This is a genomic window from Bifidobacterium thermacidophilum subsp. thermacidophilum DSM 15837 (genome assembly GCF_000426425.1).
Taxonomy (GTDB): domain Bacteria; phylum Actinomycetota; class Actinomycetes; order Actinomycetales; family Bifidobacteriaceae; genus Bifidobacterium; species Bifidobacterium thermacidophilum.
On record NZ_AUFI01000006.1, the window covers coordinates 1 to 57,671 of the forward strand.

At 60.4% G+C, this 57,671-nt stretch carries 43 protein-coding genes, 1 tRNA gene and 1 pseudogene (1 of these 45 running past the window's edge); 29 read left to right on the forward strand and 16 right to left on the reverse strand.

Going from position 1 to position 57,671, the window contains the following annotated elements:
- Positions 1-434 precede the first annotated feature (434 nt).
- Positions 435-1,079: a 5' nucleotidase, NT5C type gene (locus tag K315_RS0100450; protein WP_029575709.1), complete on the forward strand. Its 645-nt coding sequence runs from the start codon at positions 435-437 to the stop codon at positions 1,077-1,079.
- Positions 1,080-1,776: 697 nt separating this feature from the next.
- Here the strand turns inward: K315_RS0100450 and K315_RS0100455 are convergent.
- The gene (locus K315_RS0100455; RefSeq protein ID WP_029575710.1) at positions 1,777-2,793 is read right to left on the reverse strand and encodes a LacI family DNA-binding transcriptional regulator; all 1,017 of its coding nucleotides are present in this window, start codon (positions 2,791-2,793) and stop codon (positions 1,777-1,779) included.
- 290 nt (positions 2,794-3,083) lie between these two features.
- Here K315_RS0100455 and K315_RS0100460 point away from each other — a divergent pair, with 290 nt between their 5' ends.
- The 6 genes from K315_RS0100460 (at position 3,084) to K315_RS0100485 (ending at position 11,494) form a co-directional block, all read left to right on the forward strand.
- Entirely contained in the window at positions 3,084-4,466 is a 1,383-nt protein-coding gene (locus tag K315_RS0100460) for an extracellular solute-binding protein (RefSeq protein WP_029575711.1), read from the forward strand.
- A gap of 158 nt (positions 4,467-4,624) precedes the next feature.
- On the forward strand, positions 4,625-5,512 hold the full coding sequence (locus K315_RS0100465) for a carbohydrate ABC transporter permease (RefSeq protein ID WP_029575712.1): 888 nt from the start codon (positions 4,625-4,627) through the stop codon (positions 5,510-5,512).
- Positions 5,509-6,330, forward strand: a complete 822-nt coding sequence (locus tag K315_RS0100470; protein WP_029575713.1) for a carbohydrate ABC transporter permease — start codon at positions 5,509-5,511, stop codon at positions 6,328-6,330. The genes K315_RS0100465 and K315_RS0100470 overlap by 4 nt, the downstream gene beginning before the upstream one ends.
- A gap of 82 nt (positions 6,331-6,412) precedes the next feature.
- On the forward strand, positions 6,413-8,926 hold the full coding sequence (locus K315_RS0100475) for a glycoside hydrolase family 31 protein (RefSeq protein ID WP_420796731.1): 2,514 nt from the start codon (positions 6,413-6,415) through the stop codon (positions 8,924-8,926).
- Between the two features lie 237 nt (positions 8,927-9,163).
- Complete coding sequence (locus tag K315_RS0100480; protein WP_029575715.1) at positions 9,164-10,486, forward strand: MATE family efflux transporter; 1,323 nt, start codon at positions 9,164-9,166, stop codon at positions 10,484-10,486.
- A 189-nt stretch (positions 10,487-10,675) separates the two neighbouring features.
- Positions 10,676-11,494 (forward strand): fumarylacetoacetate hydrolase family protein, encoded by an 819-nt coding sequence (locus K315_RS0100485; protein WP_029575716.1) that lies wholly within the window; start codon positions 10,676-10,678, stop codon positions 11,492-11,494.
- Positions 11,495-11,663: 169 nt separating this feature from the next.
- Here K315_RS0100485 and K315_RS0100490 read toward each other — a convergent pair whose 3' ends face one another.
- Together K315_RS0100490 and rlmH are read right to left on the reverse strand one after the other, a co-directional pair.
- Positions 11,664-12,062 carry a VOC family protein gene (locus K315_RS0100490; RefSeq protein WP_033520244.1) on the reverse strand — a complete coding sequence of 133 codons (399 nt, stop codon included), beginning with the start codon at positions 12,060-12,062 and terminating at the stop codon, positions 11,664-11,666.
- Positions 12,063-12,126: 64 nt separating this feature from the next.
- Positions 12,127-12,606, reverse strand: a complete 480-nt coding sequence (gene rlmH / locus K315_RS0100495) for a 23S rRNA (pseudouridine(1915)-N(3))-methyltransferase RlmH (protein WP_029575718.1) — start codon at positions 12,604-12,606, stop codon at positions 12,127-12,129.
- A 233-nt stretch (positions 12,607-12,839) separates the two neighbouring features.
- Here rlmH and clpB point away from each other — a divergent pair, with 233 nt between their 5' ends.
- Positions 12,840-15,527 carry an ATP-dependent chaperone ClpB gene (gene clpB / locus K315_RS0100500; RefSeq protein ID WP_029575719.1) on the forward strand — a complete coding sequence of 896 codons (2,688 nt, stop codon included), beginning with the start codon at positions 12,840-12,842 and terminating at the stop codon, positions 15,525-15,527.
- 108 nt (positions 15,528-15,635) lie between these two features.
- On the opposite strand, the gene K315_RS0100505 is transcribed toward clpB, so the two are convergent.
- A complete protein-coding gene (locus tag K315_RS0100505) occupies positions 15,636-18,248 on the reverse strand; it encodes an HAD-IC family P-type ATPase (protein WP_029575720.1) in 2,613 nt (870 codons plus the stop codon).
- Positions 18,249-18,475: 227 nt separating this feature from the next.
- On the opposite strand from K315_RS0100505, the gene K315_RS0100510 reads away from it, so the two are divergent.
- From K315_RS0100510 to K315_RS09820, 14 genes are all read left to right on the forward strand, one after another.
- The gene (locus K315_RS0100510) at positions 18,476-18,754 is read left to right on the forward strand and encodes a metal-sensitive transcriptional regulator (protein WP_029575721.1); all 279 of its coding nucleotides are present in this window, start codon (positions 18,476-18,478) and stop codon (positions 18,752-18,754) included.
- Positions 18,755-18,853: 99 nt separating this feature from the next.
- Complete coding sequence (locus K315_RS0100515; protein WP_029575722.1) at positions 18,854-20,200, forward strand: DNA recombination protein RmuC; 1,347 nt, start codon at positions 18,854-18,856, stop codon at positions 20,198-20,200.
- Positions 20,201-20,234: 34 nt separating this feature from the next.
- On the forward strand, positions 20,235-20,939 hold the full coding sequence (locus tag K315_RS0100520; RefSeq protein ID WP_029575723.1) for a type I phosphoribosyltransferase: 705 nt from the start codon (positions 20,235-20,237) through the stop codon (positions 20,937-20,939).
- Positions 20,940-21,033: 94 nt separating this feature from the next.
- A complete protein-coding gene (locus tag K315_RS0100525; RefSeq protein ID WP_029575724.1) occupies positions 21,034-21,915 on the forward strand; it encodes a TrmH family RNA methyltransferase in 882 nt (293 codons plus the stop codon).
- Positions 21,916-21,925: 10 nt separating this feature from the next.
- Complete coding sequence (locus K315_RS0100530; RefSeq protein ID WP_029575725.1) at positions 21,926-22,645, forward strand: SpaA isopeptide-forming pilin-related protein; 720 nt, start codon at positions 21,926-21,928, stop codon at positions 22,643-22,645.
- Between the two features lie 199 nt (positions 22,646-22,844).
- Entirely contained in the window at positions 22,845-23,138 is a 294-nt protein-coding gene (gene gatC, locus K315_RS0100535) for an Asp-tRNA(Asn)/Glu-tRNA(Gln) amidotransferase subunit GatC (protein ID WP_026503207.1), read from the forward strand.
- Positions 23,139-23,141: 3 nt separating this feature from the next.
- Positions 23,142-24,674, forward strand: a complete 1,533-nt coding sequence (gene gatA / locus K315_RS0100540) for an Asp-tRNA(Asn)/Glu-tRNA(Gln) amidotransferase subunit GatA (RefSeq protein ID WP_029575726.1) — start codon at positions 23,142-23,144, stop codon at positions 24,672-24,674.
- Positions 24,675-24,693: 19 nt separating this feature from the next.
- Entirely contained in the window at positions 24,694-26,190 is a 1,497-nt protein-coding gene (gatB, locus tag K315_RS0100545) for an Asp-tRNA(Asn)/Glu-tRNA(Gln) amidotransferase subunit GatB (protein ID WP_029575727.1), read from the forward strand.
- Between the two features lie 512 nt (positions 26,191-26,702).
- Positions 26,703-27,776, forward strand: a complete 1,074-nt coding sequence (locus tag K315_RS0100550) for a GNAT family N-acetyltransferase (RefSeq protein WP_420796732.1) — start codon at positions 26,703-26,705, stop codon at positions 27,774-27,776.
- Positions 27,773-28,087 (forward strand): DUF2469 domain-containing protein, encoded by a 315-nt coding sequence (locus tag K315_RS0100555; RefSeq protein WP_015451098.1) that lies wholly within the window; start codon positions 27,773-27,775, stop codon positions 28,085-28,087. Before K315_RS0100550 ends, K315_RS0100555 begins: the two co-directional genes overlap by 4 nt.
- Before the next feature lie 147 nt (positions 28,088-28,234).
- Complete coding sequence (locus K315_RS0100560; RefSeq protein ID WP_029575729.1) at positions 28,235-29,824, forward strand: NAD(P)/FAD-dependent oxidoreductase; 1,590 nt, start codon at positions 28,235-28,237, stop codon at positions 29,822-29,824.
- Positions 29,825-30,168: 344 nt separating this feature from the next.
- Positions 30,169-32,115: a transcription termination factor Rho gene (rho, locus tag K315_RS0100565; RefSeq protein ID WP_029575730.1), complete on the forward strand. Its 1,947-nt coding sequence runs from the start codon at positions 30,169-30,171 to the stop codon at positions 32,113-32,115.
- 222 nt (positions 32,116-32,337) lie between these two features.
- Positions 32,338-32,730, forward strand: coding sequence for a chorismate mutase (locus K315_RS0100570; RefSeq protein ID WP_029575731.1), 393 nt, complete (start codon positions 32,338-32,340; stop codon positions 32,728-32,730).
- A gap of 79 nt (positions 32,731-32,809) precedes the next feature.
- Positions 32,810-34,834, forward strand: coding sequence for a hypothetical protein (locus K315_RS09820; protein ID WP_029575732.1), 2,025 nt, complete (start codon positions 32,810-32,812; stop codon positions 34,832-34,834).
- 167 nt (positions 34,835-35,001) lie between these two features.
- On the opposite strand, the gene valS is transcribed toward K315_RS09820, so the two are convergent.
- The 5 genes from valS to K315_RS0100600 all read right to left on the reverse strand — a co-directional run bounded on the left by valS (position 35,002) and on the right by K315_RS0100600 (position 41,932).
- The gene (gene valS, locus K315_RS0100580; RefSeq protein ID WP_029575733.1) at positions 35,002-37,785 is read right to left on the reverse strand and encodes a valine--tRNA ligase; all 2,784 of its coding nucleotides are present in this window, start codon (positions 37,783-37,785) and stop codon (positions 35,002-35,004) included.
- A gap of 210 nt (positions 37,786-37,995) precedes the next feature.
- Entirely contained in the window at positions 37,996-39,552 is a 1,557-nt protein-coding gene (locus K315_RS0100585; RefSeq protein ID WP_029575734.1) for an ABC transporter substrate-binding protein, read from the reverse strand.
- A gap of 109 nt (positions 39,553-39,661) precedes the next feature.
- A complete protein-coding gene (locus K315_RS0100590; protein ID WP_152571376.1) occupies positions 39,662-40,147 on the reverse strand; it encodes a hypothetical protein in 486 nt (161 codons plus the stop codon).
- A 144-nt stretch (positions 40,148-40,291) separates the two neighbouring features.
- On the reverse strand, positions 40,292-40,960 hold the full coding sequence (gene nth, locus K315_RS0100595) for an endonuclease III (protein ID WP_029575736.1): 669 nt from the start codon (positions 40,958-40,960) through the stop codon (positions 40,292-40,294).
- A 231-nt stretch (positions 40,961-41,191) separates the two neighbouring features.
- Positions 41,192-41,932 carry a winged helix-turn-helix transcriptional regulator gene (locus K315_RS0100600; RefSeq protein ID WP_029575737.1) on the reverse strand — a complete coding sequence of 247 codons (741 nt, stop codon included), beginning with the start codon at positions 41,930-41,932 and terminating at the stop codon, positions 41,192-41,194.
- Positions 41,933-42,182: 250 nt separating this feature from the next.
- Here K315_RS0100600 and K315_RS0100605 point away from each other — a divergent pair, with 250 nt between their 5' ends.
- On the forward strand, positions 42,183-42,926 hold the full coding sequence (locus tag K315_RS0100605; protein WP_029575738.1) for a hypothetical protein: 744 nt from the start codon (positions 42,183-42,185) through the stop codon (positions 42,924-42,926).
- Between the two features lie 450 nt (positions 42,927-43,376).
- Here the strand turns inward: K315_RS0100605 and K315_RS0100610 are convergent, their stop codons facing one another.
- The 7 genes and pseudogenes from K315_RS0100610 to K315_RS0100645 form a co-directional block, all read right to left on the reverse strand.
- A complete protein-coding gene (locus K315_RS0100610; RefSeq protein WP_029575739.1) occupies positions 43,377-43,961 on the reverse strand; it encodes a manganese efflux pump MntP in 585 nt (194 codons plus the stop codon).
- Positions 43,962-44,383: 422 nt separating this feature from the next.
- Positions 44,384-44,881, reverse strand: coding sequence for an inorganic diphosphatase (locus tag K315_RS0100615; protein WP_015451087.1), 498 nt, complete (start codon positions 44,879-44,881; stop codon positions 44,384-44,386).
- 115 nt (positions 44,882-44,996) lie between these two features.
- Positions 44,997-47,213, reverse strand: a pseudogene (locus K315_RS09045) (maltotransferase domain-containing protein).
- Between the two features lie 228 nt (positions 47,214-47,441).
- Positions 47,442-48,449, reverse strand: a complete 1,008-nt coding sequence (locus tag K315_RS0100625) for an asparaginase (RefSeq protein WP_029575740.1) — start codon at positions 48,447-48,449, stop codon at positions 47,442-47,444.
- 87 nt (positions 48,450-48,536) lie between these two features.
- Positions 48,537-50,099 carry an amino acid permease gene (locus K315_RS0100630; RefSeq protein WP_029575741.1) on the reverse strand — a complete coding sequence of 521 codons (1,563 nt, stop codon included), beginning with the start codon at positions 50,097-50,099 and terminating at the stop codon, positions 48,537-48,539.
- 711 nt (positions 50,100-50,810) lie between these two features.
- Positions 50,811-51,113, reverse strand: a complete 303-nt coding sequence (locus tag K315_RS10095) for a hypothetical protein (RefSeq protein ID WP_029575742.1) — start codon at positions 51,111-51,113, stop codon at positions 50,811-50,813.
- A gap of 235 nt (positions 51,114-51,348) precedes the next feature.
- Positions 51,349-51,425 (reverse strand) — tRNA-Met (locus tag K315_RS0100645).
- An 845-nt stretch (positions 51,426-52,270) separates the two neighbouring features.
- On the opposite strand from K315_RS0100645, the gene K315_RS0100650 reads away from it, so the two are divergent.
- From K315_RS0100650 to atpA, 6 genes are all read left to right on the forward strand, one after another.
- On the forward strand, positions 52,271-53,383 hold the full coding sequence (locus K315_RS0100650; protein ID WP_029575743.1) for a homoserine O-succinyltransferase: 1,113 nt from the start codon (positions 52,271-52,273) through the stop codon (positions 53,381-53,383).
- A 291-nt stretch (positions 53,384-53,674) separates the two neighbouring features.
- Positions 53,675-54,487, forward strand: a complete 813-nt coding sequence (gene atpB / locus K315_RS0100655; protein ID WP_029575744.1) for a F0F1 ATP synthase subunit A — start codon at positions 53,675-53,677, stop codon at positions 54,485-54,487.
- A gap of 221 nt (positions 54,488-54,708) precedes the next feature.
- The gene (gene atpE / locus K315_RS0100660; RefSeq protein ID WP_015451080.1) at positions 54,709-54,939 is read left to right on the forward strand and encodes an ATP synthase F0 subunit C; all 231 of its coding nucleotides are present in this window, start codon (positions 54,709-54,711) and stop codon (positions 54,937-54,939) included.
- 64 nt (positions 54,940-55,003) lie between these two features.
- Positions 55,004-55,531, forward strand: a complete 528-nt coding sequence (locus K315_RS0100665) for a F0F1 ATP synthase subunit B (RefSeq protein WP_029575745.1) — start codon at positions 55,004-55,006, stop codon at positions 55,529-55,531.
- Between the two features lie 19 nt (positions 55,532-55,550).
- A complete protein-coding gene (locus K315_RS0100670; RefSeq protein ID WP_029575746.1) occupies positions 55,551-56,378 on the forward strand; it encodes a F0F1 ATP synthase subunit delta in 828 nt (275 codons plus the stop codon).
- A 78-nt stretch (positions 56,379-56,456) separates the two neighbouring features.
- On the forward strand, positions 56,457-57,671 hold the 5' portion of the coding sequence (atpA, locus tag K315_RS0100675; protein WP_029575747.1) for a F0F1 ATP synthase subunit alpha. It continues 414 nt past the right edge of the window; the window shows 1,215 of its 1,629 coding nt (coding positions 1-1,215); its start codon is at positions 56,457-56,459; its stop codon lies beyond the right edge, outside the window.

Consider the following 57,671-nt stretch of genomic DNA (forward strand, 5'->3'; position numbering starts at 1 on the left):
CACGACCGCAAGCCACCACCCACACCCGAACAAACACGACGGGGCATGCCGACACCCACCCACACACGAATAATCACGACGGGGCATGCCTGACACACGACACGTGGACACGTGGCGAATCCCATACCCGGACACACGACCCCGGCACGCCGGGAAGCAAAACCGCACATATGACACGCGGCAAGATTGCCCACGTCTGTTGCTCAACATGCCTGCTTCGAGCTTTCTTTCTGTTTTCAAGCGTCAACGTCTATTCTTTGGTAATCTCAATCGTTTGTTAAACCTGTGTTCTGAATCCTTGTAATAATACGCATTGTATTTTGCTTCAATACTCTTGAACCAACCGATTTGAGATTCCGGCGCCCGGCGTGTCGCCCTCATATCATGAGAAATATATTTTGCTTCTGGTTACGACTTAGCTTAGGAGAGGTTCTATGGTTCCGTCGAAGTATAAGTCACCTCATGCGGGTGTCGATTCTGCAGGCACTGATGTGTATCGTGTTCTGGATTTAGATCTTGACGGCGTCTGCGCGGATTATACGGAAGCCATGCGTCAGTGGCTCGTTCGTGCTGGTCGTATGGCAGCCGACACTTTTCCAGATATGACTAGGTACGAAATGACATTGGCGACCGGTTGGCCGTTTAACACGGTAGATGAGTACAAGCAGGCTCACAAAGAGGCAGAAGCCGACCACCTTTATGCGACCATGCCAGTCATCAATGGCGTGCCTGAGGCGTTGCAACGTCTTGCAGATGCGCACGTATACATCAGAGTCGTTACTCATCGCTTGTTTGTTTCCGGACAGCATCAGATTGTCGTCTCAGATACGGCCAAATGGCTTGACGACAACCATATCCCATATATGTCCTTATGCTTCACCGGTTTGAAAGACACGATGCACGCGTCCATTCACATTGATGACTCCCCAGCGAATATTCTCGCATTGCGGCAAGCCGGCGAACACGTCGTAGTCTTTGACCAGCCATACAACAGGGACTTGGATGGGCCACGCATGTCAGCTTGGGATGAGACCAGTGTCTCTAAGCTCATGGCATGGATGAATCGGTGGCCCGAGTAACGGCATCCTTGACTTGCTAACGAGCTGCCGCCGCCGCTCGCTTCGCTGGGTGACACATCTAAGTTGCGTGCATCGCTGAGACCCTCGTCGTTCTAGATAGCGTGGATTCAACTAGTACATGAAATCGCGCGCGACATATGAAATCAGCGTATGAGACCAGCGTATGCCCGCATGATGACGGCACTGTGTCCGTCAAGTAAGGCGTATTCATTGTATGCGCTGTGCCAGCAGCAACCATGAATATTAGCGATGGTCCGTCGGAATATCTCGATTACTCGAATCCAGACGGATGATCGAAGCCGCTGAAGTGTCTACGGGTATCACCACGGCTGTTGCATTACAGCGCGGTCACTATGCTGGTGGAATCACTTCGGAGACACCACTTTGGCGGGATTGCTGCGGTGCCGTTTCGACTACACTTGTTTGTTGCAATCCGGCGCTTCGTTGGCATCATTATTCCGCTGTCCGCTGCGACGGGGTAGTCCACTTCGTCGGTAGCATTACTCCGGTGGCATCGTTCCTGCATTCACTATCCAGGAGTCCACAACGTTAGGGGCACCGGCTCGGGGTTTGCTACAATCCGGTGGTCACTATGCCGGTTGCATCGCTTCGGTTTGGTCACTACGACGGCACTACTGCAGCGGCCGCTTCGACTCTGGCATGCACGGCGGATCGGGCGTCCGCTGCGTCAGCAGGTTTACAACAGTGGAGAAGTGCGAGGCTTGGCTGTGGACCCACGCACTTGCAGCTGAACGGGGAAGGTCTCAAAGGGTTCATGCACTGGCCGTCCTTCAATCAATGCCAGGGCTTTTTGCGCCGCTTTGACAGCCATATCGTATGGGCGTTGACGAACTGTAGTGAGCTCCGCCTCTTTTGCGAACGTGCTGTCATCAAATCCCGTTACGGAGATGTCTTCAGGTATGGACAGGCCACTGCGCTGCAGTCGGAAGAATAACGGAACTGCTTGCGAATCTTGGTGGAAACACAATGCGGTCGGCGGGTTGTCCGATGCCATCATCTCGGAAATGGCGACGTCCAGGATATTATCCCCTTCTTGCACTCCCAGAGTGCGGGCGGTCAATCCGCCAATGGCATTGCAGGCTTCTTTAAAACCGACGATGCGATTATGCGAGCTGAAGCCCAGTGTCGACGAAAAATTCTCGTACAGATACAGCAGATTGCGATGCCCCAACTTGACGAGGTGCCGGACGATCAGTTTGATGCCCTCTTTGTCATTGATGCCGACTGTCGCATCGAATCCCTCGCTGGTGGTATTGATGCCGATGATGGGGATTTTTGCGGTGCCGAGACGCTTGACTTCATCAGGGCTGATGCCGAATGAAGAGACGAACACCGCATCCGCATTGCTGCGTACGGGGAGTTTTTCGAAGAACGCGTCGCGGGCCTCCAATCCTTCAATCGGGTAGATCACCAAATCGTACCCGGCATCGCGAAGCACATCGTTGAGACCGGCGATGATTTCGGCGGTGAACCACTCGATGGTTCGGCTGCCGACCAACAGGGCTATGCGATACGTCCTACCTGATTTCAGAATGCCGGCTGATCGGGAGACGCTGAAGTTCAAGGCGTTGGCGGCCGCAAGCACTTTCGATCGCGTCGTTTCCGATACCTGTTCCGGGTGCGCAAAAGTGCGTGACACCGTAGCGTTTGATACCCCTGCCTTCAGCGCCACATCGCCGATGCTTGCCTTCATGACACCTCCGAACAATCTGCTGCTTGCATCAGCCTATCACGATATTCACCTTGCAACGTCAAGAACACAAGAAATGAAACGGGTTACAATTCGACACGCCGCTGCTATCACAAGTAAAGCGTGCTCACTCCTTGCAATGAAACGGTTTTCAAATGAGAACGGTTACATCGCATAAAATGGCGTATTGCCAATATGAAACCCTTGTCGTATGCTATTGCTTGTCGGCGGGACAATGAAAAGTCCACGAAGACGTAGATAGACTCAACCATTACAACGACGTGAGGAGTGACATGAACGTCAGGAAAAGCATTGTCGCGGCAGTGGCTGCCGTATGCATCGCCGGTTTGACGGCATGCGGCGGCACCGCTTCAGGAACTACGGACACCAAGGCGGATAAGGGCCTCAAAGTCATGGGCGATGCCATCACCTATGACCCGAACCATCTCGTCAACGGCGGAAAACCCATCCAGCTTGAATATTGGAGCTGGGGCAGCAAAGGCACCGACCCGGTCTTCAAAATGATCGACTCGTACACGAAAACCTATCCGAACGTCACTATCAAAACAGTGAATGTTTCCTGGGACGATTACTGGACCAAGCTGCCGCTCGCGCTCAAAGGCAAGAACGGCCCGGCCTTGTTTAACATCCACAATTCCTATGACGCGTTGATCAGGCCATATGCCGCCGATTATGACATCGATACGAAAGCGCTGGAATCCGACTATTCCACAGCTGCGGTACATGAGGACAATAACGGCAAAGTCAAGTACATCGATTCGGTGATCAACACCGGCAACATCTACTACAACAAGACCATGTGGAAAGAGGCCGGTCTCACCGACGCCGATATCCCGACCACGTGGGATGAGTTCATCCCTATCGCCCAGAAGCTGACAAAGACCGACGGCGGCAAGATCACCCAAGCCGGTTTTAACTTCAACGGCGATGCGTACAGCGCGATCTATCAAGGCTTGAACTATCAGAAAGGCGAACTGCTGTTCACCAAGGACGGCAAGAAGGCCAATTACGACAATGATGTGACCAAGGAGAACATGCAGTTCCTCAAGAACCTGTATGACAAGTACAAGGTCGGGTCTGTCGACTTCGGCAACGATTACACGCAGAGCTTCGGCAACGGACAAACCGCGATGATCTATGCGTGGGGCCATATGGAAGGCACCATGAAGGAGAAGTATCCCGACATCGACTACGGGGTGTTCGCCACGCCGACCTTCACCAAGGGTACGCCATTCGCATACGACCGCTATAACGGTGAATCGACTCCTGGTGTCAACAAGAACCAGAGCAAAGAGCAGCAGGCGGTCGCTCAGGACTTCATCAAGTACCTGCTCGCCAATGACGACTATATCCGCGAAGCGGTCGCTGAACTGAATTCCTTCCCGGCGAAGGTCACGTTGCAGGACGACAAAGAAATCCTCGCGGAGCCGGTCATGGCTGCCATCCAGCCACGTGTCAAGCGGCTGATTTGGCCCGGCCCGGCGCCGTCCACGGTTGAATCCAGCGCAACGATCGCCTTCCAGAACGTCTTCCAAAACGGCATGTCCATCGATAAAGCGCTCAAAGAGGCTCAAAACCAGATGGATGCAGATATGAAGAATTCTGATTTCGTGTCGCTGGAAAACAAATACGCTTTCTTTGACGAACACAAGTGACAGCTTGGGGTTTCTTTCTCTTCCCAACCCCCCATCCGGCGGCCGCAGCGTGGTTTTTCCTCTGCGCTGCGGCCGCACCTCCTTAATACGCGCGTTCGATCTGATCTGACTCGGCATCGAACAATTCACATCTCCTGAGTGGAGAGAGGCGAGCTTCTATGAACAAGAACAACGGTGAATCGATACTATCGAGAATATTCACCTTACGGAATATGGCGGTAACATTCCTCGTAGTCTACTTTGCGGTATTCCTGGCATATCCGATTGTCAAAGCGTTCGCGGGGAGTCTGCATAACTGGAATCCCCTGGTCGGAACATACGATTGGGTGGGGCTTGATAATTTCAAGCAGATTCTGACCGACGGGCTCTTCTGGCGTTCCATGTGGAATACCGCGGTATTCGCTGGCGTCTCCACATTCTTCCGCATCGTGCTCGGCCTCGGCCTGGCTCTGCTGCTGAGCGCCAAACTCGTCAAATGCAAGGACACGCTCCGCGGACTCTTCTACATGCCGACCGTTACGCCGCTTGTGGCGGTGTCCTTCGTATGGATGTGGATGTTCGACCCGCAGTTCGGCATGGTCGACAAGGTCACCGGACTCGACATCAACTGGTTGCACGATACCAAGTGGGCCATGCCGGCGATCATCATCATGACCATCTGGAAGGATTTCGGATACGCTACGGTGCTGTACTTGGCTGGCCTGATGAATCTTCCGCGGGACGTGTATGAGGCGGCGACCATTGACGGCGCCAACTCGGTGCAGACATTCTTCAGGATCACGTTGCCGCTGCTGAAATCGACCACGCTGTTCATCGTAATCACGTCGCTGATCAGCTATTTGCAAGCATACGTGCAGATTCTTGTGATGACCGAAGGCGGGCCGGGCACGTCCACCTACACCATCAGCTATCTCATTTTTGACCAGGCGTTCCAGAAGTACAACTTTGGCATTGCATCGGCGCAGGCGGTCATCCTGTTCCTGTTCACCGGTGCGCTCACCTTGATCATGTTCAAGGTCTCGGGAGATTCGGAGGGGTTGGCATGAAAGCCCGCAAAATCGGCGGCATCATTCTTACGGCTTTGCTGTTCGTCGCCGCAATAATCACCATTGTTCCATTCATTTGGATGTTCATCTCATCGTTCGCTCCGAACAGTGAGATTGTCAAAGTGACCGGCGGATTATTCCCCCGACCGTCCACGATCGACAATTACGTGAGCATTCAGGCAAAATTCAATTTCATGCGGTTGTTCGCCAATTCGCTGGTGGTGGCAGTGCTGAAAACCGCAATCGCCATCTACACCAGCGCGGTGCTCGGATACGTGTTTTCAAAAATGCGGTTCCGCGGGCGCAATCTGTTGTTTGGCATCGTCATGAGCACGATGATGATTCCTTGGGCAGTGACCATCATCCCTCAATATGAGATGTTCACGAAGTGGGGGTTGCAGGATACCTACACATCGCTGGTGCTGCCCGGCATGATCAGCGCTTTCGGCATTTTCCTGTTCCGCCAATCCATTTCCGGCATCTCCGACGAATTGATCGAGGCCGCGAAATTGGATGGCGCTTCGGACCTGAGGATTTTCCACAGCATCATTTTGCCGATGAGCCATAACACCATCGCTGCGCTCGCGATTTTCACATTCCTGTGGAATTGGGAAGATTATCTGTGGCCGTTCCTGATGATCACCGACGAGCGCAAGCAGCTGCTCGCCGTCGGTCTGAAAGCGTTCAACGGTCAGTATGGTACGGATTATGGCGGGCTGTTCGCCGCAACGTCATTGGCGATTGTCCCGGTCATCATCGTATATATGATTTTCCAGAAGCAGTTCATCGCCGGCATTGCGACAGGCAGCGGCAAGTGAAGGGGACAACATGGCAGAAACACCAGTCAACGTCGGTCATCAGGACAACGTATTCGTGGCATACGTGCGTTCCACGCATCCGATGATGCGTGCGTCGTCGATTGTGCAGGGAGACCATTGGCGCATCGGGATCCTGACCGAATCGCTGATTCGTTTCGAATGGTCCGATTCAGGTGAATTCGAGGACAATCCCACGCAGATGGTCGTCAGCCGTGATTTCGGCACCCAACCGCGGTTCACGGTGACGCATCGCAACGGATTGCTCATCATTGACACCCCGGCCCTGTACATTACATATGACGGCAAACCGTTCAGCAAAGAAGGGCTGAGCGTGGTCATCAAAGGTATGGCGGACACCCAGTTCAACACTTGGCACTACGGAGACGAACCGAAGCATAATCTCAAGGGCACCGCGCGTACGCTTGATGAGGCCGATGGCGAGATCGCGCTGGGGGACGGGGTGATCTCGCGGGACGGCTGGGCGGTGATCGACGATTCCGCGGCGAATGTGATCGTGCTGACGGATGAGGTGAACGGCAAACCGAACCCTCTCGGTGCTTGGATCATGCCTCGAGACCACCAGGAAACCGACCTGTACTTCTTCGGTTATGGTCGACGCTACAGCGAGGCGGTGCGGGACTTCTACCGGCTCGCCGGGCCGACGCCGCTGCTGCCGCGTTTTGCGCTCGGCAACTGGTGGAGCCGGTATTACCGGTACACCCAGGACGAGTATCTTGAGCTCATGGACCGCTTCAAGCGCGAAGGCATCCCGTTCACCACATCGGTGATTGATATGGACTGGCATCGTGTTGACGACATCGATCCGAAATACGGCTCCGGCTGGACCGGATATTCGTGGAACAGGCAACTGTTCCCCGACCACAAGGCATTACTGCATGATCTGCACCGGCGCGGACTCAAAGTCACGCTGAATGTGCATCCTCGAGACGGTGTACGTGCGTTTGAAGATGGTTACCGGCAAGTGGCCAAGCGGGTCGGCATTGATCCCACGACCGAAGAGGCGGCGGAATTCGACCTGACAAATCCGGATTTCGTGAGCGCGTACCTTGACATGCACCATCGGTTGGAAGCCGAAGGCGTTGATTTCTGGTGGCTCGACTGGCAGCAGGGCGGTGTGACCCGTCAGCCTGGGCTTGACCCGTTGTGGGCGCTGAACCACTTGCACTATCTGGATTCTGGCCGTGGCCATGGCTGGCCGCTGACTTTCTCGCGTTATGCGGGTCCGGGGTCGCATCGGTACCCGGTCGGATTCTCCGGGGATACCGTCGTGACTTGGAAATCATTGCAATTCCAGCCGTATTTCACCGCGACCGCATCGAATATCGGTTACGGATGGTGGAGCCACGATATCGGCGGGCATATGTGCGGATACCGGGACGAGCACTTGGAGGCGCGCTGGTACCAGCTCGGCGCTTTCAGCCCAATCAATCGTCTGCATTCCAGCAACTCGCAGTTCATGGGCAAAGAGCCTTGGAATTTCTCCGCTGATGTCCGGCATGCCATGGTGGACGCTCTGCGGTTGCGTCACATGATGTTGCCGTACCTGTACACCATGAACTACCGGGCGGCGTTCGAAGGCATGCCGCTCGTCGAACCGATGTATTGGGCCGAGCCGAATAATCCGCAGGCATATGAAGTCCCGGATGAATTCCGTTTCGGCACGCAGCTGTTGGTTGCGCCGATTGTCTCGGATGATGACGATTCCGCCCGACTCGGTCGCGCCGACGCATGGTTGCCGCAGGGCGACTGGTATGACTTCTTCGACGGCCGCCGCTACGGTTCTTCCAATCCGTCCGGGCGACGGTTGGAAGTATGGCGCGCCATCGATCGCATTCCTGTGTTTGCCCAGGCGGGAGGCATCGTGCCGTTGCAGGAGCTCGGCGATGGCGATGCCGTCAACGATCTGGACAATCCGCAATCCCTGCGAGTACTGGTGTTCCCCGGCGCGAATGGCCGCTTCGCGATGATTGAGGATGATGGGGTCTTCGTGCCATCTGCGCAATCCGCGCAAATCGGCGAAGCAGACATCCACACCGCAACTACCCGCATGTCCTTCAATTGGAGGGATGCCGGCCGTACGGACGCTGACGGTGACGGCAGCTCGCTGTTCACGGTCGCCCCGGTTGAAGGCAAGACCGACGCAGTCCCATCACAGCGCGACTGGACGATGGTGTTCCGCGGTGTCGCTGACGTCAATCCCGTCGATATCGGCGTCGATATCGACGACACCCCCTGCGACGGTGTGGAAACCTCTTATGATGCGCGTACGCTGAGCCTGTCGGTCACCATACGTCAGGTGCCGTCTTCCGCGGGTTTGAACGTCGCGATCAGGGGAGGCTTGCACATCGCGGACAATCCGGTTGAACACGATGCGCTCAATGTGCTCATGCACGCGCAAATGCCGTATGGCTCCAAGGAACATGCGATGCGGGCGATATATGAGCAAGGCGTACGTGCGATTGGCGCGTTGCGCACCTTCAAGACGGCACCCAGCTTCGGGGATGGATTATTCGCGGCGAACGGAATGCCTGATGCGGTGATTGGCGCGTTGACGGAGATTCTCCTACGCGACTGATCCGTCCGAGGTTGACGCGGTCCGGATTGACGCGGCGGCTGTGGAGCCGGACATGCGCACGCCGTTCGCCTTCCGGCGGCACCCGTGGTTAGGATGAATCAAGTGACAGGGAATTCATCGAATCATGGGCGCGAACAAGGCAAGTTGCCGGTGCCGGTTGCGGTATCTGATACCGCGCCGGCATCTGCAGCTGCCACGGCACCTCGTCGCGCAACCGCTGACGCACAATACCGGCGTATGACGGGCGCCCCGGTACGCGGCCTCATTCTTGCATTGTGCCTTCCCGCGGTCATCTCGAACCTGGTCACCACCGCCTATAATCTCGCGGATACATATTTCATCGGGCGGCTGGGCACATCCCAGTCCGGCGCAATCGGCATCGCCTATTCGGTGATGACTGTATTCCAAGCCTTCGGGTTCTTCTTCGGCAATGGCTCCGGCAATTCGATGAGCCGGGAACTGGGAAAACGAAACAACGAGCGTGCCGCGCGTCTGTTAGCGGTCGGTTTCTGCGGAGCTGTCCTTGGCGGACTCGCATTGGCGATTCTCGGTTTGTCCACATTGCCGCATCTGGTGGTTGTACTTGGCTCGACTCCGACCATCTCGCCATACGCCATCGCCTATCTCACGCCGATTCTCATCGCAGCGCCCATGGTATGCGGATCGTTCGCGCTCAACGGCCTGCTGCGGTACCAAGGACTGTCACTATACGGCATGATCGGCCTGGTCAGCGGCGCATTGTTGAATTTCATCGTCGCGCCGCTGCTGATTTTCGTTGCGGGGCTTGGTATCGCCGGTGCCGGCATCGCCACCGCGGTATGCCAGACCATCAGTTTCATCATTCTGGTCACGTTCGCCGTCCGTCACGGTGTCGTCAGACTCGACCTGCGCAACGGCAAGCCGGACATGCTGCTGGTGCGTGAAATCATCGGTGGTGGCATGCCTTCGCTGTTGAGGCAAGGCGCGGGTTCGCTCGCGACCACATGCGTGAACTTGGCGGCCAACCCCTTCGGCGACGCGGTCATCGCCGCAATGGCGATTGTCATGCGCGTCATGCTCGCCATCAACTCGATCATTATCGGCCTGGGGCAAGGTTTCCAACCGGTGTGCGGGTACAATTACGGCGCCGGGCTGTACCGACGCGTCAAAGAAGGATACTGGTTCTGCGTGCGGCTGTCCACGATAGCCCTGGTGATTATTGCGGTTGCCGTCGCGGTGCTTGCCCCCGATATCATCGGATTGTTCCGGTCCGACCCACAAGTGATCGCCGTCGGCACAGTGGCGTTGTGGATGCAGTGCTGCACGGTGCCGCTCAACGGGTTCGCGATGATGTCCAATATGATGCAGCAGACCATAGGCAAGACGGTGATCGCGTCATTCGTAGCGGTTTGCCGGCTCGGATTGTTCCTCGCTCCGGCGGCTCTCATTCTCGCGCATTGCTTCGGTGTGCCGGGTGTTCAGATGGCGCAATCGGTCTCTGACATCATTTCCTTCATCGTGACCGTGCCGTTGCAGGTGCATATTCTGCGTTCGCTGGGCAAACCGCGCAGCACAGTGTAATTCATTCGTCGAGTGGTGTGATAATGTGGCCGTTGTCATCGTGCGGCATGGTGTCATTCGCCGAATAGTGGCATCGAAAAGCGCGGGTTGAGCATGTCCAGCGGTTTGGGCGCGGTGCGGCTTGCAGACTGTCGCCTTGTGTGCGTCGGCGTAACAGCTGTGGCAATGGCGGCTTGTATCATGTGGGATATGAGAATCGCACGTTTCACCAAAGACGATAAGACCCCACAATACGCCTTCGTGCAGAAGGATGAGCAGGATGGCAAGGATTACCTCGTAGTGCTCAGCGGCTACCCGTTCGGCGCCCAGCCGGTGGAGCCGACCGGCGAACGGTTCCCGCTCGATACGGACGGTTTGCGTCTGCTCGCCCCGGTCATCCCGTCAAAGATTTATGGCCTGGCGAAAAATTATGAAGCGCACGCCCAGTTCATGCATGAGACCGGGCACAGCGATATCGCGCACGCCCCGGAAAACATGGTGATCTTCTCGAAGCCGAGCACTTCCGTGATTGGCCCTGACGACCCTATTGTCATTCCGCCGTTCTCGCATGATATGAATTTCGAGCCGGAAGTTGCGGTGATCATCGGCCGAATCGCGAAGAACGTGCCGGTCGAGAAGGCCATGGATTACGTGCTCGGTTTCACGTGCGTCAACGATGTGACCTTGCGCGACCTGCAGGGCGCCGACCCAATGTGGACGCGCGCGAAAGGCTTCGACACCGCGTGCCCGCTCGGACCGTGGATCCAGACCGATCTGAATTGGAAGGACGCGAAGATCTCCTTCACGCTCAACGGCAAGGACGTGCCGGAGGCCAGCGGCACGACCGCGAAGCTGATTCACGGCATCCCTGAGCAGATCGCCGCGATTTCCAGCTTCTCCACACTGCTGCCCGGCGATGTGATCATGACTGGCACCCCGAATGCGTCCGGCAGCCTCAAACCGGGTGACGAGCCGGTCGTCCACGTGGAGGGTATCGGCAGCCTGCGCAACGTCGTCGTGCAAGGCTGACTGTCCGGTCGGCTGGTTGCCCAATCGGCACCTGACATTGGACTGGACCTCGTCTGAACTTGCCACTTACTTGCCACTTGCCGGTAAGTAAGTGGCAAGTTCAGTTTGGCAACCGGTATCCCGGTGTATCCCGGCGCATTGCGCCGGTACTTGCCGGCAAGTGGCGGAATCACACGGTGAGTTCGATCTGGTTGCCTTCGAGGGCGACGATGCAGCTTTCGTAGTAGCCGTCGCCAGTGGTGCGCGGGCCGCTCAGCACCTCGTATCCATCGGACTTGAGACGCGCGGTGAGCTCGTCCACGGCCTGTGCGCTGCCAAGGCTGAAGGCGACATGCGCGTAGCCGGTGCGTGCGAAGGGCTTCGGTCGGTCCTCCATACCGGGGCGTGTCATGATCTCAAGCCGCGTATCCCCGTCGAAACTCAGGAAGTACGAGCGGAAATCCGTGGTTGGATTATGGTATTCGTCGTTCGATGTAGCACCGAGATAGGTGATGAAGAAGTCCCTCGCAGCCTCGAGGTCGTTGACATATAGTGCCACGTGGTTGATATTCGCGATGTCTGCACTCATAAGGCCTCCTCGTTCGATTTGAGTGTTTGTGCCCGGTGTCCGTTCGTGTAGGGTACGGCCGCTGCTACTTATGGTACGGCTCGTGGGCGTTGATCTTGAAGGCGCGGTAGACCTGCTCGAGCAGGATCACGCGCATGAGCTGATGCGGGAAAGTCATGGGGGAGAAGCTGAGCTTCCAGTCGGCGCGTGAGAGGATTTCGGGCGCCAGCCCGAGCGAGCCGCCGATGATGAACTGGATGTGGCTGGCGCCGTGCAGTGCGAGGTCGTCAAGTTTCGCGGCGAACCGCTCCGAGCCGAGCATCTGCCCGTCGATGGCGAGGGCGATCACATACGCGCCGTCCTTGATATGTTTCGCGATGCGCTCGCCTTCCTTGCGCTTGATGAGCTCGTCGGTGCCGGGCGTCGCATGTTCGGGCGTCTTCTCGTCGGCCACTTCGATGACGCTCAGTTTGCAGAAGCGCGACAGACGTTTCGAATATTCGTCGATTGCGTCGCGCAGATACCGTTCCTTGATGCGGCCGGGGGCGATGATATCGATGTTCATGGGGTGCGTGTCCTTCCGTCAACCAGTGCCATCGTAGCGGTGACGGGTTCCAAGATGTAGAAGCGGCCGGGTACGGATCCGCCTGTTGTCCCGAAATATCAAGGAAAATACAAGACTTGAGTCAACTAGGCTCAAGTTTGGAATAATCGACGGGGAAATCGGTTGTATACATCAGACACAGACAACGAAGCGCCCACGGGTGAAGCCGCCCGGACGGCGCGAATGGAGGAACCATGCAAGCGCAATTCACCAATATGGCCCAGGAGGCCATCAGCGACGCCGTACAGAGCGCGTCCGCCGCTGGCAATGCGCAAGTCGAGACACTGCACGTGCTCGATGCGTTGCTTCGCCAGCAGAACGGCGTTGTACCAAGCCTGATCAAGGCCGCAGGGGGAGACGTCAAAGCCATCGGCACAGCCGTGCGCAACGGGTTGGTCAACCTGCCCAGCGCCAGCGGGTCAAGCACTACGCAGGCGCAGCCCAGCCGTCAGCTCGAAGCGGTGCTCGTGCAGGCCGAACAAGAGATGAAGCAGCTCGGGGACGAGTTCATCTCCACCGAGCACCTGCTCATTGCCATCGCAGCGAGCAAGCCGAACAAATCCGCTGACATCCTCGAAGCCAACGGGGTGACTGCTCAATCGCTGCGCAAGGCGTTGCCGCAGATCCGCGGCGGCGCGCACGTGACCAGCGCGGACGCGGAAGGCAATTACAAGGCTCTCGAAAAGTATTCGACCGACCTGACCGCCGCCGCGAAGGAAGGAAAGCTTGACCCGGTGATCGGCCGTGATCAGGAGATTCGCCGTGTCATCCAGATTCTGTCCCGCCGCACCAAGAACAACCCGGTGCTGATCGGCGAGCCTGGCGTCGGCAAAACCGCCGTCGTCGAAGGTCTCGCCCAGCGTATTGTCGCCGGGGATGTGCCGAGCACGTTGCGCAACAAGAAACTCATCAGCCTCGATTTGGGTTCCATGGTCGCTGGGTCGAAATACCGCGGCGAATTCGAGGAACGCCTCAAGGCCGTGCTCAATGAGATCAAGAACGCGAACGGGCAGATCATCACCTTCATCGACGAGATCCACACCATCGTCGGAGCTGGTGCTGCAGAAGGCTCGATGGACGCGGGCAACATGCTCAAGCCGATGCTTGCGCGCGGTGAACTGCGGCTGATCGGCGCCACTACGCTTGACGAATACCGCGAGAACATCGAAAAGGACCCGGCTCTTGAACGCCGCTTCCAGCAAGTGTTCGTCGGTGAACCGAGCGTCGAGGACACCATCGCGATCCTGCGCGGTATCGCGCCCAAGTACGAGGCTCACCACAAGGTGACCATCGGCGATGACGCGCTCGTGGCCGCAGCCCAGCTGTCCAACAGGTACATCAGCGGGCGTCAGCTGCCGGATAAGGCCATCGATTTGGTCGATGAGGCGGCTGCACACCTGCGTATGGAACTCGATTCCTCGCCTGAGGAAATCGATGAGCTCAAGCGCCAAGTGGACCGGCTCAAGATGGAACGCGCCTACCTGCTGGGCAACCCGAAGAACGAGAAAGCCGAGCAGAAGAAGGCGGACGCGCTCGACGAGAAGTCCCGCGAACGCCTCGCCGACCTCGACAAGGAGCTCGCAGACAAGACCGAGAAGCTCAACAGTCTCAACGCCCGTTGGAATATGGAAAAAAGCGGGCACAACAAGGTCGGCGACCTGCGCAAGAAGCTCGATGAGCTGCAAGTGGAAGCCGAACGTTGCGAACTCGACGGCGACTATGCGAAGGCCTCCGAAATCAGGTACGGCGAGATTCCGCATATCCAGAAGGAAATCGCCGCCGCCGAGCAGGAGGAACGCGATGCCAAGGAAACCGGCGCCGAGGAGACCCTGATGGTCCCCGACAAGGTCGATGCGGATTCCATCGCGCAGATTGTGTCCGAATGGACCGGCATTCCTGTCGGCCGCCTGATGCAAGGCGAGAACGAGAAGCTCCTGCACATGGAGGAGTACCTCGGCAAGCGCGTCATCGGTCAGAAAGACGCCATCCGTGCGGTTTCCGACGCGGTGCGTCGTTCGCGTGCCGGCATCTCCGACCCGAACCGCCCGACCGGATCGTTCCTGTTCCTTGGCCCCACCGGCGTGGGCAAGACCGAGCTCGCCAAGGCGCTCGCCGACTTCCTGTTCGACGACGAGAAGGCCATGGTACGTATCGATATGAGCGAGTACATGGAGAAAGCCTCCGTGTCCCGCCTGATCGGTGCCGCCCCGGGCTATGTCGGCTACGAGGAAGGCGGCCAGCTGACTGAGGCCGTGCGTCGGCGCCCCTACTCAGTGGTGCTGTTCGACGAGGTCGAGAAGGCGAATCCGGAAGTCTTTGACCTGTTGCTGCAGGTGCTGGACGATGGTCGCCTGACAGATGGCCAAGGCAGAACCGTGGACTTCAAGAACACGATTCTGATCATGACCTCGAACCTCGGTTCGCAATTCCTGGTGCAGCCTGACCTGGATGAGGAAGCCAAGCAGAAGGCCGTGATGGATGCCGTGCATGCACACTTCAAGCCGGAATTCATCAACCGCCTTGACGAGCTTGTCATCTTCCACCCGTTGACTCGTCAGGAGCTCGGCAGCATCGTCGATTTGCAGGTGCGTCAGGTGGCCGCGCGGCTTACCGAACGCCGGATTTCGCTGCAGGTCACGGATGCGGCTCGCGATTGGCTCGCCAACACCGGGTACGATCCGGCGTACGGCGCTCGCCCGCTGCGCAGGCTCGTTCAGACCGAGGTCGGCGATCAGCTGGCGCGTCTGCTGCTTGCCGGAAAGGTGCATGACGGTGACACCGTGCTCGTTGACCAGACCGGTGGCGAACACCTCGAACTCACCGATATGCCCGAGGACCCGCTGTCCGGCGTGACCGTCGAAGGCGTGCAGGAAGACAAGTGACGGTTGCTTGAACTCAAACGGCCGCCCGCCCAAGCTTTGATGTGGCTTGGGCGGGCGGCCGTTTTTCGTGTTGCGGGGCTGTCGGCGTCAGCAGAAGAGGCTGGGACCTTACTGCTCGAGGAACAGCTCTGGTGCCTTGCTGAAGTTCGCGGCGCAATGCTCGCCGCAGAAGTAGTAGATCGTGCCGTTGTAGATGCGGGTGATCGCCTCGTCATTCATGGCGACGCTCATGCCGCATACCGGGTCGGTCGCGGTGTTGCCGTCGCCGGGGGTCGCTTCGGCCATCTGACCCATATGATGCATGTGGCTCATGTCCATGGTGTTCTCCTTGCTGTTGGTGTTGGAATTGTTGGTGTTGCTGATGCCGGGGGCGCTGGTGGTGCTGTGGCCGGCGTCCGACGGCTGATTCATCGTGGTGTGCTCGTCGATGATGATGGTGGGTGCTGCGGTCGGCGTGCCGGCGTCAGCGGGGCCGGCGGCCAGGTCGTCGCCGATGCGCGCATGCCGCAACCGGTTCGCGTTGAGCACCAGGCATACGCTGGACAGTGCCATCGCAAGTCCTGCAATCATTGGGCTGAGCAGCCATCCGGTGAAGGGGTAGAGCGCGCCGGCCGCGATCGGGATACCGATGACGTTGTATCCGAAGGCCCACGCATAGTTCTCGCGGATATTGCGCATGGTCGCGTTCGACAGGTTGATGAGTTTCAACACGCCGCGCAAATCGCCGCTCATCAGCGTGACATCCGCCGACTGCATGGCCACATCCGTGCCGGTGCCGATGGCGATGCCAAGATCGGCCTGCGCCAAGGCGGGGGCGTCGTTGATGCCGTCGCCGACCATCGCAATCAATTCGTCGTTGCGCTTGTCGGCATCACGCTGCGCCTGCAGGCGTTCAATCCAATACGCCTTGCCATCTGGCCGAACCTGTGCGATAACCGTATCGATACCGACCTGCTTGGCGATTTGGCCGGCGACCTCGGCTTTGTCGCCGCTGAGCATGATGGTGCGCACGCCGGCCTTGCGCAAGGCCGCGATCGCCTGCTGTGAACCGGGTTTGACGGTGTCCGACGTGTAGGACGGGTAGTCCGGGTCGGCTCCTGCGTCGACGGTCCCGCGGGTAATGGTGCCGGTTTTATCGAAGACCACGGTCCTGATATTGCGAGCCTGTTCCAGCGCTTTCGCTGAGGTGACCAGTACGCCGTTCGTGGCGCCCAGCCCGGTCGCCGCGGTGACGGACAGCGGGGTGGCCAGGCCCAAAGCGCACGGGCACGCGATAATCAGCACGCTGACCGCGGTGACCAACGCGTGAGCAAGTCGCGGTTGCGGGCCGAAAGAAGCCCAGATCGCGAACGTCCAGATGGCGATGATGATGACCGCCGGCACGAACACACGTGCGATCCGGTCGGCCAGTTGCTGTACCGGGGCTTTGGTGGCCTGCGCGCGGGCGACCATCGCGATGATTTGCGCGAGAACGCTATCCCCGCCGACCTGGCTGACGCGGATAACCGCATTGCCGTTGAGCGCAATAGTCGCGCCGGTGACGGTGCCGCCTGCGCTGCTGTGTACGGACGCGGATTCGCCGGTGATCATCGATTCGTCGATATCCAGCGTGCCGGCGACGACCACACCGTCGGCGGGGATGCGCTCGCCGGCCTTGACGACTACCAAGTCGCCGACCTTAAGTTTGTCGATATCGACGGTGCTTTGATTAGCCGGATCATGCCATGCACGCTCGCCCTGGTCAAGGACCGCCGAGCTGATGGTCTGCGCGTTGCGGGGACGGAGTTTGATCAATGATTGAACCGCTTCGCCGGTGCCTTCGCGCGCCTTGCTTTCCAAGAGACGCCCGACGAGCACAAGGGTGATGACCACGCCGACCGATTCGAAATACGGCTCGCGCGATCCTGCCGGCAGTGCCGGTCCCGCTACGCAAACAACCAGACTGTAGAGATATGCGGCGGCCGAACCCAGTGATACGAGGGAATTCATGTCGGGGGAGCGGTGGATGAGCGCCGGCCACCCAACCTTATGGATGGGGGCGCCGCAGTAGAACATGACCGGGGTGATGAGCACCGCCTGAAGCCATGGATTGGTCAGCCACGCGGGCATGGAGACATGGCCTCCCATGTGGAGCATGGAGACGATGAACACTGGCAGGGAAAGGATGGTGCCGATGATGACCAGACGGGTGAGCTGGCGGATTTCCTTGCGTCGTTCGTCGGCGGCCTTGCGCTCGTTGTCCAGCGCGTCCTTGGCGTTCGGCATGGGGGCTGCGGGCTGCGCCCTGCGATGTGTGTCGGCGTGATCTTCGCGGTGGTCTTTGCTGTGGTCTTCGCCGTCATCCTCGACACGGAGCATGCCGTGTACCATATTCATGCCGCACGCGAAGGGGTAATCGCCTGGTGCGAGCGCCGGCAGCTGTACGTCGGTATGCGCGTTGCCGGGCAGCATGGCGTCAAGGCCGAGGTCGGAGAAGACGACGTGCGAGGTGCATTCGCCGGTTTCCTGGCGGTCAAAATGCAGGGTGATCGGCACGCCGGGCTTCATGGTGATCAGCGATGGCTCGTACCCGCCTTTGACGATGATATCGGCGCTTTGCATGCCTTGTTCCTGTTTGGCCGCGGTGCCTTGCCTCTGTGCGAAAAAGAACCGCAACGTCAGCCAGGTCAATATTGCGGCGAGCACGACCGCGATGACCGCGGTGAATAGGTCGAATCCCATGCGTCCTCCTTGGTTGTCTTCATCGTCGCAGTCGGTGGTGACCGTACTGCGTGGATGGCGGTGTTTTCCCGTCGGCCCGGTGTGTTTGCCGGGCGTGCCGTCCCGTGTTCCAGCTCCGGCTTTGCTACGTATCCGATGTATACCCTGATGGGGTATAATGCGCCATAGTATTCCGCCCTAGGGATAACGACATGCGCAATTGGCGACAGCAAAGGACAACGGCAGAGATGAACGGATATGCGGAAGATAAGAAGAAGGTCCAGACGAGGATGCGCCGGATTGAGGGGCAGGTCAGGGCGATCGGCCGTATGATCGACGACGACCGGTACTGCATTGATGTGTTGACGCAGATTGCCGCAGTCGAATCGGCGCTCAAATCGGTTGCGATGATGTTGTTGGATGACCATCTGGATCATTGCGTGCGTGAGGCGGTCGAGCAAGGCGGACAGGTGGCCGATGACAAGCTTGATGAGGTGTCGCAGGCCGTGTCGCGGCTGGTGCGGTGAGCCGGCCATGTTTCTCGGCGTTGTGTCGGCGGGTGTGTGCCGGCGGGGTGTGCGCTGCGACGCCTCCCCACGTCCATACCTTGCTGTTGACTAGAACATATGTTCGAAAATGTGGTTGAGGTGTTGGTGTTGGTCATCGTCGTCGCGATTCTGGGGGTCGTGGCTGGTTTTGCGCTGGGCAGAAGCAGAGGGCAGCGTGACGCCCGCGGGGCCAACCGGCAAGAGTTGGATGCGGCTCGCGGCGAGGCGGAGTCCGCTCGTGTACGCATCGGCGAGCTTACGGCGCAGGTGGCGCAATTCCGGGCGCAGGCCGATGGACTGCAAGAGCAGTTGCAATTCGTGAAATCCCAGCTGTCTCAAGCCCAGCAGGCCGAGCAGATTCGCATCCAGCACGAGCGTGAGAGAGCCCAGGCCGAGGAGGAACGCAAGCGGCAGGAACAGGCGAAGACCTTGAACGAACAGAGCAAGGTGCTGTCCGCTCTTGCTCCGGTGCAGAAGAATCTTGATGCCCTCCAGCGGAAAGTCGCCGATATCGAAGAAGGGCGCAAGCGTGAGATGGGTGCGCTTGGCGAACAGCTCAAGGGCTTGGGCGACCAGCAGGCGCGGCTTGACAAGGAGACCAGCTCGCTGTCGGCGGCGTTGCGGGACAACAAGGTTCGCGGAGCCTGGGGAGAGGCGCAGCTGCGCAACATTGTGGAATCCGCCGGTCTTCTCGAACATGTCGATTTCGAAACGCAGGTCGTGGTCAAGGCAGGGAACGACGCCACCCAGCGCCCGGATATGGTGATCCATCTGCCGGGGAACAAGAGCATCCCGATCGACGCGAAAGTCCCGTACGCGGATTACCAACGCGCGTGCGCAATCCCCGATACCGCATCCCCGGAAGAGCTCGCTCGGCGAGACCAGCTGTTGCGGGCACATGCGAAGGCGTTGCGCGAGCATGTCAAAACCTTGGGCAACAAAGCCTACTGGAATGCGTTCGATACCGCTCCGGATTTCGTAATTGCGTTCATCCCAAACGAGTCGCTGCTCCAGGCGGCGTTGCAGGCGGATCCGACCTTGCTTGACGATGCGTTCGCGCAGAAAGTCGCGCTGACGTCCCCGGTCACCTTGTGGGCTGTGCTGAAGTCGGTCGCCTATGCGTGGCAGCAGCAGAGTCTGACCGACGATGCCAAAGAGCTGTTCGATCTGTCCCGGGAACTGTACGAGCGTTTCTCGACGCTCGGCGACAAGGCCAACAAGCTTGGGGCGGCCATCACCAGAACGGTCGGTGCATACAACCAATTCGCCTCGTCGTTGGAATCCCGTGTATTGGTGACTGCGCGTAAGCTGCAGAAAATCGACCAGAACAAAATCATCGACACGGTTGCCGCAATCGAGCCTGAGAAAGCGGACGTCCGCGAACTCACCGCACCCGAGGTCCAGCCCGACACCAGCGAGAGCTGACGGGGTCGTACGGCAGCGTAGGTACAGTAGCAGTATGACTGAGAACAGCGAGAATCAGACGTTCAGGCGCACCGGATCCACAGACGCCGGCACAGTCGCCGCGGCAGGCATTGCGGCCGGCAACAGCCATGATGCGGGGGCGTTCGCCATGCTCGAGCCCCGCGAACAACTGCGGCAGGTCCTCACCCAAGCGGTCTCGGGCAAGCCGTTCAGCGAACTGTATTCGGTGGCGTTTGACCACCGCACTGCCGCGACCATCGGCCATGTTCTTCTCGATGCCCTTGAAGAGCAGGGCTACGGTGTTGACGACTTCGACGCGGTCGGGGCGCTCACCGCTGCGGCCGTCCCGCTGGTATCCGCGGTTATTCTCGCTGCCGCCTCGCGCGGCGAAGACCTCGACGGCTTCGTGATGGATTTCGTGTATCCGTCCGTCAAAGGCCCGTCCATCGCCGGCAAACGCGTGATTCTACTGGACGCATGGCTGTCCGAGAAGTCCTATGTGCAGACCTCATCGCTGGTCACTCTGCGCAACGGCAACGAACTGAGCCTTGATTTCGGCATCGTCGAGCATGAAGGCGCGCAAGTCCTCGCCGTGGCCTCGCTGATTGGCGGGGTGGGGGACGCCGACCATGTCGCCGGCGAACGCCAGCAGATTGAGGTCATCAACCCTGTCACCGCGGAACACACTGCGTTGCCGCTGATCCAAGTGTTCGACGAACGGGAGCTGAGAGCGCGGTAAGCCCTATCGGCCGCCTCGCGCGGTCCGGCGTCAAGGCAATCAGGGCAACAACAAAGCAGAGACAAAGCAAAAAAGCAGGCAAGGCAGGCAGCAGGTGCACGAACCAAGCGAATACACCAAGCAGGTGCAGGCATCGGGGGAGCCGGAATTCCGCGAGATTGGCGTCGGCCCGTGGTCGCAGGAGCATCCCGGCGAGCCGCGTCCGGACGTGCCTGGTACGCCTGCATTCGATGCTCGCTACGACACCGAACTCCTTGACCGGGGAGACCGCCGCAACGTGCTTGACCGGTACCGGTATTGGACTGTGGAGGCCATCAAGGCCGACCTTGACGCCCGCAGCCGCTACCCCTTCGAAATCGCGGTCGAGAACTGGACCCACGATTTCAACATCGGGTCGGCGGTCCGCAGCGCCAACGCCTTCGGCGCGTCCCGCGTCCATATCGTCGGCCCGCACAAGTGGAACCGCAAAGGCGCGTTGATGACCGAGCTGTACCAACACGTCGACTACCACCCCTCGATCAAGGAACTGGCGACATCATGGCGGTACCGGATCGCAGGTGAAATCGCAGCCGAACAGGCGCGCGCCAACGCATACGATATCCGCGCGCAGATCGGGCATCGCCCGCTGTCGGCGGACGAACAACGTCGCGAAACCCAGTCGGCACACCGGCTCGAGACCTTGCGCAACGCGAAGATCATCGCACTTGACATCATTCCGGGAGCCGTCCCGATTGAGCGGTACCGATTCCCGGAACGCTGTCTGCTGCTGTTCGGCGCGGAAGGTCCCGGCCTGTCACAGGCGGCGCTCGACGAAGCCGATGACGTGGTGTATATTTCGCAGTTCGGATCCATCCGTTCCATCAATGCAGGTGCGGCGGCTGCGGTCGCCATGCACAGTTGGGTCGCCCAACATGCAGTGATTGAAGGCCCGGGCGCGGCCGCCGACAGCGGGTCGTCCGCGGTGATCAAGGCCTGACACCACCGGCATGACCGGCCACACCATCACTGTGCAGTTCACCAAGAATACGCTCGCCAAGTGGCAGAACTACATCGGCAGAGGTTACGCCATGCGTGTCTCGTACGACGCCGTCGTCACATCCGACGCCACAACCCAGGTCGACAACGAGTTCTACATGAGCACGCTGACGGACAAGAAGAAGTATGCGCACAGCGTTCTCGCCTCGCTGACCTTCAAGAAGGTCGATGCTTCTGATAAGCCGCTCGCTGGTGCGCGCTTCAAGATTGAATCCTCCAATCGAAACCAGTTGGTGCTGCCTTCCGGCTATGCCAATGCCAACACCAACCGTGACGCGTCTTGCGATCCCGACGAGGCGATCTCCAAGGCTGATGGCACCGTGACCTTCGACGGTCTCGCCCAGAATCCGGACGTATCCTACAAGATCACCGAAATGGCAGCACCGAACGGATACATCACGCTGGGGCTGAGCTTCGTGGTCAACATCAGCAATCAGGGTGCGAAGGTCGTGTTCGGCGACTCCCCGACTTCGGATCCGTACGGCTTGGTCAAACCGACCTCGCCCGACACGGACGTCAGCAACGAGCTGACCGTCGAGAACGTGCACAGCATCGCGCAGCTGCCGTTCACCGGTGGCGCGGGCATCGCCTTCATGGTTGTCATCGCGGCGCTGCTTGGCACTGCGGGCGTCATCGTGGTCGTGCGTTCGCGTCGAAACGCAACCGTGTGAACGCGTGACTACCATACGCCGCTCACGAATTGAGTGATCCGTGAGCTGACCTTCAAGGGCCTTGTGTTGGAACCATATCCGGGTTCCGCACAAGGCCCTTGGCGTTGGTGAGTTGTGTGTCGCTGCTTGTGTGAGTGGGGAGTATTCTTGCACTGCCTGCGCATTCGGTACGTCACACTCGGCTCATATAGTGGAGGGCATGGCAACATTCACACGTGAAGAAATCGAGCATCTGGCCGATCTGGCCAGAATCGCCCTGACGGATGAGGAAATCACCCGCATGCAGAGCGAACTCAACGCCGTCGCCGACGCGATCGACGAAGTCCAGAAAGTGGCCACGGACGATGTCCCGCCGACGGCCAACCCGGTTCCGCTCGAGGCGTATCTGCGCCCCGACGTCGCCGTGACCCCGCTGACGCAGGAGGAGGCGCTCGCCGGCGCCCCCGCGACCGACCAGGGCATGTTCGTCGCCCCGCAGATCCTGGGAGAGTGATCCATGAGCAACGCCACTGAACTCGTGAAACTGTCCGCCGCACAGATGGCGGAAAAAATCCGTTCCAAAGAGGTATCCAGCCGCGAACTGACCCAGGCGCACCTCGACGTCATCGAGGCCGCAGAGCCCACGGTCAACGCCTTCCTGCACGTCTCCGGCAAGGAGGCGCTCGCCCAGGCCGACGCCTTCGACAAGAAGCTCGCCGCGGGAGATACGGAAGGCCTGCCGGAGCTTGCCGGCGTGCCGATTGCGATCAAGGACATGATCGTCACCAAGGGCATCCCTACGACTGCCGCATCCAAGATTCTCGAAGGCTGGGTGCCGCCGTATGATGCCACGGTTATTGAGAAGATCAAGGCCGCCGGCATGCCGATTCTGGGCAAGACCAACCTTGATGAGTTCGCGCAGGGCTCTTCGACTGAGCATTCCGCGTTCGGCAACACCCACAACCCGTGGGATGCGACTCGTGTCCCGGGCGGTTCCGGCGGCGGTTCCGCATCCGCGGTCGGCTCCTATGAGGCGCCGCTCGCCCTCGGCACCGATACCGGCGGTTCCATCCGTCAGCCGGGTGCGTTCACCGGAACCGTGGGTGTCAAGCCCACCTACGGCGGTGTGAGCCGCTACGGCGCCATCGCCATGGCGTCCTCGCTCGACCAGATCGGCCCGTGCGGCCGTACCGTGCTGGACACCGCGCTGCTGCACGAGGTTATCGGCGGCAATGATCGCCGTGACTCCACGTCCATCCCCGCTCCGATCCCGCCGGTCGCAGCGGCAGCCCGCGAAGGCCTGAAGTGTGACCTGAAGGGCGTGCGCGTCGGCCTGATCAAGGAAATCGGTGGCGAAGGCTTTGAAGCCGGTGTCGCCGCCCGATTCAACGAAGCGGTCAAGCTGCTGGAATCCATGGGCGCAGAAGTCAAGGAAGTCAGCCTCCCGCATCTGCCGTACTCGCTGGGCGCGTACTACATCATCATGCCGTCTGAAGTCAGCTCCAATCTGGCCCGCTACGATGGCATGCGCTACGGCCTGCGCGTCATGCCGCCCGCCGGCGTGCCGCAGACCTCCGCCAACATGATGGCCTACACGCGTGAAGCCGGGTTCGGCGACGAGGTCAAGCGCCGTATCATCCTCGGCACGTATGCGCTATCCGCCGGCTACTACGACGCCTGGTACGGTTCCGCGCAGAAGGTGCGCACCCTGGTGATCGACGACTTCAACAAGGCCTTCGAACAGGTTGACGTACTCGTGTCCCCGACCGCACCGAGCACCGCGTTCCGCTTCGGCGAGAAGACCAGCGACCCGCTGTCCATGTACCTGGGCGACGTGGCGACTATCCCTGCGAACATGGCCGGCGTGCCCGCCATGTCCATCCCGTGCGGCTTGTCGGACAACGGCATGCCGGTCGGCTTCCAGTTCTTCGCACCGCAGCGTCACGACGAGGCCATGTACAAGCCCGCCGCCGCATTGGAAGCGGCTTTGGAAGAGCAGTGGGGCGGCAATATCCTCACGAAGATGGCCACGCCGTGGCTGAACGCCTGAAACCGGAGGACGAAGACAAATGGCTGAAAAACTGATGAAATTCTCTGAAGCCGTCAAGCGGTTCGACCCGGTGATCGGCTTGGAGACCCACGTCGAACTGTGCACGAACACCAAGCTGTTCTGCCCGGCACACATTGAGTTCGGCGGCGAACCGAACACCCAGCTGACCCCGGTGAGCCTCGGCCTGCCGGGAAGCCTGCCGGTGATCAACGAGACCGCCGTCGATTTCGCCATCAAGCTGGGCCTCGCCCTGCACTGCGAAATCGCCGAATGGAGCCAGTTCGCCCGCAAGAACTACTTCTACCCGGACATGCCGCGTGACTATCAGATCTCGCAGTATGACAAGCCGACCAACGGCAACGGCTATCTGGATGTCGAACTGGATGACGGCTCGATCTTCCGCGTGCCGATTGAACGCGCTCATATCGAGGACGACGCCGGCAAGAACACCCACGTGGGTGGTGCCGACGGTCGTATCGAAGGCGCCGACCATTCGCTCGTCGATTACAACCGCGCCGGTGTCCCGCTTATCGAGATCGTCACCAAGCCGATCGAGGGTGCGGGCGAACGCGCCGCGGAAATCGCGGGCGCCTACATGCGTACGCTGCGCGATATCGTGCGCGCCTTGGGTATTTCCCACGCCCGCATGGAGCAGGGCAATATGCGTGCCGACGTCAACGTGTCGCTGCGCAACAAGCCCACCGACCCGCTGGGTACGCGTTCGGAAACGAAGAACGTGAACTCCTTCCGTGGCATCGAGAAGACCATCGTCTACGAGATCCGCCGTCAGGCGGCGCTTCTGAGCGACGGCGGCGAGGTGCTGCAGGAGACCCGCCACTGGGATGAGGCTTCGCAGACCACCGCCGGCGGCCGTCTCAAGACCGACGCCGACGATTACCGCTACTTCCCGGATCCTGACCTGGTGATGCTGCACATCACCAAGGAGCATATCGAGCGCATCGCCAAGGATATACCGGAGATGCCGCGTGAACGCCGCAACCGCCTGCAGGGCGAGTGGAAGTTCTCCGATCTCGAGATGCGCGACGTCATCAACGCCGACGCGCTCGACCTGATCGAGGACACCGTCAAGGCCGGCGCCACCGCTTCCGGTGCGAAGAAGTGGTGGCTCGGCGAGCTGTCGCGTGAGGCGAACGCCAAGGGCGTCTCGCTCGAGGAACTGCCGATCACCCCGGCCGATGTCGCCGAAGTCGAGAAGCTCATCGCTTCCGGCAAGCTCAACGACAAGCTCGCGAAGAAGACCGTCTCCGGTGTGCTCGCCGGTGAAGGCACCCCGGACGAGGTCGTCAAGAAGCACGGCTATGAGGTCGTCCAGGACACGGGCGCGCTCGAAGCCGCGGTGGACAAGGCGTTCGCCGACAACCCCGACATCGTCGAGAAGCTCAAGAGCGGCAACATGAAGCCGATGGGAGCGATTATCGGTGCCGTGATGCGCGCGACCAAGGGCCAGGCTGACGCCAAGGCGGTCAGCGGATTGGTCATGAAGAAGCTGCACTGAGCGAATCGGGTTGAGTGGCCGCGCTGGTTGCGCTGCTGGTTGCACTCAATGAGTGCGGCCGCTCGACATCACCAACGACAGCCCCACAGAGCCAAACGCCCTGTGGGGCTGTTTCGTACCGCCAAACCCGAATCCTTCTACCGACGCCGGCAGATACGTGAGCGTCGGGAGAAAGTGGAGGATGGCGTTCTCGCGGGGCGTACCGGGACATCCCTAGGTGCGTCGAGGGGATGCCGGGGGTGTGTTGGGGGCGCGCCGGGGGTGCGCCGGGGGTGCGTATTCGCAAGTTCCGTTCAGGTTCGCCCGAAATCCTGCAACTTGTTACCCAACTCGGTAGAATGGAATCGTATTGGTAACGCTTATGAGGATGAAAGCGAATGTCTGAACAAACACAGTCAGTGGCGGACAGCACAGTAAACGGTACGGTCACCAGTGCTGTCAATAGTGCGGTCAGCGGCGAAGATCGCCGCGAACTGCCCGCCTGCATCACCATTCCCGAAATTCGCGGGGAGATGGTTCATCTGCGTCCGGCGAGCATCGAGGATTTGGGGCGTCTCGATCAGCTTGACGCGTTTTACAACGCATCCGGGATTACCGGCAAAGACCGCGAATCTGAACGTGCGGCAGTCAACGCGTGGGTGCGTCGTTCCGTCGCATGGGCAGAGGGCCGCGCGTCCGTGGACAGTGGGGTGGCAGACCCCGAATCGCGTCCCACCATCGCGTGGGCGATTCTGACCGACGCCGACCGCGATGGCGATGGCATTGTTGACGCAGAGGCGACGGACAACGTCATCGGCATGATTTTCCTCATCGATATCGACGGATGGTCGCGTTCCGCCAGAATACAAGTCGTGCTCGGCAAGGATTACCGTGGCCGCGGCTATTCGCGTGACGCGATGCCTCGTGTCATGACCTTCGGCTTCGCTCCGAGGCCCGCCGGCCTTGGCATGCATCGCATCTGGGTCGCTGTGCCGGAGAAGAACACGCGTTCACTGTCCGTGTACCAGTCCCTCGGCTTCATTCCCTCGGGCACGTCGCGCGACGCGCTGTGGGACGCGGAGAACAACAAGTATCAGGATTTGATTGTCATGGATATGCTGACCGACGAATACGATCCGATCCACTCGTTGGAGGTCTTCGGCATGCATGTGTTCGAAGACAATCCTGGTGTCAAGGAAGCGCTGTGCGCGCGCGAGCATTCGTTGGCGATCCGCAAGCGCGAGCATCCGGCGGATGGCGGCGACCATGCGTCACATGCGGGCGACGAGGGCGACCAGACCCGTCGCGATGGCGCCGATCAAGCCGGCAACGACACGAACGGCCAGGCGGACGGCACGATTGAAGGGACCAGCACGTCCGCAGGCGATGCCGCGCCGGGCATCTCGGGAGACAACCGGCCTGCCGACGACCATTCCGGGCAAGCCGACGCCGCCCAAAGCCAAGCATCTGCCGGCGTCCCCGGCAACCACACGCTTGATGGCGAGGAGAACTGGCCGCACAGCTCGCATGACCGTCAGCCCTCGAAGCAGGCGTGGTGGCGCACCATCGGCCGCAGACGCGAGCGCGGGACAGAGGAGGACGCATGAGCGCGGAAGATCTTGACAATTACGAGACCGACGCCGAACTCGCCCTGTACCGGGAGTACCGGGACGTCATCAAGCTGTTCACCTACGTTGTGGAGACGGAACGTCGTTTCTATTTGGCGAACAAAGTCGATTTCAACGTGCGTTCCGCCGGCCAGGACGTGTATTTCGACGTGCAGCTGACGGATGCATGGGTGTGGGATGTCTACCGTTCCTCCCGTTTTGTGAAAAGCGTGCGAATCGTCACGTTCAAGGACGTGAATGTCGAGGAGGTCCAGAAAACGGATATCGATATCCCTGATTCGTTGACTTGACACGGTTTGCGAGACTCCCCGCCTTTTGGTGGCGGGGAGTGCTAGCATGACATACGGTTTATTCGTGTATTTTTTTGGCTTCGGCGTCCATGATGCGCCGAATCATGTAAAGTTTCACTGATTTGTTGTGTTGTCCAGGAGGTCATTGTGGCACAGAAGCAGTCTGTCGTGATTATCGGCGGTGGTCCCGCCGGTCTTACTGCCGCGTGGGAATTGGTGAAGAAGGGCGGCGCCGAGCAGTACGACGTGACAGTGCTCGAGGAGACCGGTGAATTCGGCGGCATCTCACGTACCGTGAAGCATAACGGCAACCGCATGGATATCGGCGGTCACCGCTTCTTCTCGAAGGATGACCGCATCATGGATTGGTGGAAGGAGGTGCTGCCACTGCAAGGCGCACCTTCCTATGACGACAAGAAGCTCGGTCGCCATCACGATCTGGAGCCGGGCGGCCCGGATCCGGAGAAGGAAGACAAGGTGATGCTCAAGCGTCACCGCGTCTCCCGTATTTTCTGGAACCACCACTTCTTCGATTACCCGATTTCCCTGTCAGCCAATACGCTCAAGGCCATGGGCTTCAAGCTCACCATGGTGGCCGGCTTCAGCTATTTGAAGTCCGTGTTCCACAAGCTGCCGGAAACGAATCTCGAGAACTTCTACATCAACCGTTTCGGTCGCAAACTCTATTCGATGTTCTTCGAAGGCTACACTGAGAAGCTGTGGGGCCGTCACCCCAGCCAGATTTCCGCGGATTGGGGTTCGCAGCGTGTCAAGGGCCTGAGCATCATGGGCGTGCTGAAGAACGCATTCCAGAAGCTCTTGCCGAAGAAGCGCGATTCCAAAGAGGTCGAGACCTCGCTGATCGAAGAGTTCTGGTACCCGAAGTACGGTCCGGGCCAGCTGTGGGAGACAGTTGAGCACAATTGCGAGCAGGCCGGCGCCAAAGTCATTACCGGCGCCAAGGTCGTTGAAGTGCGGCAGGAAGGCGGCAAGATCGCCTCGGTCGTATACGTCGATCATGCGGGCAACCGCACCGAGCTCAAGGCTGATCAGTTCATCTCGTCCATGCCGGTCAAGGATCTTATCAACGCGGTGGACGAGTCGGACAAGCCGGCTCCGAAGGACATCACCGAGATCGCCAACGGCCTGCCGTACCGCGATTTCGTGACCGTCGGCCTCTTGGTCAAGCATCTTCGCCTGAAGAACACCACCGATATCCCCACGCTCGGCAACCCGCCTATTGTGCCGGATTGCTGGATTTACGTGCAGGATCCGGGCTACAAGGTCGGCCGCATCCAGGTGTTCAATAACTGGAGCCCGTACCTCGTCAAGGACGTCGATGACACCGTGTGGATCGGTCTTGAATACTTCTGCAAGGAAGGCGACGATTTCTGGAATATGACCGATGAGGAAGCCACCAAGTTCGCCATCGAGGAAATGACTCGCATGCGCGTAATCAACGGCCCTCAGGATGTTCTGGACTCGCATCGCGAGCGCGTCAAGAAGGCCTATCCTGCGTATTTTGACACGTACGCGCAGATGCCGGAACTCGTCGAGTACCTTGATTCCTTCGGCAACCTGTATTGCGTGGGCCGCAACGGCCAGCACCGCTACAACAACACGGACCATTCCATGGCCACGGCGATCGAGGCGGTCAACAATATCAAGACCGGCAAGACGTCGAAGAAGAACGTGTGGTCGGTGAATACCGACAAGTCCTACCACGAGCAGAAGTAGCGACGCATCGCGAATTTCGCGGTCCGGCCCGTCGTCCCGTCATCGGGGCGGCGAGCTTTGTGTTCTTGGCGTCCCGGTGCCGTACTGCACCTGAAGGGTGAGACATCCGACGGCGGCAAGCTGTCAGGCGAGGCGTGCGAGCGCGACGCGTCACGAGGAAGAGGTGTGTTGCGCCGGTCGCAGCTCCGTTGTACAGTAAATGAAGTTCGGTTGGGTCCGAAGACCGTGATAATCGAACGTTTCATCGCGGTTTTTTCCCGCATCTTGTCATATAGCTCGCCGGCGAAGCGTCGGTAGAAGCCACAGAAAGGCAACATTAGGCAATGAGCCAAAATCTTGAGGATATGAAGCTGCCTGAGCTCAGGGAGCTTGCCAAGCAGATGGGCCTGCGCGGTACGTCGACCATGCGTAAGCCCCAGCTGCTCGCAACGTTGCAGGCGGCTCGTAGTGGAGGGCAAGCCCCGGTCGGCGTCACGGTACGTGTACCGAAGCCGGTGAAGAAGGTCACTTCTGCCCCTGAACAACCGCAATCGCAAACGAAACCGCAGTCTGCGGCATCTGCGTCTGATTCCGCATCGGCTTCCAAGCTGGTATCCGAGCCGCAGTCCAAATCCCCCGCCGAGTCTAAGCTCGCGGCCGAGTCCGCATCCGAACAACCGGCGGCCCGCGCCAATCGCGGGCCGTTGCGCGTTCCCCCGATTGCGCACACTGAAGCGATTTCCTCGATGGAAGGCGAGTTGCAGATGCCACGCGTGCATGAACGCCGCGCCCATCGTCGTGTTGAGGAAGCAGCGGGATCGTCTCTGCTCGATCAGCTTGATCTAGACAGTAGTGAAGGCATGCGCACGCGTCACCGTGGCAATGAACGCGGTGAAATCCATCGCCGCGGCGGCCGTGCGGATTCGAGCGTGCAGGAGCGCGAAGAAGAAGCCGTGCCCGATCTTGACGATATCCTTGCGAGCCTGCCTGCGCAGAAGAACGAGGAACATGCCGGTGACGACCCTGCATTCGGACGTCGTCGCGGATTGGGCCGCAATGATCGCATCGAGCGCAACGACAGAAATGATCGTAATGACCGCAGGAACGGCAATCGTCGTCTGCGCGGCCGTGATCTTGACGACCGCCGTGGCGAGGAGCAGAATGACGAGCTCGTCCCGGTCGCCGGTATCGTCGACGTGCTGGATTCGTACGCATTCATCCGCACCTCCGGCTATCTGCCCGGCCCGAACGATGTGTACGTTTCCATGGGCCAGGTCAAGAAGTATGGCCTGTGCAAGGGCGATGCCGTGCAAGGCACCATCCGCACCCCACGTGAAGGCGACCGTCGCAACCAGCGGCAGAAATTCGTGCCGCTCCAGGCCATCAGCAGCATCAACGGCATGAGCGTCGACGAGGCTGCGAACCGCCCGCAGTTCGCCAAGCTCACCCCGCTGTACCCGCAGGAGAGGCTTCGTCAGGAAACCACGCCGAACAAGCTCATCGGGCGGATCATCGACCTTGTCGCCCCCATCGGCAAGGGCCAGCGCGGTCTGATCGTCTCCCCGCCGAAGGCCGGCAAGACCATCACCTTGCAGGCCATCGCGAACGCAATCACCGTGAACAACCCGGAAGTCCATCTCATGGTCGTGCTCGTGGACGAACGTCCTGAAGAGGTCACGGATATGGAACGTACCGTGCAGGGCGAAGTCATCTCCTCGACCTTCGACCGCCCGGCGACCGACCATACGATGGTTGCCGAATTGGCGATCGAGCGTGCGAAGCGTCTGGTAGAACTCGGCCAGGACGTCGTCGTGCTGCTGGATTCCATGACCCGTCTCGCCCGCGCATACAACATCGCCGCTCCGGCGTCGGGCCGCATTCTGTCCGGCGGCGTGGACGCACAGGCGCTGTACCCGCCGAAGAAGTTCTTCGGCGCCGCACGCAACATCGAAAACGGTGGCTCGCTGACCATCATCTCGACCGCGCTGGTGGAAACCGGCTCGAAGATGGATGAGGTGATTTTCGAGGAGTTCAAGGGCACTGGCAATATGGAGTTGCGTCTGAGCCGCGATCTGGCGGACAAGCGCATGTTCCCGGCCGTGGACATCAACGCGTCTGGCACCCGCCGCGAAGAGCTCATCACTTCGCCGCAGGAACTGCCGATTATCTACCGTCTGCGCCGGCTGTTTGGCGGGCTCGAACCCGAGCAGGCGTATCAGGCGCTGGTGCCGCGTCTCAAGAAGACGCCCAGCAACCGTGACTTCCTCAAAGCGCTGGTTCAGCAGTCAGGCGCGGGTTCGTCCTCGAACTGATGCCTTGCCCGTCGCCTTAATCGGCGATATGGGTGCCAGCACGAAAGGCTGATGTGTTGGCCGGCGTTATTGCTGACTTTGTTGATGGCGGATCGTCCCATGACGGTCCGCCATCAGCGTAGTGGTAATCGGCGGCTTGGCGCGCCCACCGCGCTCGGTTTCGCGTCGGCTTGGCGGCGCCTGCTGGTCCTTGGTATGACAAGGCTGATAATCTTGGACATTATGAACGATTCCGAACATGGTGATTGGCAGGATACGACCATCGATTCCCTGCAGGCGCAGGAGCATCCGGAAGTCGCACAGGCGGTGCGCAAAATCAAGGCGTTGCGCCAGTCGATTGACAATGTGGACACGGCCATCGTCTCGCTGCTCGCGGAACGGTTCAAATTCACGTCCGAAGTGGGTGTGCTCAAGGCGCAGGCGGGATTCGCGCCAGCCGATTGGAAGCGCGAGGATGCCCAAATCAAACGGCTCCACAGGGTGGCACAGGAAGCCGGGCTTGATCCTCAAATCGCGGAAATGTATCGGGAATTCGTGGTCACAGAAGCCAAGAAACGTCATCAGCGTATCGCCGACGCCGGAGGGGATCCCGGCGTGCTGGATGTATTCGCATGAGTGTGAGGCCCGGCACAGCCGACGAATTCGGACATGACGGAGGCATGAATCTGAGTCGATACCACGGAACAAGGAGCAGATGACACTGATGATGGTGACCCGCGGCACAAGGCGTGGCAAGCATCCAGGACGGATTGCAGGCAGGGTGTGCGGCATGACGGTATCATGCGCGATGACCCTCGCCATAGCAGCCGGAGGAGCGGCACCCGCGCGTGAGGCGGAATATCCCTCCGGCACCGCTGTGGTCACGAAAACGCAGGATGTGTTCGGCATTCTGCACGCGGGGACGATTTCCGGTGAGCTGTATATCGACAACGCTTTCCAGATCGACCAGTCCGGCACGGCTATCGATTACGGGGTCAGCGCGGATGGCGAGGCTGTCGCGCGAACGGTGGGCGGCAAGGAACAAGTCACGGGCACTTCGGCCAATACCCTGACCCGAGTCAGCAGCGGTCTCAAAGCGATGCCTTGGAGTGTGCATGTGCGCTATAGCCTCAACGGGCCGAATGTCGATTCGTCGGCGGTCAGTGGGGCGAACGGCCTGGTCGGCCTGCACGTGACCGCAGCCCCAAATCCGCTTGCCGACACGGATTACGCTAACACCACGATTCCTGTAATCGCGTTCACGGTACCGACCAAAGTCACGAGCGAGATCACGGGCAGCAGTGGCATGCTCGTCACCCAAAACGGCACGGATATGCTGGTCGTCGCGGTAGGCAGACCCGCCCATACCACATCCTTCGACTTTTTCTTCACCGCGAAGCACTGCTCGATGAGCCCGTTGGCGGTCGCTGCGGTCGAAGCTTCCGATACCGCGGAATTCAGCCGATCTATGACCGCGCTCGCCACACGGGCCAGCAATCTGTCGGATATCGCCATCGGCGGCGGCAAACACGATACCAAGTTGCTCAACCGGCTCAAAGCGATGCGCGACGCAGAACGCGACAAGGCGAAAAGCGCTATCGCCGCTGCGGACCCGGCATACCAGCAGGCCTTCCATGATTACATGGCCGCGTATGTGACCTCGTACACCGGGCATTTGAGCGGCTCAATCGGTGACAGTACGCAGATGAGCGCGCTGCTTGGCACGGCGGGCGAATTGAACAGCGACACTCCGGTTGCGCGGGCTGTCGCCGATATCTCCAATGCGACCAATGACCGCAGTGCCGCGCGGGCACATCAGGGCGCGGCCGACGCGATTGACGACACCATCCGGCAAATCGAATTGCGCGGAACGACTGGCTTGGCGGCCGATCTCAAACGCCAGGCGGCTTCTCAGACCTCACGTGCGGCCAAGGATTTCAAGACCGGCCAGAAGATGATGCACGATGCGATGATTCCGTTTTCGATGGCCTATACCGACGCGTATACGCGGCATCTGAGCAAGATGACCGGAGGCACGGCGTCGGGTGCATCTACGTACGCGCAGCAGGCGATTAAGCAGACGAACGACGAATTCGCTTCGAACAAGAACCTCAAGGCCGACAATCAGAAAGTTCAGGCCGCACTGGATACGATGGCTGCGGCGAAAGCCCGTGAGGGGCAGGGCAAGATGCTGCTCACGCTGGCTGCGCTGGTCGCCAAATCCGCTACTGGTGATGTGTCCGGTGCGTCAAAAAGCGCGGAGGCGGATTGGAAGACAGTGTCGGCGAACGGTTTGACGGCTTATGCCTTGCAGTCGGGTGCCGGGGTGCGTGCTGACGATAAGGCTGCTGATGGTGCCGGCAACGCTGCGCCTGCTGCCCCGCTTGCATCCACGCGTTCGTTGTATGGCCTCGCAGGTCGGCAATCGCATGGTATTGAGGCAGATATGTCGGGGACGGTCAATGATGTGGTGGCCGTGGAAACGGCAGCCGAAATCATTAAGAATGCCGTGGATACGTTGGCGCCGGACGGGGCGTCCGCATCGTCTGCGTTAAAGCGGGCGATTGACGAGGCGCGTGCCGCCAAAGCCAAGGTTGTGGCTCCTGTCGACGCGCAATCTTCAGTCGGGGCTCTTGAGGCCTCACGCATCGGACGTGAAGGGACCTCGCGGGACGTCGTCACCCCGGTCAACACGCACACCGCCGGTGCCCGCTTCCTGATGGTCACCGACGAACTCTGATCCGCCAAACCCCACCGGTAACCGTCACCACCCTGTGATGTTACCCAAACTGGTTACTCTGGGAGCCTCGGTTGCATAGCTAGTTTGGGTAGAAATACAAACTGGTTACGCCGGGCGGGGGCTCAGCGTAACCAGTTTATGGGCAAGGACGTGGGAAGCGTCAGCGCTTACTTGCGTGGCTTCTTGGCGGGCGGCTCACCGAGCTCGCTGTCCTTGACGATGACGGCGACCGCAGCATCGGCTTCGTTCTTCGCGTCCTCGGCAGCGCTCTTGGCAGCCGCCGCAGACTGCTTTACGGCCTTGATGGCGGCACCGGCACGTACCAGCGTGATATTGCCGACCACGCGTCCGGCCTCGGCGATGTCGCCCAGCGTGGACTTGATGGAATCGGCTGCATCGTCCACCGCGTCAAGCGTGACAGACAGGATCGGCGTCTTCATCGAGACCTTCGCCTCGGACTTGATCTTGCGCAGCGCGGCCAACGCCTCGCCGGCATAGGTGAGCACGTCCGGGGAGACCTTAAACGCGGCATGCTCATACGGTTCCGGCTTCGGCCATGCGGCGCGGTGCACCGAGCCTTCGCCCGCGTGCATCCAGGACCACACCTCTTCGGTCGCGTACGGCAGGTACGGGGCCAGCAGACGGGCGAAGGTGTCCAGGCCCAGGCCCAGCGTGGTGCGCGCGGACTTGACCGCCGCCTCACTCGGGGTCTTGCCCGTCGAATCGGCCGTGCCGTATGCACGGTTCTTCACCAGCTCGATATAATCGTCGCAGAACTGCCAGAAGAAGCTTTCGATGACTTCGAGCGCTTTCGAATGCTCGTAGGAGTTCAGCGCGTTCGTCGCCTGGCGGATCACAAGCGCCATCTTGGCCATGACCGCGCGATCCAGCGGCTCGGTCACGTCGGCCGGATCCCAATGCGCGACGGCAGGGGAGCCGACATGATGGTTTTCGTCCTCACGGCCGATGGCCAGTGCGAACTTGGTGGCGTTGAGCAGCTTGATGGCCAGACGGCGACCGATCTTCATCTGCCCTTCGTCATACGTGGCGTCCAGACCGAGGCGCGCGGAAGCGGCCCAGTAACGCACGGCGTCCGCGCCGAACTGCTTGATCGGCTTGTTCGGCACGACGACGTTGCCCTTGGACTTCGACATCTTCTTGTGATCCGGGTCGAGAATCCAGCCGGACAGCGTGGCGTTCGCCCACGGCAGGCAATGGTTCTCAAGATGCGCGCGGTCGATGGAGCTGAACAGCCAGGTGCGGATGATGTCCTGACCCTGCGGACGCAGATCCATCGGGAACGTGGCCTTGAACAGTGCCTCATTCTCCTCGCCCGGCTCGGCCCAGTGGGTCACAATCTGCGGGGTCAGGGACGAGGTTGCCCACGTGTCCATGATGTCCTTCTCGGCGGTGAAGCCGTTCGGCTGGTCACGCTGGGACTCGTCGTAGCCTTCCGGCACGTCGTTGGTCGGGTCGATCGGCAGCTGGTCCTCGCGCGGGGTGAGCGGATGCTCGTAATTCGGCTCGCCGTTGGCGTCAAGCGGATACCACAGCGGGAACGGCACACCGAAGAAGCGCTGGCGGGAAATCAGCCAGTCGCCGTTGAGGCCATTGACCCAGTTGTCGTAGCGCACGTGCATGAAGTCCGGGTGGAAGTTGAGCTCGTTGCCGCGCTCAATGAGTTCGGCGTTGAGCTTCTTGTCGGTGCCGCCGTTCTTCAGGTACCACTGGCGGGAAGTGACGATTTCGAGCGGCTTGTCGCCCTTCTCGTAGAAGTTCGTCATACGGGTGGTGGGCTTCGGCTCGCCGTCCATATCGCCGGATTCGCGCAGGTGGTCGACGATGATCTTGCGGGCGGAGAACGTGGTCTTGCCCTCGGTCTCTTCGAAGATCGCACGGCCCTGCGGGTCCTCGATCCAATCCGGCACGCTCATAATGATGCGGCCGTTGCGCTGGATAATCGGGCGGGTCGGCAGCTTCAGGTCACGCCACCATTCGACGTCGGTCACGTCACCGAAGGTGCAGCACATCGCGATGCCCGCGCCCTTGTCCATTTCGGCCGCCGGATGCGCGAGAATCGGCACCTTGACCTTGAACAGCGGGGAGTAGACGTACTGGCCGAAATACTGCTTATAGCGGTCGTCTTCTGGGTTGGCGATGAGCGCGCCGCAGGCGGCGAGCAGTTCCGGACGGGTGGTCTCGATGTAAATCGGGGTGCCGTCTTCGAAACGGAACGCGATCTTGTGGTAGAAGCCGGGGTATTCGCGGCTTTCCAGCTCGGCTTGGGCGACCGCGGTCTGGAAGGTCACGTCCCACAGGCCCGGCGCGTCCTTCTGATAGGCTTCGCCGCGAGCGAGATTACGCAGGAACGCCTTCTGCGCCACGCGCTGCGGATGCTCGCCGATCGTGTGGTAGGTCTGCAACCAGTCGATTGACAGGCCGAGCGACCGCCACAGCTCCTCGAACTGCTTCTCGTCCTCCTTGGTGAGGCGCTCGCACAGTTCGATGAAGTTCTTGCGGCTGACCGGCACCTGGTCCTTCGCGTTGATCTTCTTGCCGTCGGTGCCTTCAAATGGCGGCTTGAAATCAGGATCGTACTTCAGGGACGTGTCCACGCGCACACCGTAATAGTTCTGCACGCGGCGCTCGGTAGGCAGGCCGTTGTCGTCCCAACCCATCGGATAAAAGACGTCGAAGCCCTGCATGCGCTTGAAGCGGGCGATGATATCGGTGTGCGTGTAGGAGAAGACGTGGCCGACATGCAGATGGCCGGACACGGTGGGCGGCGGGGTGTCAATCGAATAGACGGCCTTGCGGTCGCGTGTATTGCGGAATTTATAGACGCCGGATTCGTCCCACGTCTTGCGCCACTTGTCTTCGAGCCCGTCGACGCCGACCTTGTCAGGCAGCGGGGTCAGGTTCGCGGTGATGGTATTGTCCTGATCAGTCATAACCGCTAGTTTAGGGAGCGATTATGACAACAGGGGAGCGGGCTTTCGGGCAGGAAGACGGGTTTCGCGCCGGTGCCGTTCGGCTCGCGTCGGTTGCGGGCAAATGGCGGCTGATGATGGGTTCCGGTTGATGGCAGATCGCGGTTGATGATGGCGGGCTACGGCTAGCGACGGGTACCGACGCCGACGCTGACAACTGCCGGACGCCGGTCAGTGCTTCTTCAACGCGAGGTCCTCGAGAGGGAGGATTTCGTCGGTCAGATTCACCGGGTATCCGCTCAGCTTCGGGTTGACCGCGATGTTGATACCCCGCTCGTACAGCCATGCTGCGGCAGCGTCCTGGCTGACCGTGCGTGCGAACGTTGCCATATGCGTGGCGTAGTCGGTGGCGTTCGTCGATGTGACCGCCTGCTGGTATTCCTGCTGGGCCGCGCCGTTCTGGTATTGCAGGGTGTTGTCCACGCCGTTGAACAGGTCCACGTTGTCGGTGCCGTCGACCGAAACCAGCGCGATCTTGAAATCGCCGCTCTTCAACCGCTGGCTCAGCGTCGCGTCATCGACCACCTGCATATCAGGATTGATAGCCGTCAGATTCGACGTGCCCTGCTTGAGATAGTCGTTGATTTGCGCGCCGAGCGCCTGATATTCCTGAGGTACGAGGAAGGTCAGATCGCCGAAATACCGGGTTGAATAATAGGTGAGCATCTGCGCGGCCTTCGCTTGGTCATGCGGGTAGACTCCCGTCAGATCCTCATAGCCGGGTTCCAGCGGGCCGATCGGGCCGCCGAGCGCCTGTTTCGCGTCTGTCGCCGAGGACGCCACAGCGGCGGTGTCAATCAGATAGCGGAACGATTGGCGGGTACGCAAATCCGACATCGGTGAGTCCGTGCCGCAATTGAAGACGAGCATCACTTTGGATGTGCTGGAACCTTGGACTGCTTTCATTCCGGTGCGTTTGCCGATATCCGCGATGCTGGTATGCTCCAGCGGCAGCGCGAGCTCCACTTTGCCTTCGGCAGCGGCTTCGAGCAGCGAGGATTCGTCGCCATAGTAGTGCAAGGTGACTTGGGCGCTCGCCGCTTTCTTACTGTCCCAATACCGATCGTTGCGTTGCAGGGTGATGGTGGAACCCTGCTTGTATGTCCGCCCGACGATGAACGGGCCGGAACCGAGTGCTTGCGTGGTGTAATCGAGATCCGCTGTGCTGTCGTAGACGATGCCGGCGCGTCCTGACAGCGCGCGTAGCAATGTCGCGTCAGGCTCGCGCAGCGTCAACACCACTGTGCTGGAGTCGTCTGCGGACACGGAGGCGACGGACCCGAGGCGCTCGTAGCCTACGTATTTCTTGCTGATGATTTGGTTGAACGACCAGACGACATCGTCGGCGTCGAGCGCGTCACCGTTGGAAAATGTCGCGTTGCCGCGCAGATGGAGGGTCACGGTCCGCCCGTCCTTGGACGTGGACCAGCTGTTGGCGAGCGAGGGGATGAGTTTGTTGTTCTCATCGCGTCCGATAAGCGTCTCGTAGACGTTGCCGAGCAAGGCCTGTTCGACGGCGGTGCCTTGTTCGGTGCGAATATCCAATGATTTCGGGGCGTCGATGAGGCCGACGTCGATGGTTGAATCAGAGCCGATCAGCCCGGTGTCGTCAAGAACCCCGCTACGTTCCGCGATGGACTTGCCGAGCATGATCAGTGCGAACAGGGCGATGACGATAGCGCTGAACGCAATCCACCGTCTGAGCTCTCCCTGCTGCTTCTTCGTCATGATTCGAGTCTACCGCGAACCCCGCCGATGTGTCGTCCGCGCATACCCCCTTCGATCGGACGGCGTCGGTCTTCTGGCGGTCTTTCGGTCGTCTATCTGAGTGTTCCTGTCACCCGACTCGCTTGTCGCGCGCTGCTGAGAACAGGGCAGCGGTGCCCAAGGACCAGACAAGCATCAATAGTTCGGCGAGGACAAGTGACGGGTGCATCAGGCCGGAACATGCCCAGAATATTATGAACAGAACAACGCTCGCGGCGGCTTGCACGAGCATGGATATCGCCGCAACGGTCAAGGCGCCGCGAACACAGGTTCCCCGGACATTGCCCTCGGTGGCGGTTTGGGGGCTGGATGTGCTGGGGTTGGCGGTCGAACGCGATGAATGCATTGAATACAGCGCCGCATTAACGGATTCGACCGCCACAAGCAGACATATCGCGGTGATAATGATGGCCGTGTTGACCAGCGGCTCGAGATTGGAAATGGCATCCCATCCCACAAACAGTGCAGGAGTGAACGTATCGCAGCAGAGCCAAGTGAAGCAGGCTGTCAGTAAGGCCAATGAAACTTGGGTAAACCCGAAGACTACTTTGTTCATATCAGTATCTTTCCGCAAATTGCAGGGTAGAAGACTCACCACATGCCTTGTTTTCCACGCGTGTTTTATAGCATATACCTGGGTAACGGCTGGAGCAAGGTTCCGGCTGTCATGCTGCTGCGGCTGAGCCTCCGGCGGCTAAGGTCACCCGAAGAGGCCGGCGCTGGGGCAAGTGTCGTTGAGGGGGCAGGCGGCGCAGTCGGGTTTGCGCGCGTGGCATGTCGCCCGGCCGTGCAGGATCAGCCGGTGCGACAGGTTGGTCCACTCCTCGGGCGGGAAGCACGCGGTGATTTCGCGTTCGATATGTACCGGGTCGGGGTGTGTGCTGCGCCAATCGGTGCGCCAGCGTAGGCGGCCGGTCACGCGGATCACATGCGTGTCGACGGGGAAGCCCGGCACGCCGAACGCGTTGCCGAGCACCACATTCGCGGTTTTCCGCCCGACACCGGGCAGTGATGTCAGCTCGTCCATGGTGTGCGGGACGGTGTCGCCGAACCGTTCGTGCACGTCATGCGCCATCGCGACGATATTGCGGGATTTGGCGTGGTAGAAGCCCAATGGCCGGATGATATCCTCGACATCCTCCACCCGTGCGGCGGCAAGTTCGGCCGGTCCGGGGTAGCGCGAGAACAGCGAGGGCGTGACTGTATTCACCCGTTTGTCGGTGGTTTGGGCACTCAGAATCGTCGCGGTCAGCAGCTCGAAAGGGTTTGTGAAATGCAGCGCGCACGCAGGGGCGGGGAACTCCTCGCATAGGATTCGGTACTCGTCATGCATGCGCTCGATGCGGTGTCGTTTGCTTTCGCTGGCCATACCCGCATGATAAGGCACAGCGGGCATCCGACCAACCGCGGGTTGTATGCCAATGGCGAATTGCTGATGCGGCGGACGTTGGTGAGGTGACGGTGACGGCATTGTGTGAGGATTGGCTCGCAGGATGGCGGTTCAGATGGTTGGAATCGGCTGATTGACCTGTTTCGGGTGCCATTATGTGAGGATGGGCTCATAGGATGGCGGTTTGAGTCAACCCGAATCAACCAAAAATCAGCCCTGGGAAGCGTTCGCGCGGGCGGCGCTGTCGTCCTTGTCGTCTTCCGGCGGGTCGAAACGGTAGCCGACGTTGCGCACCGTACCGATGACATGCTCGTATTCGCCGCCGAGCTTGGCACGCAGACGTCGCACGTGAACATCCACGGTTCGCGTGCCGCCGTAGTAGTCGTACCCCCACACTTCCTGCAACAGCTGCGCGCGGGTGAACACGCGTCCGGGGTGCTGGACCAGATATTTGAGCAGTTCGAATTCCTTGTAAGCCAAATCAATCGGGTGTCCGTGCAGACTTGCCGTATATCCATTGGTGTCGACGACCAAGTCGCCGCAACGGATCAGCCCGTCGGTGTCCTGTGCCCCGACCGCATTGGACTGGACGCCCGACGGCATGTTGCCACGTTCCGTGACCAGCCGCAAACGACCTTCGACCTCGGCGGGGGAGGCGTTGGCGACGACGACGTCGGCGATGCCCCACTGCGAGTTGACGACAGTGAATCCGCCCTCGGTGAGAATCAGCACGATCGGCGTAGACAGGCCGGAGGCGTGAATCAGCCGGCACAGGGTCTTTGCAGTGGCGAGATCGTCCCTGGCGTCGAGGAACAAGACGGTGCTTTCCGGCATCTTCACCAGACTCGCCGCATCCATCGGCAGCACGCGCACCCTGTGAGAAAGCAGCGCGAGCGACGGCAATACGGATGCGGGGTCACTGGCAGAGGTCATCAACGTCAAATCAGTCATGTTGCAGCCCTCCGGTCGAATTACGGTTTTCACACAGTTTACAGCTGTAATGTTATGGCAATCAGGACATTCAAGGGCGGTGCTTCCATATGGCGGAGAATGGGCAAGCGCGCGGCTACAATGAGTAAGGACTCCGTCATGACGTCACATGCCGGTAACATGCCGATAACATTGTGGGCCACCCGGTTGCATGACGATGACACATGACGCCGTGCCACGGCAGGAACATCCGTCGGCGGAAGGAATAGATATGGTAGAGCAGACACAACCCGACAGCACCCGCCCGCACCGTCCGTACCGTGGCGTACTCGCCGTGCAGGTTATCGCGCTTGTGCTGCTTGTCGGTGCCAGCCTGCTCGGCCAGTTTGTCCTGTTCCTCGAAGTGCCGCTGTGCGTTGCGGCGATGGCGGCGTTCACGATTTTCTGGCCGTTCCGCGGCACTTGGACTGATCGTGTGCTTGGCGTGCTCGCAGGTTTGATTTCGCTGGTGTTTGCGCTCAATGCATTCGGCAGCGGGACACTGTATCCGACGATGGTCGCGAACGATGCGTTGACGATTGCCGCGACCCCGCTGATTCACTGGGCGTGCGTGTATGTCATGCTGCTTGCGCTGTTCACGGTTATCGGTTTCGCCCGCCAGATGGCACGCAAAGAGCGTACCGATCTGCTGCGCTCGCTCTCGCAGAGCCTGACCGGCGTGGTGGCGATGGCGAGTATGCCCGGCTGGCTGTTCGTGGTGGTCTCGGCGTCCTGTGTATCGTTCACGGGGCCGGGAACCTGGGCTGCCATTGTGGTGAGTGTGATTGCGTTGGCGCTCATGGTGCTGATGGTGATCGCCTCGCGGTTCTGGCTCAAGGATTTTGATCCGGATCCGGCCGTACCGGCCCCGTGGGTCGGGATTGCCCTGCTGCCGGTGATGCTGCTTGGACTGGTGGCGTTCGCCGCGACGCTGGCATTGCTGCTGTGCCAGTATGGTCCGATATTTGTGGACTGACTTTTTCGCGCTGTTCGGCTGCAGGAACCCAATGATGCGATGGGGCTTCGGGGTTCCTGCGTGTGGCGGTTGTGGCTAGCCTGAGATGGGTTCGCAATTCGCCGTTCCCGGGGTGTCGCTGGGATATCCTCGGGGCGGATTCCCATAGTTGCAGTGCTATTTCGGGCAGGATTACGTAGATGCGGCCCTATATGCCGGAGGCTGCGCGGTCGCTGCCCCGGCGTACGGGCGATGCGATGGTTTCTTGGATATCCCGGGTGGAGTGTGCCGCAGCGTCGTGCGATTGGGGGTGTAGTTGCGGCAACCTGTGGCAAGAAGCGTGCGATCTCGGATATGCTGTGCGCGGTGTCGGTCGGGAACTCTGAGATGGTGCGCTATCGGCCGATGCCGGTTGGGAATGCCGCCGGTCGCGCCGTCCGCCCGGCCCATGCCACCGGTCGCTGCCCGCCGCTACCAGGCGATGACGCCGAGATGCTCGAGCAACACCTTGATGCCAATAAGGATGAGGATTACGCCGCCCGCAATCTGTGCTGGTTTCTGCCATCGTGCGCCGAAGGCGTGGCCGATATGCAGGCCGGCGGCGGAGAACGCGCCGGTCACCACGCCGATGATCAGCACCGACCACAGGATGTTCACCTTCATGAATGCGAAACTCACCCCGATCGCGAACGCGTCGATGCTGCACGCGATGGCGAGCGGCAGCATGTGCCGCCAGTCGAACTGCGGTGTCTCGCGCGCGTTCTCGTCATCCTCCTCGAACGCCTCGCGAATCATATTGCCGCCGATCAGCGCGAGCAATCCGAAGATGATCCAGTGGTCCACCGCCGTCACATACCCGCTGAACGTGCCCGCCACCAGATAGCCGAGCAACGGGAACAGCGCCTGGAATCCGCCGAACCATAGGGCGGTTTTGAAGGCGTCCAGCGGGCGCACCCGGCGCACGGTCAGGCCCTTGCCGATGGACACGGCGAACGCGTCCATGGACAGGGATACTGCGATAAGAAGAATTCCCACAACGGAGGTGCTTGATGTCATAGTCAATCATGGTTCATCCGCGGCGCGGATGGGCCTCGACGGATTGCCGCCTACGCCTTACGGTCCGACACGGCGACTGCCGGCGTAGGTGCGGCTTTGAATTCCCATGAATCTGTTCGCATGTCGAAATTACCCGCCCAAGTATAGTCGCTCGCCGCCGAAAGACAAGCCGCGGACTACGTCTGGCACGCTGGGCAACGCCAAGAAACCGAGCACACCGGACACGTGAGCAACGCGGGTAACGCCGATTGCTCGGCGCACGCCGCTCATACAGCCCATACAGCCCGTGCAAACGAAAGGGACCGCCCCCAATCGGGACGGCCCCTTCGCATCGGCAATGTGCACAGCTCGGTTCGGCGGATGCCTAGGCGATCGCTATCAATCACTGGGCTTCAAGCCGAAAACCGAACCGTACGTATGTGTCACTTGGCTTCGGAAGCGGCGAGACGTTCGCGCGCGGCCTTGATCTCGGCCTCGGCCTTGTCGACGCCGGCCCAGAAATCACCCGGCTTGACTTCCTTGCCCGGCTCCAGAGCCTTGTACTGCTCGAAGAAGTGCTTGATTTCGGCCTTGTGATACTCGTTGACATCGTCGATGTCCTTGATGTCGTCGAAACGCACGTCGGCGGGCACGCACAGCACCTTGTCGTCGCCGCCGGCCTCGTCGACCATGTGGTACAGGCCGACAGCGCGGCACTCGACCACGCAGCCCGGGAACACGGAATTCGGGATCATCACGAGCGCGTCGAGCGGATCGCCGTCCTCGCCCAGCGTGCCGTCGATGTAGCCGTAGTCATCCGGGTAGCCCATGGCGGTGAACAGCGTACGATCCAGGAAGACGCGACCGGTCTCATGGTCCACTTCATACTTGTTCTTGGAACCGCGCGGGATCTCCACGACGACATTGAAGGTTTCTGCCATTTCGAATCTCCTTGATAGACAACAGGATTTCCGTTATTCAGGATACTCGGTACCCGGCACGTATGCCACGTGATGTGGATCGTGCAGGGTACCGAGTATCGGGATTCGGGAAAAACTACCGCTTGACGCTCAGCACGTGCGCGACATCGGCCCACGGGGCGAGCGAGACATAATTGTCGTTCGTCCAGGTGAAGGTGCGGCCGGTCAGCTCGTCGGCCACGGTGAACGGCTCGCCGGCGGGCAGGCCGAACGCGGCCGGGTCGAGGCGAATCATGGACTGGTGAGCCTCATGGCCGTCGAGGTTCACGACCACAATCAGCGTGTCCGGCTTGCCGTCTGCGGTCAGGTCGGCGGGCGTGTGGCGGGCGAACGCGAGGATGTTCGCGTCCGAGCTGTCCAGGATCGTCAGATTGTGGTAGCTGCGGGCCGCCGAGTGGCGCCTGCGGATCGCGTTGAGTGAGGTGAGCAGCTTGGCGGTGCCGTACTTGCCGGCCTCGCTCCAGTCGCGCACGCGGATTTCGTATTCCTCGGGATTCTCAGGGGCCTGTGTGCCCGGCTGCTGCTTGTTTTCCACCAGTTCGTAGCCGCTGGCGATACCCCAGCTCGGCACGCCCATCGCTGCGAGCACTGCGCGGATCGCGTAGCCGGCGATGCCGTTGTCGCGCAGATAATCGGTAAGAATGCGGTGCGTGGACGGCCAGAACGTGTCATGCTGCGTGTATGCGGCGTCGCTGTTCGCCTCAAACAGGTACTCTTCAAGCTCGCGCTTGGTGTTGCGCCATGGGAAGTAGCAGTCCGACTGGGTGAAGCCGGCGCGGCTCAGCGCGCCCATCATCGCGGGCGCGGTGAAGGATTCAGCGAGGAACAGCACTTCCGGGTGCGCGTGCCGGGTCTGTTCGATGATCCGCTGCCACGCCTGCGCCGGCCAACGGTACGGTTCGACCGCGCGGAACGCCGTCACTCCGGCTTTCGCCCACACGTCCAAGGTGTGGACGATCGCCTTGACGATGCCGTCCGGATCGGCATCGAAGTCCAGCGGGACCATATCCTCGCGCTCCGATTGCGGGTCGAAGGAATCGAGCGGATCGGCAGGCGTGCCGTCAGCCTTGCGGCGCACCCACTGAGGGTGTTCGGCGATCCAGGGATTATCCGGCGACACGAACATCGACACGTCAAGCGCTACTTCAAGACCCAGGTCATGGGCTTTCGCGGTGAACGCGCGGACAGCATCCATCGTGCCGAGCGACGGATCCACACTGTCGGCGGCGCCGTCAGCCGAGCCGACAGCGTATGGGGAGCCTGGGTCATGGGCACCGGCATGGGCGACGCCGTTGCGGCCGCGACGTCCGGTCACGCCGATCGGGCTGATCGGCGGCAGACACACCGTGTCAAAACCTTCGGCAGCGGCGCGTTCAAGGCCGGATACGGCAGTGGCGAGCGTGCCGGGGCGTGTGAAACCGGCCGCGTCATCATCCGCGGCACCTTCCGAGCGGGGGAAGAAATCATACCAAGCGGTGAAACTGAATCCCGGGCGTTCCACGTGAAACATACGAGGCTCGCCTTCGGATACGCCATCGCGCAGCGGCTTGGCCTCATGCAGGGCGGCGACATCGTCACTGGTGGCGGCGGCGAAGCGCTCGGCAACCGACAGTTTGCGATCATCCAGCGTGTCGGCGGCTTTCTTCAGCGTGCTGCGCTCGCCGGCGGTCAGGTGTGCGTCACGGGTCGAAGCCTAGCGGCGCAACAGGGTGGCGCCTGCGTCGAGCGCGTTCTCTACGTCTTCTCGGGCGTCGACGGCCTTGCGTGCCTGCTCGAACCATGCGGCGTACGGGTCGAGCCACGCCTCAATGCTGACCGTCCAATCGCCCAGCTGACGTTTGACCGCCGACCAGCCGGACTGCCACGGGCGGGCGTCGCTCGGCTCGCCGGCCTGCACGTCGACTTCCCAGCGGCTCAGGCCGGGGTTGGTGCAGGTCATCGCGCGGCGCTGGGTTTCCTTGCCGCGCGGATTGCGCACGATTGCAGCGGCGGAGAGCACGAGCCCTTGTTCGGCAGCGAGTTGTGCGCTGACATGGAATTGTTCGCCGAGTTCGACGCGTGGGGTCGTTTCGCCGTGCGGGGTGGTGTCATAGATTGCGACGCGGCCGAATCCGGCGGCGGCGGTGCGTGCCGAGGTCACCGCGGAGGTCTTGGCGGTGGCGGCTGCGGTTTTGCGTCGTGTCGTGCGCTTGCGTGTCGCGGCGGTGCGGGTGCTTGATGCTGTTTTGGTTGTTGTTGCTGTTGTGGCTGTCGTCGTTGCAGCGGTCTTTCTTGTCTTTGTATCTTCGCTCATACCGCCATTGTATGAGCGAAATCGTTACCAGTGCATGATTGACAAGCGGGGAATATCGGAATTTCCCTGAAGTTTAGCCGTCGTTCCGTCCGCATTGCTGATTTCCGTCGTGCTTGCTGTGCGCCCCTGCTCCTGCCGACGCTGAGCGTGTGGTGAGCGTCGGCAGAAGGGTCTGACGACACTGAGTGACATGTCAGTGTCGTCAGAAACAGGAGTGAGGGAGGGTGCTCAGTTGCTTTCCAGGGTGATTTCGCCGGCGATGGAGCGGCCCATCCATGCGGACAGCTCGGCACCGCCCAATCCTTGGGACAGCAGGAAGATGATCTTCGCGTATGCGGCTTCGAGCGTCATATCGCCGGTGCCGACCGCGCCGGCTTTCGCGATGGCGTCCCCGGTCTCATACCGTCCGAGTAGCACATTCGCCTGTTCGCATTGCGAGGCGACAATCACCGGGACTCCGGCGTCGAGCGTGCCCGCGATGACGTCCGCGAATCCCGGCTCGAGGCTGGGGATGTTCCCGACGCCGTATGCGCGCAGCAATACAGCTTCAGGCCGGGGAGCGAGCATGGCGGCGAGCCGCTTGGCGCTCATGCCGGGGACGGTGTCGATAACAGCCACATCATGCCGTGCATACGGTTTCGGGTTCGTCCAACCCTCGCCCGGATTGTCGAAAGACTCCCATTGCCAGGGCGTGCCTGTGCAGGCGATCGTGCCGGTGGACGGCGAGCAGAAGCCTTCGAACGCCCAGCTCGAGGCTTTCGTCACGCGGTTGCCGGCGAACAGGTGATGCCCGAAGAACAGTGAGACGCCTTTCGCGTGGCCGCTCAACGCCGCGTTGAGCGCGCCAGTCACGTTCGCAGTCGCGTCGGATTCAATCTTGCCGAGCGGATGCTGGGAACCCGTGAAAATCACCGGCTTGCCGAAACCGGTGAGCGCGTAGGACAGTGCCGCGGCGGAGTAGCTCATCGTGTCGGTGCCGTGCAGCACGACGAACGCGTCGGCCTCGTCGCGGTGGGCCCACAGGTCGTCGATCATCGTCTGCCAGTTGTCGGGGGTCGCGTTCGACGAGTCAATCAGCGGGTCAAGTTCGGTGAAGGTGACATCCCCATCGTGCAGCTCGTCGCTTTCCCCGAGCAGGCGGCGCAGCCATCCGCGCATGTCGGCGCCGGGAACGAGCCCGTGGTCGGATTCGATCATGCCGATGGTGCCGCCAGTGTACGTGATATGAATGCGCATCCTGTCTCCTTGTACTTGTTGCTTGGCCGTTGCCGATTCCAGTATCGCGAGTGCTGTGAATATCGTGAATATCGCGGATTCGCTGTGTCAGGCGGCGGCGAAATCGTCGCTGAGCTCCTCGATGGAATCCTCATCCTCGTCATTGTCGAGAATCTCGTCCATCAGGCTGCCGTCAATCCGCCCGCGCACCGCGTACCAGCCGATAATCATCGCAACCACGACGACGGCGAACAGCGCAAGTGTCCACCTGCCGGACGCGCTCGTGAGATTCGAGATGACCACGATGGCGAAGAACGCCAGTGCCAGATAATCCGTGAACGGTGCTCCCGGCATCCGGTAGGCGGGGCGTTGCTCCTTGCCCGCCTTGACGCGTTTGAGGAACGCGAGATGAGTGACGAGGATTGACGACCACGTGCCGGCGATGCCGATGCCGGCGAGATTCATAATGATATCGAAGGCGTTGGCGGGCAGCACTGCGTTGAGGACCACGCCAATCAGGCCGAGTGCCGACGTGATGATGATGCCGCCGTACGGGATATGGTTCTTGTTCATGCGGGCTGCGAATTTCGGGCCGGAACCCGCGATTGCCAGCGAACGCAGCGTGCGGCCGGTCGCGTACAGACCGGCGTTGAGGGACGACAGCGCGGCGGTCAACACCACGACTTGGATCACGTCGCCGGCGTGGGGAATGCCGATGCCGGAGAAGAAAGTGACGAACGGTGATTCGTTCGACGAATACGCGGTATACGGCAGCACGAGGGCCATGAGAATGACCGAGCCTACGTAGAAGCCGAAAATGCGCACAATCATCGAATTGATGGCCTTCGGAAGCACCTGCTGGGCTTCTTTCGCTTCGCCTGCCGCGACGCCCACCATCTCGGTGCCGCCGAACGCGAAGACCACGCCGAGTGTCAGCGCGAACACCGGGGCGATGCCTTCGGGGAAGAATCCGCCGTGGTCGGTGATGTTGTGTATGCCGGCGTGGTATTGCCCGACCTGAGCTCCGGTGATGATCGCCCAAATCGCGATAGCCATGAACGCGAGGATTGTGAACACCTTGATGGCAGCGAACCAGAATTCGGCCTCGCCGAAGGCCTTGACGCTCAGCATGTTCAGCGCGAACACCGCGGCGAGCGCGCACAGGGCAAGCACCCATTGCGGCACGGCCTTGAACGCCTGCCAGTAGTGGAAGTAGAGCGCGACCGCGGTGATATCGGCCATGACGGTAGTGGACCAGTCGAGGAAGAACAACCAGCCGGTGATATATGCGCCTTTCTCACCGAGGAATTCGCGTGCGTAGGACACGAACGCACCGGAGGACGGGCGGCGAATCGCCAGTTCGCCGAGCGCGCGGACCATGAGGAACGCGAAGATGCCGCACACCGCATATGCGATGGTCAGGCCGGCGCCGCCTTGAGCGAGACGTCCGCCCGCGCCGAGGAACAGGCCGGTGCCAATCGAGCCGCCGATGGCGATCATCTGGATGTGGCGCGGTTTGAGGTCTTTCGCGTAACCGGCGTCGCTTTTGTCGACCGCTTGGGTGACCGGGGCTGCCGATGCCGATTGGTTCGCGGAGGATGCGGATTCGGTCGCGGATGCGGGTGGCCTGCTGCCGGACGCGCTCTGCTCTTGGTGTTGTTGTGATGCCATCTGGGTCGGATTCCTGGTTTCTGGTGTGATTGCTGGTTTGCCGCAGGCTTGGGCGTTTGCGGTTTTCGCGCCGGTATGGGCGGAAAGTGTGTGAAGGGATGCCTCAGGGCCGATGCCGCGGTACTCCTTCGCGCATGGCGTGGACGGGTGCCTTGAAATGTGTCCGGCCCCCGATTACGTCAAACGTTTGACGTCAATGATAACGCAGGCTGTGACGCTGGCGTCGTGGCGTCTTGAATCGGCCAGTTCAATCGTCGGCGCTCGCGCAGCGGGTTGGCACCGCCGCATCGGCAGCCCTATGGGCGGGCGCGTCGGGTCGTCGGTAGGTCCAAGTCCAGTGCCCCGACTCGTTTACGGATACGACCGTCACCCGCGCAGTCCGCTCGTCCAGAACAGAACACCCCGGCACACCTACGAGTGCAGCCATCATCCGCGCAGTCCACTTCGGCTTGAGCGGAATGCGCCGGACACGCCTGTGGGCGCAATCGGCAATCCGACTGGCGTGGCGATTCAGCCATGAACGCTCCGTCGCGTTGACGGATGCAACCGGCAATCCAACTGCGTGGCGATTCCGCCATGAACGCCCCGTCACGCCTTCTGGTGCAACGTCTGCCGGGATTGGCGGCGATGTCTTCGGCTTATTCCGCTTTCGATGCAGTGGCAATGCCCTTGGATTCGAAAGGCCTTCGAAGCAATCGATAGTCGCGATGATTATTCGACGACTCGTGAATCGGCACTGCTGCTCTGAAGGTTTCTGCCGTTGATCTCCTCGGATTCGTCGTCCTTATCATCCTCGTCGTCTTCTTCGTCTTGAGCACGCGTCGCCCGCATCGCGGCGATGATCCACACGCTCAGCGCGATGCCGATCAGACCGGCGATGACTTCCGTGATGCTTGGGATGTTCGCGCCCGAAGTCAAGGAAACGATGCCTTGCGCGAGCGATACGATCGACAGCGACCCGAGTGCGAGCACAATCAGCGGTGCCATGGGCTGCAACGGTTGCGAGATGCGCATTGATATCCCCTCTTCGTATTGCTTCTCTTTGCTGTGTTGTCTCTTTGTCTGTTTGTCGGTTTGCCTGAGATGTCTTCCCATGACGAGCCGGTAACATCCGTACTCGGCGGTTTGCGTTGCCGGGGTGTCGGTCTGGCGTCGCGGACGAGCGCTGACTGAATGCATCGGACGGTGAGAATGGCCGGGTACACAAAAACCGTGACCGACGAATGTCGAATCACGGTTTTCATTGATGTGGTAGCGGGGCATGGATTTGAACCATGGACCTCTGGGTTATGAGCCCAGCGAGCTACCGAGCTGCTCCACCCCGCGTCGGCTGCTTCAAGCAGCAGTCATCTACTTTATAGGACGACAGGGAATTGTCAAATCGGCGTGCCGTTCAGCCCACAGCGGATTGCGGGGAAGCTGCTTGGCGGCGACGGTCGGGTATTTTGCATGGTTGCGCGCTGGGTGGTTACCGGTTGCCTGGTCGTGTGTTCGCGCGTGGGAGGTGTTGGTTGGCGTATGTCGCGGCATGCTTGCTCAGCCGTACGCGTGTGGAAGCATTGTTTTACCAAAGTCATTGCGCAAGAATCGTTTGTCGCGGCATGCGTGACGTTCTAGTTGCTGGGGGCTTGGGATTTTCACGGTCGTGTTCTGCCGATTGTGTATGCGCGGGCATGCGTGGCCGGTTGGATGTTGGTGGTCTTGCGTTACTGCCGGCCGCGTTCGGCGGGTTGTGTATGTCGTGGCGTGCACAATTCGCCAGATGCCGGCGGGCTTGGGCTTTTGCGGTGATATTCCGCAGGTTGTGTGTGTCGTAGGATACGTGCCACGCGACTCATATGACTCGACGTGGGCGGGTCGGCCATCCGCCACCGTGCAATGGTGCCAGTGTGAGGAGTGGCGCTGGCATTGTGTGAGGATTCGCTCACATGGCGGCGGGATGGGCGGCTGGAATCGGTTGGTTGTACGGCGTTGGGGGTCGTTGTGTGAAGATGGGCTCGCACTCTGACCTGGGTACATGATCTGCCGCTGTGCAGTCAGCGGTCGTGCCTCGCCAGTCTCGTCCGCCAGTAACCGCACCTCGCCCTGCCGCACCCCGCCCCAAACCCCGCCATCCGGTCACATTTCAGCCGACGTCAAACACATATCAGCCCAGCGGCGATAATGGAATCATGCCTATCAAGATTCCAAGCGGCCTGCCCGCACGTGCCATCCTCGACTCCGAGCGCATTTTCGCGCTGGAGAAACCTGAAGCTGAGCGCCAGCGTGTGCGCCCGCTGCGCCTGGTGATCTTGAATCTCATGCCGAAGAAAATCGAGACCGAAACCCAGCTGCTACGGCTGATTTCGAAGTCCCCGCTGCAGGTCGAGGTCGATCTCATGAAGACCTCGACCCACGAGTCCAAGCACGTCAGCGCCGACCATCTGGTCAAGTTCTACGAGAACCTTGATGCGTTCCGCGACAACTATTACGACGGCTTCGTCGTCACGGGCGCGCCGGTGGAGCACCTGGAATTCGACCAGGTCGATTACTGGGACGAGTTCAAGGAGATTCTTGACTGGGCTGGCTCGCATGTGTTCTCGACGATGTATCTGTGCTGGGGGGCGATGGGCGCCCTGCATTACCGGTACGGTGTGCGCAAGCATCTGTTGCCGCAGAAGCTGTTCGGCGTCTATCCGCAGTATTTGCAGGACGAGTATTGCTTCTTGACCAACGGTTTCGATGAAATCGCGCTGCAACCGCATTCCCGGCTCGCCGGTGTGGACGAGGGCGATATCGCGGCGAATCCCGACCTCCAGGTGCTCACGTGGGGTCCGGAGTCCGGCCCCGGACTGATTGCGACGCGTGACTTCTCCGAGGTGTTCGCGCTCGGCCACTGGGAGTACGGCAAGATGACACTCGCCGAGGAATACGAGCGTGATATGGCCAAGGGGCTGACCAACGTGCCGTTCCCGGAGAACTATTTCCCGCACGACGACCCCAAGCTTGAGCCCTTGTTCAGCTGGCGCGCCCACGCGAACTTGTTGTGGCGCAACTGGCTGAACTGGGTCTACCAGACCACGCCGTACGACCTGCGTGAAGTCCCGCAGTTGCGCGCGGAGAAGCGTTTGGGTACGGACCGTTCGATCCGTCATGCGCCGGGTGCGCCGCGAGGTGACGGGTACGCCCCGCTGATCAAGGACGGTTATGGCCTGATTAGGGACGATTATGCTCAGGACGAACGCGTGCGTTCTGCGACATCGCCCGCTCCCGCCGGCCCGGTGGCCGACGGCGCCGATGCCTGACTGCTGACCTGTGCGCGCTGTCCGGATATCGGACAGCAACATCCTGCGTAGCGTTCGGCAATTCGGGTCGTTTTATCTAAAACGGTTCGAGATTGTGAAAGAATTGTTACCAAGCCGCAGGAAAACGTCGTACAATCTCCACGTAGCCGTTCGGAGTAGAAGGCAGGTGCCGGCCCCGTCGGCGCCCGACCTACTCGCCACGCCATGTGAGTTTGCGCCGAAATCTTCCGGTCACATTCGCTCAGGGCGTTGGGCTAAACTGACAGCTGTTACGAGAAGTAGGAGGCGTAGATGGTGTCACAAGTCAGCGCGCAGCTCGTGCTCGCGGCCAAGACGGGTCCTGAACTGCCCTCGATCGACGATTTTCTTCCCGATTCGATTCTGTTCCAGGGCACGCCGTTCGCCATTAATCGCATCATTCTTATTCGAATCGTTGCCACTATCGTGCTGCTGCTGGTGATGTGCATCACGGCGAAACGTGCCAAGCTCGTTCCGGGTCGTTGGCAGGGGCTGATCGAGACGCTGCTCGAATTCGTCCGCGACAATATCGTCTATCAGGTGATGGGCGAGGAGCGCGGACGCCGATATGTGCCGATGATTACCACACTGTTCTTCACGATTTTCGCGTTCAACCTGTGCGGCGTCATCCCCGGCATGAATATGGCGGCCACCGCAACGGTGACGATGCCACTCGTGTTCGCACTGTGGACTTTCGTGCAGTATTGGATTGCCGCTTGCAGAGAGAAGGGATTCTTCAAGTACCTGCGCGGCGAGCTTATGCCTCCCGGGGTTCCGCTGCCGATTGATATCATCCTCGGCCCGATTAACCTGCTCGAGGTGCTGATCATTCGCCCGTTCTCGCTGACCGTCCGACTCTTCGCCAACATGATCGCAGGCCATCTTCTGGTCGCGACCTGCCTGGCGTTCACCCAGCTCTATCTCATTGAGTCGCCGAATTGGGGCATCAAGCCCGTCGGCGCACTGTGGCTGCTGGGCGGTTTCGCGTTCGTATGCTTCGAGATGTTCGTCGCGGCGCTTCAGGCGTATGTGTTCGCGATCCTCTCGACGGTGTACATCAACCAGAGCTATCCGGAGGTCGAGTAATTCGACCGTGCCCGGCGCGCCATACGCGCTGTGCAAAGGATCGCAGCGGTGTCAGGCGCTGTCGCCCATAGCGGCCGTGTCCTGCCCGGCATCGTGACAACGATGCGCAATAATTGAATCAAGCGAATGCACCGGTGTCTTGGGGCGCCGTGCAGAACACACTTCGGTCCCGTGCCGCGGGGCCGTGTACCATGTCAGATTTCGGTAAGAAAGGACAACACATGGATATCATCACTCTCGCCGAGGTTGCAGGCAACATCAGCGTTCTGGGCTACGGCGTCGCCGCCATCGGCCCTGGCATCGGCATGGGCATCCTGGTCGGCAAGGCCCTGGAGAGCACCGCTCGCCAGCCTGAGGTCTCCGGCCGCATCCAGACCCTCATGTTCATCGGTCTGGCAATGATCGAGCTGCTCGGCCTGCTCGGCTTCGTCGCCTTCGTCATGGCCAAGTGAGCATCTGCGAACGCAAGCTTCACCAATAGTCAAGTAGAAACCCGAGCAAGAAAGGAGAACACCCATGCCACTGGCAGAGAAAAGCGGTATTTCGCTGTTTTTGCCTGAAACGTATGACATCGTGTGGTCATTGGTCATTCTCGTTGTCATCGCGGTCTGCTTCTACAAGTACGTCATGCCGAAGTTCCAGGCTGTTTTCGACGCCCGTGCGGCCAAGATCGAAGGCCGTATGGCTCAGGCCGAGAAAGCGCAGAAAGACGCTGACGAGGCCAAGAAGAAGTATGAGGACCAGCTCAGCCAGGCTCGTGTCGAGGCATCGAAGATCCGCGACGACGCCCGTGCCGAAGCGTCCCATATCATCGCCGATGCGCGTTCGCGCGCTGAATCCGATGCGGCCCAGATCACTGAGAACGCCCAGCGTTTGATCGAATCCCAGCGGAAGCAGGCTCTGGTGAGCTTGAAGGGTGAGGTCGGCACGTTGGCCACGGCTCTGGCAGGCAAGATTCTCGGATTCGAGCTGAGCTCGAGCGCCACCCAGACGCAGATGCTCGACAAGATGATCGACGAGATGGATGCAGACAGCAACAAGTAAGCGAAGGAAGTGAGATTACATGCGAGGAGAGGCATCACGCATCGCAGACCGCGTCTCGCGTGACTCGCTGGCGCCGAAACTCAAGGCGACCGGTGAGGATGCCTGGCGCGTAGGCAACGAGCTGTTCGCCGTCACCGATCTGCTCGACCACAATGTCCAGGTCGAACGGGCGCTGACCGACCCCGCACGTCCCGCTGCCGACAAGACCACCATGGTGCACACGCTGCTTGAAGGCAAAGCGCATCCGATGACCGTTGAGATCCTTGACGATCTGGTGCAGCGCCGCTGGAGCAAGCCGCATGATATCGCGAACGCGGTCGAGGATTTCGGCGTGGACGCGATGATGTACTACGCGGATGCGACCGGAACCACCATGAAGGTGTCCGTCGAGCTGGCCGAGCTCCATTCGGCCTTGCTCAACATGCCGGTGGTCCGCACCCGCCTGTACGACGAGCATTCCTCGGCTGAGGCGCGCGTCGCGTTGCTGCACAACGTGTTGTCCGGCAATGAGATCAGCAAAGTCACCATGCGCCTTGCCGAGCACGCCACAGCTAATCCGCGCCACCGTCGTTACCTTGCCACCATCCAGTGGCTGATCAACAAGCTGTCACGGCATATGGGCGAATCGATGGTCACCGTGACCACCGCAGCTCCGCTGTCCGGCGAGCAGATTGATCGGCTGACCAAGATTTACACCAAGCGCACCGGCCATGCCGTGCACATCAACTCGGTTGTAGATCCGACGGTGTTGGGCGGCATGCGCGTGCAAATCGGCCACGAGGTCAACGACAACACGGTGATCGCCCAGCTGAACAAGCTCAAGCGCAGCGTGCAGGTCACCGCCTGAACAGGCGTGTGACACAGACGAGTCAGTACGCGTGCAAACGCGAAAGACTTACATGAACAAGAACAATAAGGAGTGATCATGGCAGAACTTACCATTGATCCCGCCGCGGTACGCAAGGCTCTCGAGGATTTCGTCGAGTCCTACAAGCCGTCTGACAACCCGACTCAGGAGGTCGGCTATGTCGCGACTTGCGGTGACGGCATTGCGCATGTGACGGGACTGCCTGGTTGCATGGCCAATGAGCTGCTGACCTTCGAGGACGGCACGCTTGGTCTGGCGTTCAACCTTGACGCCCGCGAGATCGGTGTGGTCATCCTCGGTGACTTCGCCGGCATCGAGGAGGGCCAGGAAGTCCGCCGAACCGGCGAAGTGCTGTCCGTGCCGGTCGGCGACGGATACCTCGGCCGTGTAGTCAACCCGCTGGGCCAGCCAATCGACGGCCTCGGCGAGATCAAGAGCGAAGGCCGTCGTATTCTCGAGGCGCAGGCCCCCGACGTGATGCATCGTCATCCGGTCGATGAGCCGTTGTCCACCGGCCTCAAGGCCATCGATGCGATGACCCCGATCGGTCGCGGCCAGCGTCAGCTGATCATTGGCGACCGCCAGACCGGCAAGACCGCCATCGCGATCGATACCATCATTAACCAGAAGGACAACTGGAAGTCCGGAGATCCGAAGAAGCAGGTGCGCTGCATCTACGTGGCTGTCGGTCAGAAGGGTTCCACCATCGCCTCCGTGCGTCAGAGCCTCGAAGAGGCCGGCGCAATGGAGTACACGACGATTGTGGCTTCCCCGGCATCGGATTCTGCAGGCTTCAAGTACATCGCTCCGTACACCGGTTCGGCGATCGGCCAGCACTGGATGTATCACGGCAAGCACGTGCTCATCGTGTTCGATGATCTGTCCAAGCAGGCTGAAGCCTACCGAGCGATTTCGCTGCTGCTTCGCCGCCCGCCGGGGCGCGAGGCGTACCCGGGCGATGTGTTCTACCTGCACTCCCGTCTGCTGGAACGTTGCGCCAAGCTGTCCGACGATTTGGGTGGCGGCTCGATGACCGGTCTGCCGATCGTCGAAACCAAGGCGAACGACGTGTCTGCGTATATTCCGACCAACGTGATTTCCATTACGGATGGCCAGATCTTCCTGCAGTCCGACCTGTTCAACGCAGGCCAGCGCCCGGCTGTCGACGTCGGCATTTCGGTGTCCCGCGTCGGTGGTGCGGCCCAGACCAAGGCGTTGAAGAAGGTTTCCGGCACGCTGAAGATCTCGCTCGCGCAGTACAAGTCGCTTGAA

Bases quoted from the DNA above. Each gene is read 5' to 3' on its own strand.
- K315_RS0100610 (WP_029575739.1), bottom strand. From the start codon at position 43,961: ATGACATCAAGCACCTCCGTTGTGGGAATTCTTCTTATCGCAGTATCC.
- K315_RS0100585 (WP_029575734.1), bottom strand. From the start codon at position 39,552: ATGACGAAGAAGCAGCAGGGAGAGCTCAGACGGTGGATTGCGTTCAGC.
- rlmH (WP_029575718.1), bottom strand. From the start codon at position 12,606: ATGAACATCGATATCATCGCCCCCGGCCGCATCAAGGAACGGTATCTG.
- K315_RS0100450 (WP_029575709.1), top strand. From the start codon at position 435: ATGGTTCCGTCGAAGTATAAGTCACCTCATGCGGGTGTCGATTCTGCA.
- atpB (WP_029575744.1), top strand. From the start codon at position 53,675: ATGGTGTCACAAGTCAGCGCGCAGCTCGTGCTCGCGGCCAAGACGGGT.
- K315_RS0100605 (WP_029575738.1), top strand. From the start codon at position 42,183: ATGGTAGAGCAGACACAACCCGACAGCACCCGCCCGCACCGTCCGTAC.
- K315_RS0100470 (WP_029575713.1), top strand. From the start codon at position 5,509: ATGAAAGCCCGCAAAATCGGCGGCATCATTCTTACGGCTTTGCTGTTC.
- K315_RS0100590 (WP_152571376.1), bottom strand. From the start codon at position 40,147: ATGAACAAAGTAGTCTTCGGGTTTACCCAAGTTTCATTGGCCTTACTG.
- K315_RS0100630 (WP_029575741.1), bottom strand. From the start codon at position 50,099: ATGGCATCACAACAACACCAAGAGCAGAGCGCGTCCGGCAGCAGGCCA.
- K315_RS0100530 (WP_029575725.1), top strand. From the start codon at position 21,926: ATGACCGGCCACACCATCACTGTGCAGTTCACCAAGAATACGCTCGCC.
- K315_RS0100570 (WP_029575731.1), top strand. From the start codon at position 32,338: ATGAACGATTCCGAACATGGTGATTGGCAGGATACGACCATCGATTCC.
- K315_RS0100520 (WP_029575723.1), top strand. From the start codon at position 20,235: ATGACTGAGAACAGCGAGAATCAGACGTTCAGGCGCACCGGATCCACA.
- valS (WP_029575733.1), bottom strand. From the start codon at position 37,785: ATGACTGATCAGGACAATACCATCACCGCGAACCTGACCCCGCTGCCT.
- K315_RS0100600 (WP_029575737.1), bottom strand. From the start codon at position 41,932: ATGACTGATTTGACGTTGATGACCTCTGCCAGTGACCCCGCATCCGTA.
- K315_RS0100670 (WP_029575746.1), top strand. From the start codon at position 55,551: ATGCGAGGAGAGGCATCACGCATCGCAGACCGCGTCTCGCGTGACTCG.
- K315_RS10095 (WP_029575742.1), bottom strand. From the start codon at position 51,113: ATGCGCATCTCGCAACCGTTGCAGCCCATGGCACCGCTGATTGTGCTC.
- K315_RS0100475 (WP_420796731.1), top strand. From the start codon at position 6,413: ATGATGCGTGCGTCGTCGATTGTGCAGGGAGACCATTGGCGCATCGGG.
- rho (WP_029575730.1), top strand. From the start codon at position 30,169: ATGAAGCTGCCTGAGCTCAGGGAGCTTGCCAAGCAGATGGGCCTGCGC.
- K315_RS0100665 (WP_029575745.1), top strand. From the start codon at position 55,004: ATGCCACTGGCAGAGAAAAGCGGTATTTCGCTGTTTTTGCCTGAAACG.
- K315_RS0100485 (WP_029575716.1), top strand. From the start codon at position 10,676: ATGAGAATCGCACGTTTCACCAAAGACGATAAGACCCCACAATACGCC.
- K315_RS0100515 (WP_029575722.1), top strand. From the start codon at position 18,854: ATGTTCGAAAATGTGGTTGAGGTGTTGGTGTTGGTCATCGTCGTCGCG.
- K315_RS0100625 (WP_029575740.1), bottom strand. From the start codon at position 48,449: ATGCGCATTCATATCACGTACACTGGCGGCACCATCGGCATGATCGAA.
- K315_RS0100480 (WP_029575715.1), top strand. From the start codon at position 9,164: ATGACGGGCGCCCCGGTACGCGGCCTCATTCTTGCATTGTGCCTTCCC.
- K315_RS0100460 (WP_029575711.1), top strand. From the start codon at position 3,084: ATGAACGTCAGGAAAAGCATTGTCGCGGCAGTGGCTGCCGTATGCATC.
- clpB (WP_029575719.1), top strand. From the start codon at position 12,840: ATGCAAGCGCAATTCACCAATATGGCCCAGGAGGCCATCAGCGACGCC.
- K315_RS0100490 (WP_033520244.1), bottom strand. From the start codon at position 12,062: ATGAGTGCAGACATCGCGAATATCAACCACGTGGCACTATATGTCAAC.
- K315_RS0100650 (WP_029575743.1), top strand. From the start codon at position 52,271: ATGCCTATCAAGATTCCAAGCGGCCTGCCCGCACGTGCCATCCTCGAC.
- nth (WP_029575736.1), bottom strand. From the start codon at position 40,960: ATGGCCAGCGAAAGCAAACGACACCGCATCGAGCGCATGCATGACGAG.
- K315_RS0100555 (WP_015451098.1), top strand. From the start codon at position 27,773: ATGAGCGCGGAAGATCTTGACAATTACGAGACCGACGCCGAACTCGCC.
- K315_RS0100615 (WP_015451087.1), bottom strand. From the start codon at position 44,881: ATGGCAGAAACCTTCAATGTCGTCGTGGAGATCCCGCGCGGTTCCAAG.
- gatB (WP_029575727.1), top strand. From the start codon at position 24,694: ATGGCTGAAAAACTGATGAAATTCTCTGAAGCCGTCAAGCGGTTCGAC.
- atpE (WP_015451080.1), top strand. From the start codon at position 54,709: ATGGATATCATCACTCTCGCCGAGGTTGCAGGCAACATCAGCGTTCTG.
- K315_RS0100455 (WP_029575710.1), bottom strand. From the start codon at position 2,793: ATGAAGGCAAGCATCGGCGATGTGGCGCTGAAGGCAGGGGTATCAAAC.
- K315_RS0100550 (WP_420796732.1), top strand. From the start codon at position 26,703: ATGGTTCATCTGCGTCCGGCGAGCATCGAGGATTTGGGGCGTCTCGAT.
- gatC (WP_026503207.1), top strand. From the start codon at position 22,845: ATGGCAACATTCACACGTGAAGAAATCGAGCATCTGGCCGATCTGGCC.
- K315_RS0100465 (WP_029575712.1), top strand. From the start codon at position 4,625: ATGAACAAGAACAACGGTGAATCGATACTATCGAGAATATTCACCTTA.
- K315_RS0100510 (WP_029575721.1), top strand. From the start codon at position 18,476: ATGAACGGATATGCGGAAGATAAGAAGAAGGTCCAGACGAGGATGCGC.
- K315_RS09820 (WP_029575732.1), top strand. From the start codon at position 32,810: ATGACACTGATGATGGTGACCCGCGGCACAAGGCGTGGCAAGCATCCA.
- K315_RS0100505 (WP_029575720.1), bottom strand. From the start codon at position 18,248: ATGGGATTCGACCTATTCACCGCGGTCATCGCGGTCGTGCTCGCCGCA.
- gatA (WP_029575726.1), top strand. From the start codon at position 23,142: ATGAGCAACGCCACTGAACTCGTGAAACTGTCCGCCGCACAGATGGCG.